Source organism: Mycobacterium sp. NS-7484 (genome assembly GCF_001953975.1).
Classification (GTDB): Bacteria; Actinomycetota; Actinomycetes; order Mycobacteriales; family Mycobacteriaceae; genus Mycobacterium.
Map to the genome: position 1 here is coordinate 1 of NZ_MBEJ01000099.1, position 56,680 is coordinate 56,680.

A 56,680-nucleotide genomic window follows, 5' to 3' on the forward strand; every position below is an offset into this window, starting at 1 on the left:
CCGGGAAACCTGCCATCGGGATGTCACCGGTCACCAGGTGGTGATCGGAATGGCACATGCCCGCGGCTTCCATCTGGATCTTGACCTCGTCCTTGACGGGGTCACCGATCTCGATTTCCTCGATCGACCATGGTTGGTTGAACTCCCAGATGAGAGCGCCTTTTGTCTTCATGCGCATGTGCCTTCCACTAGAGCCGTGACCACAGACTAGAGCCAATAGTTGCGTGGGTCACACCCACCCCCAAGCAACTGCTTGGCTGGGAACTACCAGATCTTGACCGGCGCTTCGCCCAGCGGGTAGTAGCCGGGCAGCTTCTCCCCGGCGAGGCTGCGCTCGATGCGCTTCTGCATGGTGGGCGTCAGATCGCCGGACTCGATCAGCTTCAGGAATGCCTTCTGCACGTGGCCGAAATCGAAGAAATCCCGCTGCCATTCGATGAGCAGTTGATCGTTGAGCCGGAACCAGCTGCCGCCGATACCGTAGATCTCGTCCTTGCTGCCGTCGCTCTTGTTGGCGATCTGCTTCCAGAAGCCGACGATCTCGTTCTGCTTCTCGTCGATCAGCACCCGCTGGTACTCGTAGACCCAGTTCTCCAGGCCTTCCATCTCCAGACCCAGTGCCACGTCGCGGATCTCGTCGCGCCCGACGCACATCACGTCTTCCTTGGGGCCGATGTTCCAGCCGTAGGTGGCATCTTCGGTGTAGAAGTCGGCCAGCGGCTTCCAGTCACCGGCCTTCTCGGCCTCCTGGTTGGCCTTGAGCCAGCGGTCGGACCAGGCTTCGAGCTCGTTTCTTGACGCCATTGGCTTTTCCTTTCAGTCGTTCTCAATGATTGAGAGTGCTCGGGTAGGACACATTTCGACGGCCATCTCCACGGCGTCGCGGAGTTCGTCCGGTGGCTCGTGATCGAGAATTTCGACGATGCCCCGCTTGGGCACCGAGAACACGTCAGGAGCCTCCAGCTCGCACATGGCGTGGCCCTGGCACAGATCGGCATCGACCTCGACGCGGTAGCAGCCCATACCTGCTCTCCTAGACGCGCTTCCGGTAACGCACCTTGGCCGGGCGGGCCAGTTGCACCACCATCTTCGAATGGTCGTTGCGGTAGCTCTCCGGTGGCTGTGCCATCTCGAACTCGTACTCGCGCAACAGAACCGAGAAGATCGCCTTGATCTGCATCTGGGCGAATGCGGCCCCGACGCAGCGATGTTTGCCCGCCCCGAACGGAATCCACGTCCACCGGTTGATCAGATCTTCCTGGCGCGGCTTCTCGTACCGATCCGGGTCGAAGGCATCCGGGTCGGGGAAATCCTCGGGGATGCGGTTGGAGATCGCCGGGGAGGCGGCCACCATCTGCCCCTTGTGGATCGGGTAACCGGCCACCTCGAACTCGTCCTGGGCCACCCGCATCAGGATGATCAGCGGCGGATGCAGGCGCAGTGTTTCCTTGAGTGCGTTGTCGATGTTCGGGATCTGGCGCAGCGCATGGAAACTCACCTCCTGTCCGTCGGCGTACAGCTCGTCGAGTTCGTTCTGGACCTTGGCGTAGAACTCCGGGTGGCGCAGCAGTTCGATCAGCGTCCACGAGGAGGTGCCCGAGCTGGTGTGGTGGCCGGCGAACATCAGCGAGATGAACATGCCGGTGACCTCGTTGGCCGAGAAGCGCGGATTGCCCTCCTCGTCCTTGATCGACACCAGCACGTCGAGCAGGTCACGATCGCTCTTGTCCGTGGGCGGGTTGGCGATTCGCCCGTTCATCACTTCCTGCACGAGCTCGACCAGGTTGGCCCGGGCCTCATCACGGATTCGGAAGCTCTCGATGTCCAGGTACGGGTCGACGTAGCACAGCGGATCGGTGCCGCGCTCCAACAGGTGGTAGTAGTTCGCGAACCGGGAGTCGAGCTGGTTGCGGAACTTCAGACCGATCAGGCAGGCCGTCGAGGTGTAGATGGTGAGTTCGGCGAAGAACTCCAACAGGTCGATTTCTCCGCTGTCGCCCCAGTTCTCGATCATCCGGCGGACTTCGTTTTCGATGGTGGCGGCGTGACCCTTCATCTGCTCACCGCGCAGTGCGGTGTTGTGCAGCATCTCGGCTCGCCGCTCGGGGTCGGCGTCGAACACCACGCCCTCACCGAAAATCGGCGTCATGAACGGGTAGGCCTCGGCCTGGTTGAGTTCGCTGTCGCTGGAGCGGAAGAAGAACTCGTTGGCCTCGGCACCGGACAGCAGCACCACCTGCTTGTCGGCGAGTTGGAACCAGCCGACGTCGCCGCACTCCTCGCGGATGCGTTTCATCAGGCCGATCGGGTCGGTGCGGAATTCCTCGAGGTGGCCGTGTTCTTCCTCGCCACCTGAAACCCGTTGAACTTCTTTCAGTGCAGTCACTGGTTCGGCATCCCTTCTTCGCCCAGCGCGAGCTTCTGGCGATCCTTGACATCGGCGAGCGGAGCTTCGGGCTGGAGTTCCATGTTGGCGATGAAGCCGCCGCGGGGTGTCTCGGCGACAAAGGTGATGGCCCGCGCGAGGTCATCGGCGCGCAGGAAGTAGTCGTGGCGTGCCTGGCCCCACTTGGCCCAATCCTCAAGGGCCGGGCCGATCAACTCGGCGGGCAGGCTCCAACCCATCGCGGTCTTGGTCGGACCGGGGTGCACGATCGAGGCGCGCACGCCCGTGCCTTCCAGCTCCATCTGATAGTTGTTGACCATCGCGACCAGAGCGGCCTTGGCGGCGCCGTAGGCGCCCATGTGCGGGCGCTGGCGCAGGGACACATCGGATCCCACGAAGATCAGATCGCCGCGCCGGCGTTCGATCATGCCGGGCAGTACCGCGGTGGCCAGCCGGTTGGCTCCGATCAGATGGATCTGGATCTGGGAGTCGAACTGCTCGGTGCTGATCGAGTCGAGCTTGCCGAAGTAGGTGTCGCCGGCACCGGCGACCAGTACCTCGATGTCGCCGAGTTCGGAGGTGGTCTGCTCGACGGCGGCCTTGACCGAGTCGGGGTCGGTCACGTCGAGGTGCACGGGGATGGCCTCACCGCCGTCGGCGCGGATCTTGTCGACGATCTCCTGCAGTTTCTCCACCCGGCGAGCACCGAGGGCGACGGGAAAGCCGTTGCGGGCAAGCCTGATCGCGGTGGCTTCGCCGATTCCGGACGAGGCGCCGGCGACCAGGGCGGGACGACGGTCGGGGAGGGGATCGAAACGGGGCATTCGGAGAGCCTTTCAGCGGTGGTCGAGGGGTTCAGCGGGGCTGGACGGTGATCGGGAGGTGAGCGAATCCACGGACACTGCTCGAGTGGACTCGGACGGCGTTGGCCTCGTCGACCTCGTATCCGCGGATTCGCTTGAACAACTCGGTCAGTGCCACCCGGGCCTCCATGCGCGCCAGATGCGCGCCGAGGCAGAAGTGGGCGCCGCTGCCGAAGCTCACCAGTTTCGGACCGATTTCGCGATCGATCCGGTATTCGTCGGGATTCTCGAAGACACGTTCATCGCGGTTGGCCGAGCCGATCAGCAGTACCAGTACATCGCCGGCCGGCACCGTGGTGTCGTAGTACGTCTGGTCCTCGGTGACCAGCCGGGCCAGGATCTGGCTGGAGGCGTCATAGCGCAGGGTCTCCTCGACCCACGGCACGATCAAGGCGTGGTTGTCGAACACCGGAGCCAGCTGATCCGGGTTCTTGAAACCCCAATATGCGGCATTGGCAAGCAGTTTCGTCGTCGTCTCGTTGCCGGCGACCACCATCAGGAAGAGGAAGGCCATGATCTCGTCGTCGGTGAGCCGGTCACCGTCGATCTCCGCTTCCACCAGTGCCGATGTCAGATCGTCGGTACGGTTCTTGCGGCGCTGCTTCACCATGTCTGCGTAGTAGACCAGCAGTTCCCCGGAGGCGGCGATCGCGGATTCGGGGACATCGGCGACACCGTCCTCGCGGTGCATCACGCCGTCGGCCAGTGCCCGGATGCGGACCCGGTCCTCGTCCGGGACACCCATCAGTTCGGAGATGACGTCCATGGGCAGCTTGCCCGCGAAATCGTCGACGTAGTCGAAGGTGGTGTTCTGCAGTGCCGCGCCGAGGTGTTGGTGAGCGATCTCGGTGACGCGGCCCTCCAGCTCGCGGATGCGCCGCGGGGTGAAGCCCTTGGACACCAGGGTGCGCAGGCGGAGATGGCCCGGATCGTCGAGGGCGAGGAACGACATCACCCGGTGGGCTTCGTCGTTGCGGGAAATCGGGTCCAGGGACACGCCGTGCCGGTTGGACAGCGTGACGCTGTTGCGGAAACCGGCGACCACGTCCTTGTGCCGCGACAGCGCCCAGAACTTGAGGTCCTCGTTGTGATAGATCGGAGCCTCGTCCCGCAACCGCTTGTAGTACGGGTACGGGTCCTCGTGGAAGTCGTAGTCGTACGGATCGAGGATCGGTTTGACGATGTCCAAGCTCATCAGTGCTCTCCCAGGCTCATGCTCATTTGTCCTCTCCGAGGACGAGGCCGACGACGTAGGTCAGCCGATCGGCGATCTGGCGGTAGGTGAAGGCGCCGCTGCCCGCGTTGACCAGGGCGCCGAAGAACGTCATCTCCAGGGCGGAGACGATGCGGGAATCGGCATCCGGCCCGACGGCCGAGCGGATGCGTTTGTGGATCTCGGCGCCGATGCGATCGCGCACCTTGCGGACCGCGGGGTCGGTGCCCCCGCCCAACAGAGCGGTGGTGCACGCGGCGGCCACTTCGGGCTCGTCGGCGACGACGAGGGTGAGTGCCCGCAACGCCTTGTCGACTCGCGTGGTCATCGAGTCGTTCACGTCGGTGAAGTACGGCACCTGATTGACCAGGTCCAGGTACATCTCGGCGATCAGATGGTTCTTCGACGAGAAGTACGTGTACGCCGTGGCCGGCGCGACCCCGGCGCGCGCGGCGACCGCACGCACCGTCAGATCGGCATAGGACGATTCGCGCAACATTTCGATGCCGGCGGTCAAGACCTTGCGGAAGGTCTCTTCCTGACGACGGTTGCGCGGGGACTCCTTGCTGGCCTCCGGAGCTGGTTCTGTGACTGCGGACACCGCATCGCTGGACACATGTCCAAGTTATCCGACGATGGCGAGGTTGAGCAAGTGTGGATTGGCAAAGGCCCCGGTGAGCTGCGTGTTCTGCGGCGTTATCGGTTGGGGACGGATGCGCCCTTGCGGCCCGACATTGTCTGCGGCTATCGTTCGAGCCGAGACAGCCGGACAGTTGTCCAGAACATTCTGAGTGGAGTTCACCCATGCCGGTACTGGCCGATCGCCAGAGTCAACTGCTCATCGACGGCAAGCTCGTCGCCGGGGGCGGCGGAGTATTCGAGACCGTCAACCCCGCCACTGAAGAGGTGCTGGGCGTCGCTGCCGATGCCAACGCCGAGGACATGGGCAATGCCATCGAAGCGGCGCGTCGCGCGTTCGACGACACCGACTGGTCGACGAACCACGCACTGCGGGTGCGCTGCCTGCGGCAGCTGCGGGACGCATTACGCGAAAACGTCGAGGAGTTACGGGAACTCACCATCGCCGAGGTGGGCGCCCCACGCATGCTCACGGCGGGCGCGCAGCTGGAAGGCCCGATCGACGATCTGGCGTTCTCCGCCGACACCGCCGAGAACTACGAGTGGCGTACCGATCTGGGGCATGCCACCCCACAAGGGATTCCGACCAATCGCGTGGTGGCCCGTGAGGCCGTCGGCGTCGTCGGCGCCATCACCCCGTGGAACTTCCCCCACCAGATCAACCTGGCCAAGGTCGGCCCGGCCCTGGCCGCGGGCAACACCCTGATCCTCAAGCCGGCGCCCGACACCCCTTGGGCGGCCGCCGCTGTCGGTCAGATCATCGCCGAGCAGACCGACTTCCCGGCCGGCGTCATCAACATCGTCACCTCCAGCGATCACTCGGTGGGCGCTCTGCTGTCCAAAGACCCTCGGGTGGACATGGTGTCGTTCACCGGCTCCACCGCGACCGGACGCGCTGTGATGACTGATGCGGCGCTCACCCTCAAGAAGGTGTTCCTGGAGCTCGGTGGTAAGTCGGCGTTTTTGGTGCTCGACGACGCCGACCTGGCCGGTGCCTGCTCGATGGCCGCCTTCACGGTGGCGATGCACGCCGGGCAGGGGTGCGCGATCACGACCCGTCTGGTGGTGCCACGGGCGCGCTATGACGAGGCGGTCGAAGCGGCCGCGGCGACGCTCGGCGGCATCAAACCGGGGGATCCCAACAGCAAGCGCACCGTGTGCGGCCCGCTGATCTCGGCACGTCAACGTGACCGCGTGCAGTCCTACCTGGATCTCGCTCTGCAGGAGGGTGGCCGATTCGCCTGCGGCGGTGGGCGTCCCGCCGATCTCGACACCGGGTTCTTCATCGAGCCGACGGTGATCGCCGGTCTCGACAACAACGCCCGGGTGTCCCGTGAGGAAATCTTCGGCCCGGTGCTGACGGTGATCGCGCACGACGGCGACGACGATGCGGTGCGGATCGCCAACGATTCGCCGTACGGACTGTCCGGCACGGTGTTCTCCGGAGACGACGCCCGAGCCCAGGCGGTGGCGTCCCGCATGCGCGTCGGCACCGTCAACGTCAACGGCGGCATCTGGTACTCGGCAGATGCCCCCTTCGGCGGATACAAGCAGTCCGGGGTCGGCCGCGAGATGGGCCTGGCCGGCTTCGAGGAATACACCGAAATCAAGTGCATCGCGACGCTCGCGAACTAGGCGAACAGAGGAGAACCGCAGTGGGACAGTTCGACAACAAGGTGGCGATCGTCACCGGGGCCGGTGGCGGTATCGGCCAGGCCTACGCCGAGGCGCTCGCCCGCGAGGGTGCCGCGGTGGTGGTGGCCGACATCAACACCGAAGGTGCGCAGAAGGTCGTCGACGGCATCAAGGGCGAGGGTGGCAACGCCCTGGCGGTGCGCGTCGACGTCTCCGACATCGACTCGGCCAAGGACATGGCGGCCCTGGCGCTTTCGGAGTTCGGCGGTATCGACTACCTGGTGAACAACGCCGCGATCTTCGGCGGGATGAAGCTGGACTTCCTGCTCACCGTCGACTGGGACTACTACAAGAAGTTCATGAGCGTGAACCTCGACGGTGCGCTGGTGTGCACCCGCGCGGTGTACCGCAAGATGGCCAAGCGTGGGGGCGGCGCGATCGTGAATCAGTCGTCCACCGCGGCATGGCTGTACTCGAACTTCTACGGTCTGGCCAAGGCCGGCGTCAACAGCCTGACCCAGCAGCTCGCCACCGAGCTCGGCGGGCAGAACATCCGGGTCAACGCCATCGCGCCGGGCCCGATCGACACCGAGGCCAACCGCACGACGACACCTCAGGAGATGGTGGCCGACATCGTCAAGGGAATCCCGTTGTCCCGCATGGGCCAGCCGGAGGACCTGGTCGGCATGTGCCTGTTCCTGCTCAGCGACCAAGCCAAGTGGATCACCGGGCAGGTCTTCAATGTTGACGGCGGACAGATCATCCGATGACGACTCCGCAAGACGTCAAGTACGGCTACATCGGTCTGGGCAACATGGGTGCCCCGATGGCCAAACGGCTGGCCGAGTGGCCGGGCGGATTCATCGTCTACGACGTGCGCGTCGACGCGATGACACCGTTGGCCGAGTTGGGCGCCACCCTGGCCGATGACGTGTCCGACGTTGCTCAGGCCGACATCATCAGCATCACGGTGCTCAACGACGAGCAGGTGCGGTCGGTCGTGGCGGAATTAGCCGGAAAGGCCAAGCCGGACACCGTGATCGTGATCCACTCGACGATCAGCGACACCACCGCCGTCGAACTCGCCGAGCAGTACAAGCCGCAGGGTATCCACATCGTCGACGCCCCGGTCAGCGGTGGCGGCGCAGCGGCCGAGAAGGGTGAGCTGGCCATCATGGTCGGGGCCGAGCGGGCCGTCTACGAACGGATCAAGCCCGCGCTCAAGCAGTTCGGCTCGATGGTGATCCACGCCGGTGAGCCCGGTGCCGGTACCCGGATGAAGCTGGCCCGCAACATGTTGACCTTCACCTCGTATGCCGCGGCCTGTGAGGCGATGAAGCTGGCCGAGGCGGCCGGGCTGGACCTGGGTGCGTTGGGCCGGGTGGTGCGGCACACCGATGCGTTGACCAGTGGGCCCGGTGCGATCATCGTGCGGGAGAACATGGCCGAACTCACCCCGGACCACTGGCTCTACGACGCCTTTACCCACACCCGGGGGCTGGGGGAGAAGGACCTGAGCCTGGCGCTGGGGCTGGGGGACGTTGTGGGAGTGGATCTTCCGTTGGCCCAGGTGGCCTTGCAGAGGTTGGCCGACGGCCTCGGCGTACCGCACAAGAACGACTAGGAGCTTTCGATGGACGAGTTGCGCGCCAAGGGTCTGGCCAAGATGAACGAGGTCTACGGCTGGGAGATGCCCAACATCGAAGGCGATCCGTACTTCGATCTGACGGTTGACCATCTCTTCGGCACCATCTGGAGCAAGCCCGGCCTGTCGATGCGGGAGAAGCGGTTGATGACGCTGTCGGCGGTGACCGCGGTGGGTTCGCAGGATCTCGCCGAGATCCAGGTCAACGCCGCGCTGCTCAACGGTGAGTTCACCGAGGAGGAGCTCAAGGACATCGCGATTTTCCTCACGCAGTACCTCGGCTTCCCCCTCGGGTCCGGCCTCAACGGCACGGTGTCCAAGGTGGTGGCCAAGCGCCGCAAGGCGGCTGAGAAGGGGCTCGAGGAGGACCGGCGCGCCAACGTCAACGCCGCAGTCAAGATGAACACCGGGAGCGAGCTCGATGACAAGTAGGTACGCCTCGCTGACCCGCGAGCAGCTGGTCACGCTGGTGCCCGAGCTGTTGCTCATGGGGCAGATGATCGACCGCTCCGGGATGGCTTGGTGCATCAGTAATTTCGGCCGACCGGAAATGCTGCAGATCGCGATCGAGGAGTGGGCGGCATCCAGCCCGATCTACACCCGGCGGATGCAGAAGGCGCTGAAGTACGAGGGCGTTGACATCATCACCATCTTCAAGGGGCTGCAACTCGACATCGGGGCCCCGCCGCAGTTCATGGATTTCCGCTACACCGTCCATGACCGCTGGCACGGCGAGTTTCACCTCGATCACTGCGGGGCACTGCTCGACGTCGAACCGATGGGCGAGGACTACGTGCGCGGCATGTGCCACGACATCGAGGACCCGACCTTCGACGCTACCGCGCTGGCCACCAACCGAAAGTGCCAGGTGCGCCCGATTCACCGGCCGCCCCGCACACCCGCCGATCGGCACCCGCACTGCGCGTGGACCGTCATCATCGACGAGTCCTACCCCGAGGTCGACGACATCCCGGCACTGGAGGTGATCGGCCGGACGCTGGCTGCCCAAACGGTGTTGGATCCGATCGATACTTCCGACGAGGGCGCGGCCGACTACTCCGGACCGCTGTTGTCGGACTTCGATTTTGCGGCGTTCTCCCATTCGGCGCTGGTCCGGATCGCCGACGAAGTGTGTCTGCAGATGCACCTGCTGAACCTGTCGTTCATTCTTGCGGTCGGCGCGCGAGCCGGGGCCGACACCGCGCTGGCCACCGATATCTGTACCAAACAGCTGATCGGCGTGGCCGGGCTCGGTGCCGAGCGGATCCACCGGGCACTGGACCTGCCCGGCGGAATCGAAGGGGCGGTGCGGGTGCTGGAGCTGCATCCGCTGTTCAATCCGGCGGCTTACGTCAGTGCGGAGTTCGGACCGGACACCGTCTCGGTGCGGCGTTCCCCGGCGCATGAGGATGGGGCGTGGGTGGCGTTGACCGGGCCGGCCGAAACCCGGCCGCTGCGGGCCATAGTCGCCGCTGTCGACCCGCACCTCGACGTCGAGGTGATCGGAACGGATACGGAATGGACCGCCCGGGTGATCGAAACCGAGACCGCGGCAAAGGAATTGGACGAGGTCGCGGTGACGAAGTTCAGCGGTGGGGCGTCGTTCGTGTTCGAGCCGAGGAAGTCGCTGCCGCTGACCGTGGTGTGAGCAGCGGCGTCACGATTTCGCCCGCTCCACCGAGATGCCGGTCAGGCACCGTTCTTTCTCACGGATGCCGAAGTTGAGGTTTCCCCAGTCGTAGGCGACCGACCACACGAACTCCTCCTTCGGCGAATGGCCGGTAGGGAGGTGAGTGTTCTCGGCAGTGGGATAGTGGGACCGCACCTCTTCTTCGGTGATGCACGACGATGGCTAGCTTGTCGGCACTGTGAGCAGGAGAATGCCACCGCCGGAGGGCTTCAAAATCACGTCGTACGGAAAGGTCACGCGGTGGTCTTCAGGGCGGAGGAAATCGGGGCTGATACCTGCGGCTTTGACAGGTTTGTCGTTGAGTTCGAAGACCAGCAAGTTGGCCTTGGAGTTCAAGTACTTGCTCTTGATAACCGGCGCGCCGACGACCTTCTCGATGTATTCCCGTTCGGAGGACTCGTTGAACAGGTGGACTTCGTCCCAGTCCCAGCTGGTGAAGTCGCTGAGTCGGCCGGACTTCTTCTCGTGCAGAAGGCTTTTTAGGCCATCGTTGAGCTTCTGATCGTTGTAATCGATGTCCATCGACGGCCGCAGCGCCTGCCGGGCCAGGTCGCAGCCAGCTAGGGAGACGCAGAGTAACAGCGCAATCAGCATCGCCCATACCATTTTTGACCTCATCAGGAGAGCCCGACTCTCGTGTTCGTCCGGCTACGGTGCTTCATCGCTAGGCAGCTAGCCGGTCGGCGCGGTCACCGTGAGATATCCTCCGCCTCGCGGGTCCAGCAGCGCGTCGGCCGGGAAGCTGACGCGGTGGTTGTCACCCTTCAGGAAGTCTCCGGGAATACCGATGGCCTTGACCGGGTTCCCGCCGTTCTCGAAGATGAGCAGACTGGCTTTTGACTCGAAGAAGTCACTTTGGATGACTGGCGCACCAACGGTTTCCTCGATGAATTCGCGCTCAGTGTATTCGTGGAACAGATGGACTTCGTCCCAGTCCCATGAGGTGAATTCGCGGAGCTCCGCCTTCGTGTTGGTCTCGACAAGATGTGCCAGACCTTTATTCATGCGCTGATCGTTGTAGTCGACATCCATCGATTGCCTCATTGCTTGCTGTATCAGTCCACAACCTGTCAGGAGAATGCCCAGAATTAACACGCTGAGCGCGGTGCGCATCGACGACAACACGGCCAAGTCAATACCCTCCTGCTGATGTCCCGTAGCCTCCCGGCTGGCCCGGGTCATAAACTCCACCCGGTCCGGCGCCGGTTGGATTCGGCGCCTGCCCGGGAATGGTGGACTTCGATGTCGTGCCCGCCCCGCCCTCGGGGACGGTATCGCTCCAAGCCAATCTTTCGCCACCGCTGTTCGGCGCAACCACGACAGTATCGCCTCGATTCACTGCTTTTTCGACCATGTCTGCCAACTGCGCCGGGGTGGCGTTGGGGTTGGCTGTGGCGATATTTCTGCCGATTTCGTTGTTGTATAGGTCCATGGCCTCCGCGGTCGAAGGGTTACTGGGGAGTCGCTCGTGAGCCGTCGCGAAGTCCTGAGTCCATTCAGCACCAAATCGTTGTGTCATCAGAGCGTTCCAATATGCATGCCGGAAGGCATCTGTGTGATTGTCGGCCGTATCGTTGGGACCGTTTGGGGGAGGGAAGCGGGCTTTGGCTTCAGCCTCTGCCGCTTTCTTGGTCTGGTTCAGATCCCAGAGAGCTGCCGGACTGAGGTTTTCCAACATCCGCGATTCGGTAGCGGTCACATGCATGGGTTTGGTAGCCATGTTGTACGGCCAACCAGGCTCCCAATCGAGAGCTCCGTCCGGATCCTCGTCCACCTGGTACTTGCGCTTGATCTCGTCGAGTGGATCCACCGGCGGGGGAGTGCCTTCCGGCACACCGGCGCCCGCCTTCTCACCGGTCAGCGCGTCGTATTCCTTGCGGATGTCCTCGATGCGTCGACCGATCTCATCCATCTCTCCGGTTGATTGCGTGATGACGTCGCTGATCTGTCCGATGCCCTTGCTGGCGAGGATCACCCGCATGATCTCGCCGGTCTTGCCGGGCGGAATCGTCGCGTCCATGCTGCTGACCCAGCTCTGGGTTTGTTCGAGATTCTGCCGACCGGAGCTGACCACGTCGGCTGCCCGGCTGACCTCGGCGGCCATGCGCTGATCAAGATCCGCGAGCTTGCCGTAAACAGCGGCATGTTCGGCGTTCTTTGCCGCGTAGGCCTGCGAGGCCGTGCCCTGCCATCGGTGGTCGGGTGCTGCGGACTCGATGGTCGATTGCATCTCGCGCAGGCGCGCACTGCCGTCGAAGGAATCACCCGTCGTTGGGGTCCCCTCGCCGAACGTGGCGCGCGCCTGCGACCACGTTGTGTAGAACGCATCCAATGCGCCCATACTTCACCGCCCCGCTGGATCGAGAAACCCAGTCTAAGTCGCAGTCGCGGGCCTCTCGGACGCCAATCGCCCGCTGACCACGGCCGAGCCGACCCACCGGCGAAGGTAGCTGCGTAGCGCCTCGCCGGTGCGCGGCGGACGGCCCGGATCGATGACGAAGGACTGGATGATGCGGAGCAGGTGTTCGGCGAGCTCGTCGAGTTCGGCGTCGGTGTAACCGAGTCCGGCCCAGTCGACGTCCAGCTTGCGCATCAATGCGCGGGCAAAGTCGACTGCGACATCGGAGGTGACCGATTCGGTGTGGGCACTGGCTCGCCCGGGCGCGACGAGCAAACCGATGTGTTTGTCCTCGGGTAGCCACTCCAGTGCGGTGGCGATGGCCTCGGCGACCGCTTCGACCGGGTCGGTCACACCTTGCAGGTGGGCGGCCACCCGGTCCAGGAAGTCGCTGGCCGCGTTCACCGCCGACGCCACCAGCAGGGCGTCGGTGCTCGGGAAGTAGCGGTACACGGTCTGGCGGGTGACGCCGAGCGTGCGGGCCACGTCGGCGATGGAGAAATCGGCGCCCCGCTCGTCGATGGCGTTGCCCGCGGCGGCGAGGATGCGGGCAATCGCTTCCTCGTCACTGGCCGGCGCGGAGCCGGACCACCCGTGCGTTCGCATGGGCGAATCTTAAAACAACCAAAGGCACAAACCGCCGGTCAGCGGTGGTAGGCGACCGGAAGCTCCTTGATGCCGTTGATCCAGCCGGACCGGAGACGTTGCGGCTCACCGAGTTTGGTGATGTCGGGGATCTGGTCGGCGATCTGGTTGAACATCAGCTTGATCTCCATCCGCGCCAGGTTCGCGCCGATGCAGAAGTGCGCACCGTTGCCGCCGAACGCCAGGTGCGGATTGGGGTTGCGCAGGATGTTGAATTCGAAGGGGTTCTCGAACACTTCTTCGTCGTAGTTGGCCGAGCTGTAGAACAGCCCGACGCGCTGACCGGCCTTCACGGTGACGTCGCCGACCTGGATGTCGGCCAGGGCCGTCCGCTGGAAACAGTGCACCGGGGTGGCCCAGCGGATGATCTCGTCGACCGCGGTGTCCGGGCGTTCACGCTTGAAAAGCTCCCATTGGTCGGGGTTTTCGAGGAATGCGTTCATGCCGTGGGTCATGGCGTTGCGGGTGGTCTCGTTGCCCGCCACGGCCAGCAGGATCACGAAGAACGCAAACTCGACCTCGGTGATCGCCTCTCCACTGGCGTCGGCTTGCACCAGACGCGTCACGATGTCGTCGGCCGGGCACGCGCGACGCTGCTCGGCCATGGTGTAGGCGTAGCCCATCAGCTCGGCGTTGGCCATCGTCGGGTCGGCGTCGAAATCGGGGTCGTCGGTGTTGATGATGGCGTTGGACCAGTTGAACACCTTCTCGCGGTCTTCCTCCGGGACTCCGATCAGGTCGGCGATGGCCAGCAGCGGAAGACCCACCGCGATGTCGTCGACAAAATTGCCGGTGTCCTTCTGCGCGGCCTTGGCGACGATGTCGCGGGCCGCGACGGCCAGCTTCTCCTCGAGCACCGCGACCGAGCGCGGCGTGAACAACCGGGACACCAGCTTGCGCAGCCGGGTGTGCTCCGGCGCGTCATGGTTGATCAGCAGCGCCTTGGTCAGGTCGAGTTGCTCCGCGGTGACGCTGTCCGGCAGTCGCATCACTGCGCCTTTGGCGTTCGTGGACCACAGGTCGCCGCCGTTGCGGGAGATGGTCTTGATGTCCTCGTGACGGGTGATCACCCAGTAGCCGCCGTCGTCGAAGATCGATTCGCCCTGCTCGTTCCACCACACCGGGGCGGTCTTGCGCAGCTGGGCGAACTCGTCGACCGGGATTCCGCGGAGTAAGACGTCGGGATCGGTGAAGTCGTAACCCTGCCCGAACGGGCAGGCGCTGAGTGTCGTCAAGCCAGGTCTCCTCGTGTGACTGCGGACACGTTCTACCGACGACCATACACTGCTACGTCAAGTGTATGCCCGTGGGTTTGCCGCTACGCTACGTCCGTGCGCGTCCTCGTTATCGGATCCGGTGCCCGTGAACACGCCCTGCTGCTGGCTCTGCGCCGCGACCCGCAGGTGGAGGAGCTGGCGGTGGCTCCCGGCAACGCCGGCACCCAGACCATCGCCGATCAGCACGACGTCGACATCACCTCCGGTGCGGACGTGGTGAAGCTGGCCCAGCGCCTGGGCAGCGACTTGGTGGTGATCGGTCCCGAGGTTCCGCTGGTTCTCGGCGTGGCCGATGCGGTGCGGGCTGCCGGGATCGCTTGCTTCGGCGCGAGCAAGGACGCCGCGCGGATCGAGGGCTCCAAGGCTTTCGCGAAGGACGTCATGGCCGCGGCCGGGGTGCGCACCGCCGGTAGCGAGATCGTCGACAATCCGGCTCACCTCGACGCCGCGCTGGACCGCTTCGGTCCGCCGGCCGGGCAGGCGGCCTGGGTGGTCAAGGACGACGGGCTGGCCGCCGGCAAGGGCGTGGTGGTGAGTGCTGACCGTGACGCCGCCCGGGCGCATGCCGCCGGCCTGCTGGACTCCGGGCATCCGGTGCTCCTCGAATCGTTCCTGGACGGCCCCGAGGTATCGCTGTTCTGCGTGGTCGACGGCGCCACCGTGGTGCCGCTGTTGCCGGCCCAGGACTTCAAGCGCGTCGGCGACGGAGACACCGGGCCCAACACCGGAGGCATGGGTGCCTACGCCCCGCTGCCCTGGCTGCCGGACTCGGTGAAAAACCAGATTGTCGACGAGATCGTCAAACCCGTTGCCGCAGAACTGGTTGCGCGGGGTAGCTCATTTTCCGGTTTGCTCTACGCCGGCCTGGCCATCACCTCGAACGGCCCGGCCGTGGTGGAGTTCAACTGCCGCTTCGGTGACCCGGAGACGCAATCCGTTCTGGCCCTGCTGGATTCACCGCTGGGGCAGCTGCTCAAGGCCGCGGCCACCGGGCAGCTCGCCTCATTCGGCGACCTGCAGTGGCGGGACGGCTATGCGGTGACGGTGGTGGTGGCCGCGGAGAACTACCCGGGCCGGCCGCGCGTGGGCGACGTGATCACCGGATCCGAGGCCGACGGTGTGCTGCACGCCGGCACCGCGCGGCGCGACGACGGCGCCGTGGTGTCCTCGGGCGGCCGGGTGCTCTCGGTCGTCGGCACCGGACCCGATCTGCCCGCCGCCCGCGATGCGGCATACGCGCTCGCCAAGTCGATTCGCCTGCCGGGCAGCCACTTCCGCAGCGACATCGGACTGGCCGCCGCGGAGGGGCGCATCACCCTCTGACAGCCCGACTTCGGCCGAGCCGGAACGCATTCGCATCTTCGATGCCGATTGCCTGGGTTACGCTGTCGCCGTGACGTACACGAGCCCGAAGCGAATTCGCGTGGCCAGGAAACTCACGGCCATACCGCGGGTGGGTGACACGCTCGGCATGATGCTCGACCCAACGCTGTACCTGGTTGACAAGTACCTCCACCACGGGCCGGTGTCGAAACTGAAGACGCTCTACCAGACCTACACCGTGCTGGCCGGTGTGGAAGCGGCTGCCTTCATGAGTAGCCGCGAGGGTAGGGAATGCCTGAGTGTCGGTGACTCCTGGCGTTTCGTCGAGGAGCAGTTCGGCGCCAAACAGTCGCTGGTCACCGTGGACGGTAAGCAGCACAAGGAGTTGCGCGGCATGCTGCAGCGCGGCTACTCGCGGGACGCCATCATGGGCCGTTATCAGGAGGCGGTGGCGCTCATCGACGCCGCGCTGGCGAAAGAATGGGCGGCCGGCTCCCGCGTCCGGGTACTGCCGTCGATGCAGGCGCTGTCGATTGCGCAGGTGGGAGTGTTCGCAGCAGGGGTCCAGCCCAACGACGCGTACGTGGCCGACGTGGGATTCGTCGCCAGTCAGGTACTCAAAATTGCTCCGGTACAACAAATCCCGAAGACGTTGCTGAAGCGACGCAACTTCCTGACGGCTCGGGACCGCGTCGTCGAGATCGCCAAACATGCGATCGACCATGCGCGCAGCTCTGCGGGACATCAGGGTACGGCGAAATCGACCCTCATCGCGGACATCGTGTCGTCTCATGCTGACGAACAGGATCCGGTCAAGCGGCAGAACATGGTGTTCAATGCGGTACTTCCGTACTTCGCCGGCGTGGAGACAACGTCCGCGACGGCCACCTATGCGCTCTACCTGATTCTCAAGCACCCAGATGTTCTCAAGCGCATCCGGGCCGAAGTTGATGAGTTGTTCGCCGGGGAGATCACGCACGACCGGCTGTTTGCCGTCACCCCGACGCTGAACGGCGCCATCATGGAGGCGATGCGGATGCATCCGGTCGCCGCCACGATGGTGCGGGTGGCGACCAAGGATTTTGAGTTCAAAGGTCACCAGATCCGGCAGGGCGACAAGGTTTTCGTCGCGACCTCGGTGTCGCACTTCCTCGACGATTGTTTTACCGATCCGACGACGTTCGACGTCGACCGTTACCAGGGCCGCAACAGCGAATACCGTGTCCCCGGCGCGTACTCACCATTCGGGCGTGGGCCGCATATGTGTATCGGTAAGGGCCTGGCAGAAGCCCTGATGCAGATCTCGTTGGCGCGCCTACTCCACCAACGGGACTTGCGGTTGAAGCCGGGTTACCACATCAAGAAGCGATTGGCGTCCACCACGCCGTCGCAGCGGTTCTTCGTCGACGTAACGAACCGCGACAGTTAGCCGGTCGGATCGAGGCGGAAGATCCTCAACTCGCGCTGCGCCCGTTGCTGACACTGCCCGTAGTAGGGCGAGATCTCGACGATCCGTTGCCAGACGCCCCCGCGCTCGGGGCCTTCGACCGGTGTCGCCGAACAGCGCTGCTCGCGCCCCTGCACGTTTATGGTGCAGTCGCTGTCGCGCAGCAACCAACCGGTCCACAACGGATGTTTGGGCCTACCCCAGTTCGTGCCGATCACATACACAGAGCCGTCGATGGAGACGTATTGCAGTGGCACCACTGCGGTTTCTCCATCGCGACGGGTGACCAGCAAGGTGAGCGACGGTATCCGCGAAACTGCTGTGGTGGTCCACTTCCCGCCGGTGACCCGATAGAGCAGCCGGTCCGACACCACGGTCAGTTTGCGAATCGGCCAGGCCGCCCTGCGGTGTCCGATCGCCCGGACCCGATCTCGGACCAGGCCGATCGCGCCTGCCCGGGCACCCGTTGCTTCCGTCCACTCGCCGTGCCTGGAAATATCCTCACCCCTCGTTCGAAATCGCCCCTGCCCCAGTCGGGTTCTGCGATGATACGTGACCCGATATAGTGCGTACTTCGCACGTGAGCCCCTGTTATCGTTCCGGCTATGGAGCGCCTGACCGGTCACGACGCCAGTTTCCTCTACATGGAGACACCGACGCATTTCCACCACAGCACGGGGCTCCTGATTCTGGACCCCTCGCCGATGTCCGGTGGCTACAGCTTTGCGGCTATCCGACAGTGGCTGGCGGAGCGGGTCGCCGACATTCCGCCCTACACCGAAAAGGCCTACAACCCTTGGTACAACCTGGGCCAGCCAGTCTGGGTGGCCGACGAATCGTTCGATCTGGATCGGCATCTGTTCCACCGGAGCCTTCCCGCGCCCGGCGACCGGGACCAACTGGCCGACCTGGTCGGCAAGATAGCCGCGCAACCGCTGGATCCGACCCGCCCCCTGTGGGAGATGTGGGTCATCGACGGCCTGGCCGACGGCACCGTCGCGGTTGTGGTCAAGCGGCATAACGCGAGCCTCGACGGCGTTCGTGGGAACTCACACATGGGCCAGTTGTGCGGGAACGAAGCAACCGAGCTCTCGGTACTGCGGATGGCCGGACCCGCAAGGCCGGCCGCGATCGCCGGTTCGGGTCTGCGCGAGTTCGCCGCCAAGCCGGTCAAACTGGGCCGGATGATCGGCAAATCGTTGATCGCCAAGGTGACTCGGAGCACCCCTCAGATCCCGGAGGGCGTGCCCCACTCCCTGTCGGCACCGCGCACATCGTTCAACACCACGCTGACCGCGAACCGCAATGTCGCCTGGGCAACCTTCGCGATGTCCGATGTGCAGGAGGTCAAACGTAAACTCGGCGTCACCCTCAACGATGTAGTTCTGGCGCTCACCTCGACCACACTGCGCAACTACTTGCTGAGCCGAAACGAATTGCCCGAGACGCCACTTCAAGCCTTCGTTCCGGTAGCCGTGCACCACAAGCCGGGCCAGCACGGGCGCAACCAGACAACCGGTCTGCTGACCAGCCTGCAGACCGGGATGTCCGATCCGGTTGACCGGGCGCTCGCGATAACAGCTGTCACCGAGGCGGCCAAGCAACACGCGGAGGCGCTGGGGCCCAGCCTGTTCCATGACTGGTTCGAGTTCGCCGCCCGATACTGGGGTACCTTCCTGCGGCTGTATTCCCGGTTCAGGCTGGCCGATCGGCATACCGTGATGCAAAACGTGGTGGTCTCGAACATGGGTGGGCGGCACCGCGATCTCTACTTCGGGGGCGCCCGGGTGATCGACTTCTACCCGTTCGGTTCGCTGTTCGACGGCAGCGCCCTTTTCGTCGCGGTGGCCAGCATCGAGGATCGGCTGAACATCGGCCTGCTCGGCTGCCCGGAGATCGTTCCCGAGCTGGACGGAATCGCAGCCGGGTACGTCGCCGCCTTCGACGAGCTACGTGACGCGCTTGACCAGCGCGCCGAGCTGACGGCGAATTCCGAAGGAAGCGAACGCCGCGATATTGCGAACTAAGTTGGCGTAGACCGTGACCACCGTAAAACCGTCGAAACCGCGGTGCAATCGGTCCACCACTTGCGCCATCGCACCGGCCGGCGGGTAGATCGGGGGGAAGAACCGGCCGCGGCCGAGGATGACGCCACAGCGGCGCAGGATCAGATCCTCGATCGACTGGTCGATCATCTCCGAGAGCACGGTGTTCTCCCGGAACGGGAAGTACCGTCGATCGATGTCGATCCGCACGTGGATGCCGGCCCCTTCGACCGAGCGGACCAGCGGTGATGTCGCGGCCAGCGCCTCCAGACCGCGCAGCAGGGCTTCCCGTTCGGTTCTCCGCTGCTCGTGCGCCGCGGGATTATCCACCGCCCGTAGGGCATTGACCGCGATGTGCGCCCCCAGGTTGTTGCGGTAGCGGGTGCGCAGTCGCTGCACCGCCTCGACGTCCGTGGCCTCGGCAGCTGCTACCACCTCGGCCCGTGCGAGAGTGGCTGCCACCGGAACGGTCATGTCCGACAGCGGTTTCGCCAACGTCACGATGTCGACGAGGCCATCCAGCACCGTCTCGTGGTAGAGGAAGGTGTCGGCGCTGCGCCACACCCCGGTGAGCACCTCGTCCACTCCGACGACGAAGCCCTGCTCCGCCTTGGCTGCCGCGACGACCTCCAGCAACTCGGCCGGGATGATCTCGCACGTGGTGCCCTGAATCAGTTCGCACCAGAACAAACCGACCTGCGGATCGTCCAGCGCTGCGCGCAGGTCGTGGGCCGCGGTGGCGGCGAACGGATCGATGAAGATCACGTCGGAGTAGTACGGCTCGAACGCCCCCGGGATGCTGGCCGAGCGTTGCGGCCCGTACCGGCTGACGTTCAGAGTGGTGATGGTCTTGCCGGAGAAGTTGCCGGAGAAGGTCACGATCCGGGGTCGGCCCGGGCGTGCCAGCCGGGCCAGAACCAGGGCGTTCTCCACGCTTGTCGCGCCACTGACCGCGGGGAACATGTCGTCGAACCCGCTTCTGTCACAAAGGTAGTCAGCGAGCTGACCGACATAGTCGGTACTTTGGTCGTGTGCCGCCAGCGCCTTTTCGAGATCGGGCAAATTGTGCCCGCGCAGGTTCGCACCGGTGCCACACGCACAGTCCAGCAGCGACCGGCCATCTCGCAGGCTGATTTCCATGCCGTCGGCACGGTCGAAGTCGAAGTCCAAACCGAAGGCTTCCATCATGTCGCCCGCACTTGGGTTCACATAACGTCTGAAGTACTCATTGCGGACCTTGCGGTCGGCTTCGATCGCGGCGAGCACCCGTTCCTGGTGTGCCGCGACGTAGCCCTTGCTGCGTAACGTGTTGACCACCAATGTGAGTGCGGTGGCGCTGGCAGCGAAGGTCGAGGTCTGGGCCATCGCGTCGACCGGGTTGTTCCATACCCGGTAGGCATCGGGGGTCATGACGTAGCAGCCGAACGGGATCTGATTGTCGGTCAGGTTCTCGCCGTACACATACACGTCGGCGTCGAGTGTCTTCGGCCGTTCGCCGACAGGCGGCAGCGGTTGTGCGTCACAGAGAATCCGGATGATCCGGCGTTCGGCAGCGGCCGTCAAGAGGTTGTCGACGTCGGGGTCGCTGTCATTCAGGACCAGCACCGCCGACCAGGGCCGGTCGGCGAGCGCGGCGTGGGCGGCAGCGGCCGTGGGCACAAAGCACAGGTGCCGCGCCAGCGCGTGTTCACCGCCCTCGCCGAGCGGGTCGAAGTAGTGGCGGAGGCGATCGTCGTTGTTCACCACCAAGATCCAGCTGTCCGACGCCCGGAAGTCATCGACTTTACTGGTCTGACGCACCAAGCGGATCGCTCCGGATATCGCCTCTTCGAGGGAATTGCCGAAGTAGGTGACCCGGTCGGCACCCGGGCTGTGCATCGAATCCAGCAGGTAGCCGACCTGTGCACACTCGATGGTGATCGCCAACCCCGCGAAAAGGATGTTCGGCCGCTTGCGGCGGTTGAGATCGCGAATGGTCGTGATGGTGGACTCGGTGGCCGGCGTGTAGCGCTGGTCCGTCAACGCAAACTCCTCAGTTGTCATCGGTCTACCGCCTCGCGCCGACGAGGCTCGGGTGCCGCACCCCGTCGATATTCAATTCGAGGTTCAACGCCAGGTCGACGCCGTACGCAAAGTTCTTGGTGAGTGCGAAATCGCTGTCCGGCACGGAGAACATTCTCTGGTTGACGATTCGCGCAACCGTCAACGGAATGATCACCTCGGCGATTCGCTTGCCCAGACACAGATGGTGCCCACGGCCGAACGGCGAATACGCGCCGGGCTGTAGGTGTTCCTTGCGCCCATCCAGGTAGCGGTTGGGATCGAACCGATACGGGTCGGGAAAGTACGACGGCATGAAATGCGGTACGCAGGTGGCTATCATCACGCGTTCGCCGGCCCGGATCTGGTGGCCCTGATAGCTGAAATCGGAACGCGCGTGGCGCATCAAGGCCGGCACTGACGGGTAAAGCCGCATGGCCTCCTTGACCACGGCGTTGAGCACAGGCGTGGTCTCGAAGAGCACTTCCTCGTTGAGCTCGCCGCCGCTGAACAGCAGGTCGGCCTCGGGCTGAATCTGGTCATAGAGGTCGGTGCGCTGAGTAAGGATGTACAGAATCGTTGCGATGGTGTTGGACGCGGTGTCCAACCCGGCCATGAACGGAACGAACAAGTTCAGCGGGAGCTCATAGTCCGTCATCTTGTCCGGATTTGTGCGGTTGGCCTCCACCAGGTCATCGAGCAGGCGTCGGCCGAACCCGTCGATCTGGCCTTCGTCGGAGCGAGTTCGGAACGCAGCCAATAGGTCCTGCGCGATCGCGTGCATCCGCGCCTTTGCCGACCGGTACTGTGGCAGCTTCAACATGAAGTTGGGCCACCGGCCCAACAGGCATACATTCGTCGACCAGTGCACCAGGGTTCGTAGCTGGTCGACATCGTCGAAGAACAACCGGTCCGATACGGCAATGCTGATCTGCCGAATGACAATGTTCTGCACCGACTTAACCACGGATGCAACGCTGTTCGGTCGCCATTCGTCGTCGAGCCAGTCATCGATTGTCTCGACCAATCGCTGGTAGCGGCCATCGAGTGCATGCCGCGAATACCCGCGCCGCATGATGTCGCGGAACCAGGCGTGCAGGTCACCGTCGTCGCTCACCACGGATTTGTCGGCCCCGTACTCGGCGATCATCTTCGACCAGGATGGCTTGGACTCCAAGCTTGCTCGGCCTTCGGCCGAACCCAAGAACAACGCCGCGTCCGGCCCCGCCAACACCACGTAGCGGTTGTTGAGTGCCCGGACCCGAAACACTGGGCCGTGCTCGAAGTAGCTCTTGGCCAGGAACTGAGGCAGTTCGTGGTACATCGACAGGGTGTTTCCCAGCAACGGCATGCCTCTGACCTTGGGCATAGAGCACGGTTTCGTCATCAGCCTTCCCTGCCAAATTGGCGCCAGGTCGACGCGCAACTCACGCGCGTCTGAAACGCGTGATCCGTTGGGCCGGTTCGGAGTTGGCGACGCCTGCGCGCGGCATCGCCCGTGCACTGGCCCGTTGACGCCGACGTGCGCTCGACGATTGGTACGCCGCCGTACTATACAGTACGGCGGCGTACCACGGGGTGACTGATCAGGCCACCAGCAGCGGCGCCATCCAGGAGATCTCGGCGGGCAGCTGGGAACTCCAGAAGCTGCCGTCATGCCCGCCGGGAGAGAAGCCGCCGGCCGGCGGGTTGGGCAGTTGGGCGATGAATTGCTTGGTGGCCGAATAGAACGGATCGCTGTTACCGCAGTCGATCCGGATAGGAATCGAGCCCAACGCAGGCTGGCCCCAGACGCTGTTGGCGGCGTAATCATCGGCACTGTCGAACGCCCCGGGCGCCGCGGCTCCCGAGGAGGTCCACAGCGCGGGGCTGACCGCGCAGATCGCCGCGGTACGAGCCGGGCCGAGCCGCGACCCCAGCAGCAACGCGCCGTAGCCGCCCATCGACCAGCCCAAGAATCCGACCCTCGAGGTGTCCAGGCCCTGATCGGCGAGCATCGGGATGAGCTCGTCGAGCACCATCGCGCCCGAATCCTCCCCGGAAGCCCGTTTGTGCCAATAACTTCCACCGCCGTCGACCGCGACCACCGCGAACGGCGGCAAACCGGCCGACACCGCCTCGGCCAGGCCCTGCTCCACGCCGCCGGCCATCACACCCTCGGCGTCCTGTCCCTTGCCGTGCAGCGCGATCACCGGGCGCAGCTTTTCGGTCTGCCCCGGCGGGCGGGCAATGGCCCAGTTGGTGGTGACCCCGCCGCGGGCCGCCGAGACGAACGAGCCACGGGTGAACGTGGGCGCGGGGGCGGGGGCGGCGATCGAAAGCGGGGCAGAGGCGAGGGCAATGGCCCCGGCGGTGCCGGCGGCCGCACCGACGCCGAGGCGCAGGACTGCGCGACGGCTCAAGTTTGGCATGGGGGCCATCTTGCCATCGCGCCACAGTGGCATCGGCCGATGGCATTCTCGCGTGCGCAGATGAGCGAAAAACCTGAGTAGAGCCTGATGATTGGCCGAAAGCCCGATGTGACGGATGCCCGACTGGCACGATGCTAAAGGTGACGGCAGCGGTCACTCCTAAAGGGGAGCGTCGGCGGTACGCCCTCGTCAGGGCGGCCGCCGAGTTGCTCTGCGAAGGTGGCTTCGACGCTGTCCGCCACCGCGCGGTGGCGCGTCGCGCCGGTTTGCCGCTCGCCTCCACGACGTACTACTTCTCGTCACTCGACGACCTCATCGCCAAGGCCGTCGAATACATCGGAACCAGAGAAGCCGAACAACTCAGCGCCGGGGTTGCCGCCCTGTCGAGACGGCGTCGTGGTGCCGAGTCGACTGCCGACATCCTCGTCGACCTGTTGCTCGGGGAATCTCCGGAGCGTCGCGGTTCCGAAGAGCTGATCTCGCGCTATGAGCGCTACATCGCCTGTGCCCGGCAACCCGGTCTGCGCGACATCCAACGCCGTATCCTTCAGCAGCGCGCCGATGCTGTGGTCGAGGTGGTGGAACGGTCGGGTCGTTCCGTCCGCGCCGAATTGCTCACCGCTTTGGTGTGCGCCGTCGACGGAGCTGTGGTGGCATCGTTGGTGGACGAAGGTGACGGGCCCAGAGCCAGCGCCCGCGCCACGCTGATCGACGTGATCGACGTGCTGGCGCCCGTCGACGACGGGGCGGTACGCGTCTGAGCACTGAAGGAGAGGGAATGTCGCAACCCGTAGCCTCGGAGGAGCCACAGCTCAGGCGGGTTATGGGGCCCGGTCTGCTACTGCTGTTCGTCGTCGGAGACATTCTCGGCACCGGGGTCTATGCGCTGACCGGACAGGTCGCCAAGGAGGTCGGCGGTGCCGCCTGGCTGCCGTTCCTGGCGGCCTTCCTGATCGCCACCATCACCGCGTTCAGCTACCTGGAGTTGGTCACCAAATATCCACAGGCCGCCGGCGCCGCGCTGTACACGCACAAGGCTTTCGGGATCCACTTCGTCACGTTCCTGGTCGCCTTTGTCGTGATGTGTTCCGGAATCACCTCGGCCTCAACAGCTTCGAGGTTTTTCGCGATCAGCTTCTTCGACGCGTTCGAAATCAACTTCGGCGAGTTCTACGCCGAGCACCTCGCGACCTTGAAGACGGTCGGGGTCATCCTCCTCGCGCTGCTGTTCATGGCGATGATCGCGGCGGTGAACCTGCGCGGCGTCAGCGAAAGCGTCAAGCTCAACGTCGTTCTCACCCTCATCGAGATGACCGGCCTGGTGATCGTGGTCGCCGTCGGGCTGTGGGCCATTGTCAGCGGGGTGGACGTCGACTTCTCCCGCGTCGTCGCATTCGACACCGCCGGGGAGAAGAACGCCTTCATCGCGGTCACCGCGGCGACGTCGCTGGCCTTTTTCGCGATGGTCGGATTCGAGGACTCGGTCAACATGGCCGAGGAGACAAAGGATCCGGTGCGCATCTTCCCCAAGGTGCTGTTGACCGGGCTGGGCATTGCCGGCCTGGTCTACGTGTTGGTGGCCATCATCGCCGTCGCGCTGGTGCCGGTGGGGTTGCTCGCCGAGTCCGACTCGTCGCCGCTGGTGAAGGTGATGGCGGCGGCCGCCCCGGGGCTGCCGTTCGACAACATCCTGCCCATCATCTCGATGTTCGCCGTGGCGAACACCGCATTGCTCAATATGCTGATGGCCAGTCGGTTGATCTACGGCATGGCCCGCCAACACGTGTTGCCCCCGGTGCTCGGGGCGGTCCACCCCAAGCGGCACACCCCTTGGGTGGCAATCGTATTCACCACCGTCATCGCCTTCGGGCTGATCTTCTACGTGTCGGCCTTCGCCAGTGGGGATACCGTCGCCATCCTCGGCGGGACCACGTCGCTGTTGCTGCTCGCGGTATTTTCAGTGGTCAACGTCGCCGTGCTGGTGCTGCGGCGCGATGTGCGAAGAGCGGGTGGGCATTTCAAGACCCCGACCGCGTTGCCCGTCATCGGTTTCATCGCGTCGCTGTATCTCGTGCTGCCCACCTCGGGGCGGCCGGCCGTGCAGTATGTGCTGGCGCTGGGCCTGGTCGCCACCGGTGTCGTGTTGTTTTTGATCACCAAGCTGATCAACCGGCAACTCGGAATCCGTGGGCCGGGCATCACCGACCCGACCCACCTGGCCGAGGCGCCCTAGGACTCGTCGCCCAATTTCTCGATCCGGTTCTGCAACAACGCGACCCGATGCGCATTGCCGTCCAGGCCCAGGTACCGGTCACCGAACACGGCCAACAACGCGTCGTCGAGGCGGCGCACCGCACCCGGTGGGTACCGGTAGTCCATCAACCGGTTGATCTCGTCGGTGTCCACCGAATCCAGCACGCCGGTCAGCGCTTCCAATGAGGTGATACCGAGCTCGAGCAGCAGCCCCGAGATCCAGCCGTAGTGGTCGGTGCGCGACCATCCGGCGTCGGAGAAGCGGTGACCGAGGTAGGTGGCCAGCACGGGGGTGGGGATGCGGGAATCCGAAGAGGGCACCGCGAATTCCGGATCTGCCTCGTCGGACATGGTGAGCCGCAAGCGCTCCCGGATCTCGGTGAACTCACGGTCGGCCAGCTCGAGAAGCCCGGCGGCCAGGGTGAAGCGGCGGTCCAGCTCGCTGACATGCTCGGCCGGTATCGAACCCTTGTATCGCACATCGTGCTCGAACTCGGCCCAGGCGTGTTGCAGCACTGTCCGCACCTGAATGGACGCCGGATACTGTTCGCCTTCCACCCCGAACAGCAGATGCCGGCTGGCATATCCCCACCGGCCCTGACGCGCAGTCTGCAGACCCATGTCGCGGTCGTCGAGCAACCGCATCTCCTCGGCCAGCAGGTTGGCCACCGCGTCGACATCCTCACGCAGATAGGTGATGACCCGCAGACCCACCTGGTCGGTGATCTCCACCAGCGGATTGGTGTACAGCCGGGTGCCGTCGGGGGCGCGACGGTCGGCCTTGGCGGCGAACGACTCGACGCTCTTGGTGCGGGCGGTGATGCTCAGGTAGTTGATACCGGCCTCGTCGAGCAGGCCGGTGACAAGTTTGAGGTAGCGCTCGCCCGTCGCCACCAGATCCGGGCGTTTGGCGGCGTACTCGGCGATGGCCGCCGTCAGCGCGGGTTCACGCGCCGGGGTGGGGCGAATCCGCAGCAGCCGGTCGGTGGGCAGAGACGGCGTGAGGATGTAGCCGGAAGCGACGTCGCCGTAGATCGTCACGTCCTCGGGACGGTGGTACCAGTACAGCGCGATGTAGGCGCACAGCAGCGCGTCGACCGGATCTTCGTCGCGGTCGAGCTGGCCCGGGCGGGTGGCGGCCTCGATCCGCTTGCGCAGCTCGACCCAGCCGACGTTGCGGTTGGCCCGCAACCGCGGCCTCGCGGTGTCGAGGTCCTCGATGAACGTCATCAACCGCAACAGCTCACGCTGACGGTCCTCGAACGCACCGCGCTTGTACTTCAACGTCTTGTCGACGCCGAACAGCACGACGCTCGCCGGGTGCGGATAGACCTCGATCGCGCGTCGTCCCGACGGGGAGGACGGATCCACGTCCAGGCCGAGCGCCGACGCGATCCGGGCGGCACGCGGATGCTTGAACTCCGGCCGCTCGGTGAACGCCGGGCGTGCCCCCGCGTCGAACCGCTGAAAGTCCCGATTGAGCTCGCGCTCACACGGACGGTGGCCGGTCGGGTTCTTCACGATCAACGGCGCATCGATGGCCACCAGGCAGTCACCACTGACATACGGCTCGATGGCCGCGGCGATATCGTCGTCGCCCTGCGCCACTCCGATGTGGAGGACCCGGCCATCGGAGTCGATGACAGCGACACCCGTCTGATTCCTCTCGCCCCACGCGAGGTCGAGCCCGACGAAGTACATCCGTCCACTGTCTCATTGGTAGGTCGTAAGCTGTGTGTTCGTGACGATCCCGAATGTTCTGGCCAACCGCTACGCCAGCGACGAAATGGTCGCGATCTGGACGCCCGAGGCCAAGATCGTCGCCGAACGCCGGCTCTGGCTGGCCGTGCTGCGTGCCCAGGCCGAGCTGGGCGTCCCGGTGCCCGACGGTGTGGTCGACGACTACGAACGCGTCCTGGAGAACGTCGACCTCGCGTCGATCGCCGCCCGCGAGCGCGTCACCCGACACGACGTCAAGGCCCGCATCGAAGAGTTCAACGCGCTGGCCGGTCACGAGCACGTGCACAAAGGCATGACCAGCCGCGACCTCACCGAGAACGTCGAGCAATTGCAGATCCGGCGCTCCCTGGAGCTGGTGTTCTCCCACGGCGTGGCGGTGGTCGCCCGGCTGGCCGAACGCTCCGTCGTCTACCGCGACCTCGTGATGGCCGGCCGCTCGCACAACGTGGCCGCGCAAGCCACCACGCTGGGCAAGCGGTTCGCCTCGGCGGCCGAAGAAACCCTGGTGGCCCTGCAACGGCTGCGTGAGCTGATCGACCGCTACCCGCTGCGCGGCATCAAAGGGCCGATGGGCACCGCCCAGGACATGCTCGACCTGTTCGACGGAGACACCGCCAAACTTGCCGAGCTGGAACGGCGCGTGGCCCAATTCCTGGGCTTCACAGAGGTTTTCACCAGCGTCGGACAGGTCTACCCGCGTTCGCTCGACCACGATGTGCTCTCGGCGCTGGTGCAGGTCGGCGCCGGGCCGTCCTCACTGGCCCACACCATCCGGCTGATGGCCGGCCACGAGCTGGTGACCGAGGGCTTCGCGCCCGGTCAGGTGGGCTCGTCGGCCATGCCGCACAAGATGAACACCCGCTCGTGTGAACGGGTCAACGGCCTGCAGGTGGTGCTGCGCGGCTACGCCTCGATGGCTGCCGAACTGGCCGGCGCGCAGTGGAACGAAGGCGACGTGTTCTGCTCTGTCGTGCGCCGCGTGGCGCTGCCCGACGCGTTCTTCGCGATCGACGGACAGACCGAGACCTTCCTGACCGTGCTCGACGAGTTCGGCGCCTACCCGGCCGTGATCCAGCGCGAGCTGGACCGCTACCTGCCGTTCCTGGCCACCACCCGCATCCTGATCGCCGCGGTGCGGGCCGGGGTGGGCCGCGAGACCGCGCACGAGGTGATCAAGGAACATGCCGTCGCCGTCGCCCTGGCGATGCGCGAGCAGGGGCGCGAGCCCGACCTGCTCGACCGGCTGGCCGCCGATCCGCGACTGCCGCTCGACCGGGCCGGGCTGGAAGCCGCGCTGGCCGACAAGCAGGCGTTCAGCGGAGCCGCCGGCGCCCAGGTCGACGGGGTCGTCGCGGCGGTCGACGAGTTGGTCAGCCGCTACCCCGAGGCCGCCAAGTACACCTCGGGCGCCATCTTGTGAGCTCGTCGTGAGTGTGGCGGCCGACCTCACCGATCTGGACAACTTCGCTGCCGGATTTCCGCACGAGTTGTTCGCGGTACACCGCCGCGAAGCGCCGGTGTACTGGCATGAGCCGACGGAACACACGCCCGACGGTGAGGGGTTCTGGTCGGTGGCCACCCACGCCGAAACCCTTGCGGTGCTGCGCGATGCGGAGACCTTCTCCTCGGTGACCGGCGGCTCGCGCCCCTACGGCGGCACGCTGCTGCAAGACCTGTCGATCGCCGGGCAGGTACTCAACATGATGGATGACCCGCGGCACGCCGAGATTCGCCGACTGGTCAGCTCCGGACTGACCCCACGGATGATCCGGCGGGTGGAAGACGATCTGCGGGCCCGCACCCGGCGGTTGCTCGACGGGATCTCCCCGGGTGAGCCGATCGACTTCCTGGTCGACGTGGCCGCCGAACTGCCGATGCAGATGATCTGCATCCTGCTGGGGGTGCCTGAATCCGAACGGCATTGGTTGTTCCGGGCGATCGAGCCGCAGTTCGATTTCGGTGGTTCGCGTACGGCGACCATGGCGCAGCTGTCGGCCGAAGAGGCCGGGTCTCGGATGTACACCTACGGCTCCGAGCTGATCGCCGCCAAGCGAGCCCAGCCGACCGACGACATGCTCTCGGTGGTGGCCAACGCTTTTCGCGACGACGAAGCCGCCTCTCTTTCCGATCTGGAGTTGTATCTGTTCTTCAGCCTGCTGTTCAGCGCCGGTGCGGAGACCACACGCAATGCCGTGGCGGGCGGGCTGCTGGCCCTGATCGAGCATCCTTCGCAACTGGAGCTGCTGCGCGCGGATCTCGGGGTACTGCCGACGGCCATCGAGGAGATGGTGCGTTGGACCTCGCCGTCGCCGTCCAAGAGGCGGACAGCCACCCGAGCGGTGTCATTGGGTGGCTGCGACATCGAAGCGGGGCAGAAGGTGCAGGTCTGGGAAGGTTCGGCGAACCGGGATCCGCTGGTGTTCTCCGATCCAGACCTCTTCGACATCACCCGTAAACCCAACCCGCACTTGGGTTTCGGCTACGGCATCCATTACTGCCTGGGCGCCAACCTGGCCCGGCTCGAATTGCGGGTGTTGTTCGAGGAGCTTTTGAGCCGGTTTTCGTCGGCTCGTCTGGCCAAGCCCGTCGAATGGGCCCGCAGTAATCGGCACACCGGCATCCGACATCTGGTGGTGGAGTTCACGGCATGAAACCCGTGGTCTTCGCGGCGGTCATGGCGACCGGCATCGTGTCGATCTCCGCCGCGGACTATGGCTTCAGCATCGTCAGTCAGCCCCTCGCGGTGCTGGCCGTGGTCGCTCTGGGGGTCTTGATGTACGCGGCTGCGGTCCGCCGGCAGACCTTCGACTGGCAGGACCTCGACACCGTGATCGGGCTGTTCACCTATGTGGCGGCCTGCGCGGTCCTGGCTGCCCGGTTCGCCGAGTACGCGCCCGCGGTGTGGATTTTCGGCGCGCTGGGTCTTTCGGGCTGGCTGTCGCTGATGCCGATGGCGCTCACCCGCATGCGCAGGTTGGGCATCGCCGCGCTGCGTGGCCGGGCCCGCGGCACCTGGGAACTGGTCAGCGTGGCGACGTCCGGACTGGCGATCGTCTTCATGGCCGCCGGAATCCTGTTCTGGGCGTTCATCTTCTGGCTGATTGCCCTGGGCCTGTACGGCCTGATGACCGGGCTCATCGCGTGGCGGGCCATCGGAGAGCCGGAAGTCCGCCGCGATGTCCCGGCCGATCACTGGATCCTGATGGGCGGCGCGGCGATCGCCACGTTGGCCGGTGAGCACATCCACGCCGCGTTGCACCCCGGCCCGATCGCCGATGCGGTGCTCGTGGTCACCATCGCGACGCTCGTCGTTGCCGCCGTGCAGATCGTGCCGCTGGCGCTCACCAGCTGGCGCCAGATCCTCGACTGGCCGGCCGTCTTCCCGCTGGGCATGTTCTCGGCCGCTTCCTACGCCGTGTCGATCGAGACCGGTTGGCACCCAATGGTCGTCGTCTCGCACGTGTTCTTCTGGATCGCGTTCGCCGCGTGGCTGGCGGTCGCGGTCGTGCTGATACGCCGCGTTGTTCGCCTAACCTCAGAACATGGACTCAGGCCACAATGACCATCTGAGAGTCTCAGACGCCGACCGCGCCGAGGTGGGACACCTGCTCGAACGGGCGGTCGCCGAAGGCATGATCACGCTCGACGAATTCACCGAGCGTTACGACAGCGCCCTGGCCGCACGGACCCGCGGCGAGCTGAGCGTCGTGGTCGCCGACCTGCCGATCGCGGCCTCGTCACCAGGTCCAACTCGCCCGCCCGAGGAACTCCGCGGCTGGATGTCGTCGGTCGTGCGGCGCGGCCAGTGGACGGTGGCGCCTGTGTTGCGTCTGCACACCCGGATGTGCAGCACAACCCTGGACTTCACCTCGGCGGTTCTTCCCGGGCCTTTGGTGGAGATCATCATCGACGATTACTGCAGCTCGACGGAGCTCATCGTGCCGCCCTCGGCCACGGCCGACCTCAACGGCGTCAACGCCATCGCGGGCAGCGCCACCGTCAAGGTGCGCACCAGCCCGCCATCGGATCACCTGCACCTGATCGTGCGCGGGCGGGTACGGATGGGCAGCGTCACCGTGCGGCACCCGTTCGGAAGCTGGCTGAAGCGCCTCAGCGGTACCCGGTAGCCGATCGGATCTCGGCGATCACCCGCTGCGGATACTCGGTGAGATCCAGCCAGGTGAACCGCAGCACCTGCCAGCCCGACAGGGCGATGTCGTTCTGTTTGACCCGGTCCTTCTGGAAGGCCTCCGGATCATGGTGAAACGCCCAGCCATCGGTCTCGATCGCGAGCTTGGGGATCAGAAAGGCGACGTCGATCACGTAACGGCCCAGGCGGTAATTGGCCTTCCAACCGGTGATCTTCGCTTCCCGAAGGAGCTTGATAAGCAGGCGTTCGGCTTCGGATCGGGCCCCGTCGGCGGCGGCGTGCAGCAGTATGCGGGCCGCGGGGGAGCCGTGGCGGCCTTTGTTGCGCATATGTGCCCGCCACAGGTCACGTAGTTCGGTGTGGCGCTGCAGGGCAGTGTCCATGAGTTTGGCGCCGCCACCCTTTCGGGCGGCGGCTTCGACCACGGTCAGCGGTAGTGCGGTGACTCGCAGTCCGCGGTGTTCGACGATGTCGGCGGGGTCGAGGTCACGCCGGCGGAGTTTGACGCCGTACCGCTGCCGGAAATTGCTGACCTTCGGGACGGTCACCTCGATTGTTTCGGGTGCGAATTTCGTGACCCCGAGCCACCACGCTGCCGCGAGGCCGCTGGCCGTTGCATGGGAGCCGAGCGACCAGACCGCCACTCTGGTACGTGCGGCATCGGTGAACGGTCGATCGTCGGCGAAGTAGACGCCGCGTGAACAGCGGAGCCACTTACCCGAGCGGACTCTGCGGTACACCGCCTGGCGTGACAAGCCCGCCTCGGCGGCTTGAGCAAGTGTGATGACGCCGTCGTGGGCGCGCAGATAGTCCTCAAGCATGCAGATACGACGGCGTCGCCCGTCAAACGGTTCCCCCACGAGTGATTTGTGCACCTCCGGTAACGGTGAGCGTTACGAGAGGTGCACAAATCACTCGAGGCGGCGCAGACGCATGCCTGCTGATCGCAGCTCGAGCGCCGCCAGGCCGCGAATGGCCCGCTGATCTTGACTGCGCCAGGCGCCGACGGGGTCGTCGGACACCCGGGTCAGCTTGGCCAGTGGCCGGTTGGCCAGGGCCCGCAATGCCAGCAGCTGCTCTCCAGCGGCGGTCGAGGCGAGCGTGATCGCCGTCCACTTGCGCCGGAAGAACCGCACCCGCAGATACAGCCACGGCATCGCGACGAACAGGATGGGCGCGGCGGCCACGGCCAGCGCCAACACCCAGGCCAGCCAGGTCGCGGTGTGGTCCAGGTTCGCGCCGGCGCCGGCGATGTCGAGGGCCGCGTCACTGGCGGCGCGCAGCGGCTTGCTCAAGGTGTCGCCGATCAGGGGTACGTGGTCGGTGCTGTCGCCGGCGGAGCCGAGGTTGTCGGCAACCCCGTTGGCCCCGTTCTCGACCTGCCTGCCGACCGCCGCGATGGTGGACACCGCCGAATGCACGGCTGTGCCGACCAGGATCCACACCGCGGTCCACGTGATGACGGCCACGTCACTGAACAACTGCGCCAACAAGCGGCCGGGTCTGCTGGCATAGGGCAGGTACCGCGATCTCATGGGACCGATCCCAACACATAGGCTGGTCCAATGCGCCCCGCTCTGTCCGACTACCAGCACCTGGCCAGCGGCAAAGTCCGCGAGTTGTACCGCATCGACGACGACCATCTGCTCTTCGTGGCGACCGACCGCATTTCGGCATACGACTACGTCCTGGACTCGGAGATCCCGGACAAGGGCCGGATCCTGACCGCGATGAGCGTGTTCTTCTTCGATCTGATCGACGCGCCCAATCACCTGGCCGGGCCGCCGGAAGACGAGCGCATCCCGGCCGAGGTGCTGGGCCGTGCGCTGGTGGTGCGCAAGCTCAAGATGTTGCCGGTGGAATGTGTGGCGCGTGGCTATCTGACCGGGTCCGGCCTGCTCGACTACCAGGCCTCGGGGACGGTGTGTGGGATTCCGCTGCCGTCCGGCCTGGGGGAGGCGAGCAAGTTCGACGAGCCGCTGTTCACCCCGGCCACCAAGGCCGACCTCGGGGACCACGACGAGAACATCTCGTTGGCTCAGGTCACCGACCTGGTGGGGCCGGAGCTGGCCGGCCAGTTGAAGGACCGCACGCTGCAGATCTACATCCAGGGCGCCGACCACGCGTTGACCAAGGGCATCATCATCGCCGACACCAAGTTCGAGTTCGGCGTCGACGCGGACGGCACCGTGGTGCTCGCCGACGAGGTGTTCACCCCGGACTCCTCCCGGTACTGGCGCGCCGAGTCTTATCAGCCGGGTGTGGTTCAGGACAGCTTCGACAAGCAGTTCGTCCGCAACTGGCTCACCGGGCCGGAATCCGGTTGGGACCGCCATGGCGATACCCCGCCGCCGCGGCTGCCCGAGGAGATCGTGACGGCCACCCGGGACCGTTACATCGAGGCCTACGAACGGATTTCCGGTCTGCGGTTCGACGATTGGATCGGCGCATGAGCGACGTGAAACCGCCCACCGCCAAGCGCGGCAACCACCGTCGCGAGCATCACGGTGACGTGTTCATCGACCCCTACGACTGGCTGCGCGACAAGGACGACCCCGAGGTGATCGCGCACCTGGAGGCCGAGAACGCCTACACCGAGGACGCCACCGCGCATCTGGAGCCGTTGCGCCAGAAGATCTTCGACGAGATCAAGGCCCGGACCAAGGAAACCGATCTGTCGGTGCCGATGCGCCGCAATGGCTGGTGGTACTACGCCCGAAGCTTCGAGGGCAAGCAGTACGCGGTGCACTGCCGGTGCCCGATCGGTGATCCCGACGACTGGACCCCGCCCACGCTCGACGAGGACACCGAGATTCCCGGTGAGCAGGTGTTGCTCGACGAGAACGCGGAGGCCGACGGCCACGAGTACTTCTCGCTCGGTGCGGCCACGGTCAGCCTGGACGGCAACATCCTGGCCTTCTCGGTCGACGTCTTGGGCGACGAGCGATACACCTTGAAGTTCAAGGACTTACGTACCGGCGAGCTGTACGACGATACCATCGCCGGAATCGGCGCCGGTGGCACCTGGGCGGCCGACAGCCGCACGCTGTACTACACCACGGTGGACGCGGCCTGGCGGCCCGACACCGTGTGGCGGCACCGGCTGGGTTCCGGCCTGCCGGCGGAGAAGGTGTATCACGAACCCGACGAACGGTTCTGGGTCGCGATCGGGCGTAGCCGCAGTGACAAGTACCTGTTCGTAGCCTCGGGTAGCGCCGTCACCGCCGAGGTGCACTACGTCGACGCCAACGATCCGACCGCCGAGCTCACCACGGTGTGGGGTCGCCGTGACCTGGTCGAGTACTCCGTGGAACACGCCGTGGTGGGCGGTGAGGATCGGTTCCTGATCCTGCACAACGACGGTGCGGAGAACTTCATGCTGGTGGACGCTCCGGTCAGTGACCCGAGCGATTTCCGTCCCCTGATCGAGCATCGTGCAGATGTGCGGTTGGACGGCGTCGACGCCTTCGACGGGTTCCTGGTGATCAGTTACCGCAGTGAGGCATTGCCGAAGATGGCGTTGTGGCGGCTGACCGCGGAGGGTTACGGAAGCCGCGAAGAGCTGACCTTCGATTCCGAGTTGACCGCCGCCGGGATGGGCGGTAACCCGAACTGGTCCACACCCAAGCTGCGGATCGGCGCCACCTCGTTCGTCACCCCGGCCCGGATCTACGACCTGGATCTGGCCACCGGGGAACGCACGTTGCTGCGCGAGCAACCGGTGCTGGGCGGCTACCGGCCGGAAGACTATGTGGAGCGCCGGGATTGGGCGACCGCCCCCGATGGGGCGCGAATCCCGATCTCGATCATCCACCGGGCCGGGCTGCAGTTCCCGGCGCCTGCACTGCTGTACGGCTATGGGGCCTACGAGTCGTGTGAAGACCCGCGGTTCTCGATCGCCCGGCTCTCCTTGCTGGACCGGGGAATGGTGTTCGCCATCGCGCATGTGCGCGGAGGCGGGGAGCTGGGCCGGCCCTGGTACGAGCACGGCAAGCTGCTGGAGAAGACCAACACGTTCACCGATTTCATCGCGGTGGCACGCCATCTCATCGACAGCGGGTTGACCCGGCCGCAGAATCTGGTGGCCCTCGGCGGCAGCGCCGGCGGCCTGCTGATGGGTGCGGTGGCCAACATGGCCCCGGAGTTGTTCGCCGGAATCCTGGCCCAGGTGCCGTTCGTCGACGCGTTGACGACCATCCTGGACCCGTCCTTGCCACTGACCGTGACCGAGTGGGACGAATGGGGAAATCCCTTGGAGGACCCCGAGGTGTACCGATACATGAAGTCCTACACGCCCTATGAGAACGTGACGGCGCAGGATTATCCGGCCATCCTGGCGATGACCTCGCTCAACGACACCCGGGTCTACTATGTCGAGCCGGCCAAATGGGTTGCTGCGCTGCGCCATACGAAGACCGACGGTCATCCCGTGCTGCTCAAGACGGAGATGGTGGCCGGTCACGGCGGACTGTCTGGCCGCTACGAGCGGTGGAAGGAAGCCGCCTTCCAGTACGCCTGGTTGCTAGCTGCCGCCGACCGCGACAACTACGGCCGCGGCCAGGTAGACAGCCTCTTCGGCGGTCCGAGCACTTAGCCGCGAGGTCATCGACTTCGGTGGGTTCGGCATCCGGGCCGCATACACATTTGCCGGAAACATGGCCAGCATCAACACGAACAGGCACACCGCCGCTGCCACCCGGGTCGGCGGGTAGAGCAGGCCGACGGCACCGGCCAACTCGAGAACGCCGGTGACGGTCACCAGCAGCCCCGGCGCGGGGAGGGCGGGCGGCACGATCGCGATCATGTCGCGCCGCAGCGGATTGACGAAGTGGGCGACGCCGGTCATGACGAACATCGCCGCCAGCCCGACCGCGATTGCGGCGGGCCAACTGTCGAGACAGTCCACGCCGAGCAGGCCGATCACCCGGCCTGCCACGCTGCCGAGGATCAACGTCAGAAAGACGGCCATCGCCACTCCCATCTTGTCAGTGTCTAGATCCACACGCTACGCTAGATCTAGTCGATGTCAAGATCTCGGACTACGATGGCCCGCATGGGCTATCACCACGGCGATCTGAAGACCGTGATCTTGCAGCAGGCCGCGACGCTGGTGGCCGAGCGGGGTGCCGACGGGATCTCACTGCGCGAACTTGCCCGCGCGGCAGGGGTTTCGCATGCCGCGCCCGCGCACCACTTCACCGACCGGCGCGGGCTGTTCACCGCGCTGGCCACCGAAGGGTTCGAGCTGCTGGCTGCGGCCCTGACCGACGCCCGGCCGCAGTTCATCGATGCCGCCAAGGCCTACGTGCGCTTCGCCCTCGACCACCCCGGCCACTACGAGGTGATGTTCGACAAATCCCTCTACGACGACACCGACCCGGACCTGGTCGCCGCTTCCTCGGCCGCCGGGGCTGAACTCAACCGGGGCGTCGGGACCCTGGCCGACCCGAAGGCCGTCGACGACCCGGTGGGTGCCGCACTGGCGGCTTGGTCTCTGGTGCACGGCTTTTCGATGCTGTGGCTCAACGACGCGATCGACACCGGAGGCGACCCGATCGCCCAGGTGCAGCGACTGGCCACGATCCTGTTCGACGAGCAGGTCCGGTAGCGTCGGGTCGATGAGCCTCAACGACATTCCACTGACCACTCTTGACGGCACGCAGACCACGCTGGCCGAGTTGGCGCCCGGTGCCGCACTGGTGGTCAACGTGGCCTCCAAATGTGGCCTGACGCCGCAGTACACCGCGCTGGAGAAGCTCGCCCAGGATTACGCCGCGCGTGGGCTGACCGTTGTCGGGGTGCCGTGCAACCAGTTCATGGGACAGGAACCCGGCACCGCCGAGGAGATCCAGACCTTCTGCTCGACCACCTACGGGGTGACGTTCCCGCTGCTGGCCAAGTCCGACGTCAACGGTGCTGACCGCCACCCGCTCTACACCGAACTCACCCAGGCCACCGACGCGGACGGGGAAGCCGGGGACATCCAGTGGAACTTCGAGAAGTTCCTGCTCGCCGCGGACGGGACGGTGGTCAACCGGTTCCGTCCCCGTACCGAGCCGGATGCTCCCGAGGTGGTGGCGGCCATCGAAGCGGTCCTGCCGGCCTGATCTCTGGCTGAATCGACACCCGCCGTCCGGGTGTTCGACACCGTCCCGACATGTGACGTTGCCACACTGGCGGCGTGACCGGACAACTCATCGTCTCGATATCGCAGATCAGCGACCGCACGCTGGCCGATGTCGCGTCGTTCTGTGCCGAGCTCGACGCCCGTGGCGTTCCCGCCTCCCTGATGGTGGCCCCGCGGCTCAAGGGCGGCTACCGCCTGGACCGTGATGCGGCCACCGTCGAGTGGCTGACCGGCCGCCGTAGCGGCGGCGACGCCGTCGTCCTGCACGGCTACGACGAGGCGGCGACGAAGAAGCGCCGCGGTGAGTTCGCGTCTTTGCCCGCCCACGAGGCCAATCTGCGGCTGATGGGTGCCGACCGGGTACTTGAACATCTGGGCCTGCGCACCCGACTGTTCGCCGCTCCCGGTTGGAACGTCTCGGAGGGCACGGTCGCAGTGTTGCCCCGCAACGGCTTTCGTCTGCTCGCCGACCTGGGCGGCATCACCGACCTGGTTCGTCACACCACGACGCGGGCTCGGGTGGTGGGAATCGGCGAAGGATTTCTGTCCGAGCCATGGTGGTGTCGCACCGTCGTGCTCTCGGCCGAACGGATCGCGCGGCGCGCGGGGACGGTCCGTGTCGCGGTTGCTGCGCGGCACCTGCGCAAGCCCGGTCCTCGGCAGGCGATGCTCGACGCGATCGACCTGGCTTTGCTACACCGCTGCGTGCCCACGGTCTACCAGTGGCGAGGATTCCCAGTACTGACCGAGGCTGCCTGAGTCGCGCTAGTCTTGCGTCTCATGGCAGACGCCGATGTCATTGTCGTGGGTGCGGGTCTGGCCGGATTGGTCGCCGCATGCGAACTGGTCGAGCACCCCGGCGGAGCCGGGAGTACCGGCCGCAGCCGCAGGGTGCTGATCCTCGACCAGGAGAACGCCGCCAACGTCGGCGGGCAGGCGTACTGGTCGTTCGGCGGCCTGTTCTTCGTCGACAGTCCCGAACAACGCCGGCTCGGTATCCACGACAGTCAGGAACTGGCCTTGCAGGACTGGCTGGGTACTGCAGGTTTCGACCGGCCCGAGGACCACTGGCCGCGGGAATGGGCGCACGCCTACGTGGATTTCGCGGCCGGCGAGAAACGAAGTTGGCTGCGCGCGCGGGGCCTGAAGATCTTCCCGTTGGTCGGGTGGGCCGAGCGTGGCGGTTACGGCGCGCTGGGCCATGGGAACTCGGTGCCGCGATTCCACATCACCTGGGGCACCGGCCCGGCGTTGGTCGACATCTTCGCCCGCCGCCTGGCGGACGAGGCTCGGGTGCGGTTCGTGCACCGCCACCGCGTCGACGAGCTCATCGTCTCCGACGGCGCCGTCGTCGGGGTACGTGGTTCGGTGCTGGAACCTTCCGACGCGCCCCGTGGTGCGCCGTCGTCGCGAAACGTCGTCGGGGACTTCGAGTTCCGCGCTTCGGCGGTGATCGTGGCCAGCGGCGGCATCGGCGGCAATCATGAGCTGGTACGCAAGAACTGGCCGCCGCGGATGGGCCGGGTGCCCGAGCAATTGCTCAGCGGCGTGCCCGCGCACGTCGACGGCCGAATGATCGGTATCTCGGAGGCCGCAGGAGCGCACGTCGTCAACAGTGACCGGATGTGGCACTACACCGAGGGCATCACCAACTACGACCCGATCTGGCCAGACCACGGGATCCGTATCCTGCCGGGCCCGTCGTCATTGTGGTTGGACGCCAACGGCAGACGGCTTCCCGGTCCGCTGTATCCCGGGTTCGACACCCTGGGCACCCTCGAACACATCTGCCGCACCGGGCAGGACTACACCTGGTTCATCCTCGACGCGCGCATCATCGCCAAGGAGTTCGCGCTGTCGGGGCAGGAGCAGAACCCGGACCTCACCTCGCGCAGTGTCCGCGACGTGCTGGCGCGGGTACGCCCCGGTGCGCCGGCGCCCGTGCAGGCCTTCATCGACCGTGGCGTCGACTTCGTCAGCGCGCGTTCGCTTCGCGAGTTGGTGACGGCGATGAACGACGTGCCCGACGTGGTCCCACTGGACTACGCCACGGTGGCAGCCGAGGTCACCGCGCGGGATCGTGAGGTGGACAACAGGTTCACCAAGGACGGCCAGGTCACCGCGATCCGGGCGGCCCGCAACTACCTCGGTGACCGGTTCAGCCGCGTCGTCGCCCCCCACCGTCTCACGGATCCGAAAGCCGGACCGCTGATCGCCGTCAAACTGCACATCCTCACCCGAAAGTCCCTGGGCGGGTTGGAAACCGACCTCAGCTCGCGCGTCCTGAAAGAGGACGGGAGTGCGTTCTCGGGCCTGTACGCCGCAGGCGAGGCGGCCGGCTTCGGCGGGGGCGGGGTGCACGGGTACCGGTCCCTGGAAGGCACCTTCCTCGGCGGCTGCATCTTCTCCGGACGAGCCGCCGGCCGAGGGGCGGCAGGCGATATCGCCTGAGGCGCTGGGTCAGAAACCGGCCTAGAAGTCGGTGCCGTTTTCCTCGGTGAGGACCTGGAAGTCGGTGTTCGTCATCTCGGCCAGTCGCCCGTAGTAGATGCCGCGAGCGTCGGGCGCGACGATGCCCTGGTGGATCGGCACCGCCCGGGCCGGGGCTACCGCCCGCAGAAAGTCAACGGCCTCAGAGATTTTCATCCACGGAGCCGCAGCCGGGGTGGCGAGCACATCGACCGGTTCGTCGGGGACGAACAACGCGTCACCGGGGTGCATGAGCCGCGCTGGATGCTCGTCGTCGCCCACCAGGTACGAAATGTTGTCGATCACAGGAAGTTCCGGGTGGATCACGGCATGCGTGCCGCCGGTGCCGCGCACGTTGAGCGAACCGATCTGGAAGGCGTCGCCCGGATGCACTGCACGCCAAGGCTCGCCCAACTGTGCGGCGGTCTGCGGATCGGCGTACAACGCCGCCTGCGGATTGGCATCGATGAGCGCGGGCAATCGGGCGGTATCGACATGGTCGGGATGCTGATGGGTGATCAGGATGGCCGACAAGCCGGTGATGCCTTCGAAGCCGTGCGAGAAGTTGCCCGGATCGAACAGCACGGTGGTGTCCGAAATGCTGGCCAATAGGCACGAATGTCCGAAATGCGTGAGCTGCATACCTATATTGTGACGCTCGGTGGGGATCTGGCGGGTGATCGCGACAATGTCGCTCGTGCTCTGCGGGCTGGCCGCAGCGCCGCCTTCGGCTTGGCCGGAGCCCAGCGCCGACTGCCCGCCGCTGTGTGACCGCATCCCGGATTCGGCGTGGGTGGCCTCCTCGCAGCTGCCGCTGTACCGCGAATACCGCTGGCCCGGGCTGGCCGGAGTGGCCGTGACCGCCGACGCACCGCGCTTCCGCTTCGCCGAGGACTGCGCCGTGTCACCGGTGCCCGGCGACCCGCGTAGCTACGCCGTCGCGGCCCGCGCCGATGTCGGGCGCCCCGCCGGAGACTGGCAGCTGAGGGTGCAGGTGATCCACTGGCGCGGGGAGACGTGGCTGGGTGGTCAGACTGCACTGGCGGTCGTGCAGGGCGCCGCCTCGGCGCTGCGCGGTTGCCGGGTCCCCGGAATGACCACCTCGATCACCACCGACCAGCCGGGACAGCTGGCCGCGGTGCTCACTCTCGACGGTAAGCGGGTGCTGCATCAATACCTGCTGGCTGATTCACGCAACAGCACCATCGTCGAACTGGCTATGTGGTCGATCACACCGCCACGGGTTGCGTGGTCGGCGCCATCGGACGAAGTGGTGCTCGATGCGCTCGCGGAACCACTGTGCACGGCTTACATCGGGTCGTGCCGGTAGAGTGTGCGCCGTGGCAAAGGTGGTTGTGCACGTCATGCCCAAGGCGGAGATCCTCGACCCGCAGGGTCAGGCGATCGTCGGGGCACTCGGTCGGCTCGGACATGACGGTATCTCGGACGTCCGGCAGGGTAAGCGTTTCGAGCTCGAGGTCGACGAGTCCGTAGCCGACGAAACGCTCGCCGAGATCGCTGAATCGTTGCTGGCCAACACCGTGATCGAGGAGTTCTCGGTGAGCCGGGAGGACTCGTGAGCACCCGCATCGGGGTGATCACCTTCCCCGGAACGCTCGACGACGTCGATGCGGTCCGCGCGGTCCGGCTGGCCGGCGCCGAGGCGGTCAACCTCTGGCACGCCGATGCCGATCTGAAGGGCGTGGACGCGGTCGTCGTCCCCGGCGGTTTCTCCTACGGCGACTACCTGCGCTGCGGTGCGATCGCGAAGTTCGCCCCCGTCATGGGCTCTGTCATCGACGCGGCCGGCAAGGGCATGCCCGTGCTCGGCATCTGCAACGGCTTCCAGGTGCTGTGCGAGGCGGGGCTGCTGCCCGGCGCGCTGACCCGCAACGCCGGCCTGCACTTCATCTGTCGTGACACGTGGCTGGAGGTGGCCTCGAACACCACGGCCTGGACCACCCGGTACGAGGTCGGTGCCGATCTGCTCATCCCGCTCAAGTCGGGGGAGGGTCGCTACGTGGCCTCCGAGGCCGTGCTCGACGAGCTCGAGGCCGAGGACCGCGTCGTCTTCCGCTACCGCGAGAACCTCAACGGCTCGATGCGTGGTATCGCCGGTGTGTGCTCGGAAAACCGGCGCGTCGTCGGCCTGATGCCACACCCCGAACACGCCACCGAGGCGTTGACCGGACCGTCCGATGACGGGCTCGGCCTGTTCTACTCCGCGCTGGACGCGGTTCTCTCGGTTTAGCTTCTGCCTCCCGGCACCGCGAGCGTGCTCATAACGTGGCCCGCGAGCGGCGTGTCGCGCAGCAGACACGCACGCGCGCGGGGCAAGGGGGGCTCAGGCCGTCAGGGCGACTGACGCCTCGGCGGTGTAGGCCAGGAACGTCAAGGTCTCCTGCAGGTACAGCTGCACGGTCTCGGCGTCGTGGGACAGGTAGCCGATCGACACGTCGGTGCCCAGCTGCAGATCGAAATCACCACCGCGGGTGGACAACACGAACGCACCGTCGATCGCCGGCGCCCAGATGATCTCCCCGTCGACGAGCCGGCTCAGGTGCTCGCGGATCGGATAACCGTGCGCGGTGGTCTCGCTGACCTTGGTGTAGGTCTCGGCCGAGAGCAGCACCGAGTACGGCCCGTCGACACCGGCCAGCCGAAGCTCCGAAAGTGCTTGGGCGATCACGTCGGGAATCTCGCGGGCATCGTCGGGCAGGGCCAGCGCGGGGTTGGAGCTGGAGTTGCGGATGCCCTCGATCGAGGCTGCCGGGTAGCCCTCGAAGATCGCCCGGTCCTCGACGAAGGCCAGCTTCTTGGCGGCGTCCTTGACCGGATCCCAGTCGGAGTCCTGTGCGCCGCGCTCGACGTCGTCAATTGCAGTGCGCGACACCGTGAACGGCACCCGCAGCCGCACCAGCGGCCGGGCCTCACGCAGGTGGGCCACCACACCGTCACCCGGCGGGCTGACGTCGAGCAGGTGCCCGGTGCTGATTGCCGCGGTGACCGGGCCGCCGGGCTCGCTGACATCGACCACGCGCCGGCCGGCGATGTGGCGCTTGAAGGTCCGGCTGGCCTCGAGTTCGATCTCGGCCCAGGCGGACTCGGTGATCGGGGCGAGCTCGCGGTAAAGGTTGTTCATTGCGGGATTCCTTTCAGACTGCCGATGCCGAGCGAGCCGTCACGGTGGCCCTGATCCGATGAAACTTCTTCTGCCGCTTCGTACGCCGCGTCCGACGACGGCAGCGGCGGTGGATCATCCAGAAAATCGATCGTTGGGGTGAAGAACAGACCGCCGGTGAGCGCGGTGGAGAAGTCCAGGATGCGGTCGGTGTTTCCCGGCGGGTCACCGATGAACATGTTGGTCAGCATCCGCTCGGTCACCGCCGGGGTGCGGGAGTAGCCGATGTAGTACGTGCCGAATTCACCCTTGCCGATCTCGCCGAACGGCATGTTGTGCCGGATGATCTTGAGCTCGTTGCCCTCGTCGTCTTCGATCACATTCAGCGCCACATGGGAATTGGCCGGCTTGACCGCATCGTCGAGCTCGATGTCGTCGAGTTTGGTGCGGCCGATCACCCGCTCCTGCTCCTCGGTGGACAGCGAGTTCCACGAACCCATGTCGTGCACGTACTTCTGCACGTGCACGTAACAGCCACCGGTGAAATCCGGGTCCTCGGCACCGATCTGGCTGGCATTGACGGCCACCGGACCGTCGGGATTCTCGGTGCCGTCGACGAAGCCCATCAGGTCGCGGTTGTCGAAGAACTTGAAGCCGTGCACCTCGTCGACGATCGTGACGGCGCTGGCCATCGCGTCGGCGAACTTCGTGGCCAGCTCGAAACACACATCCATCGACTCCGCCCGCAGGTGGAACAGCAGATCACCGGGAGTGGCCGGGGCCCGGTGACGCGGGCCGTCCAACGGGATGAACGGATGCAGCTCGGCGGGGCGTGGCCCGGAGAACAACCGGTCCCAGGCGTCGGAGCCGATCGAGACGATTGCCGACAGGCGCTTGGTGGGATCACGGAAGCCGATGGCGCGCACCAGACCTGAAACGTCGGCCAGCGCGTCGTGCACCGTCGCCTCGCCGCCGTCGTCGATCGTCGCGACCAGGAACACGGCAGCCGGCGTCAGCGGCGCCAAAACCGGCTGGGGCTGAGGTGCGGTCACAAACCGACCCTAGCGTGGCGCGCCCACAATTCCCGGTCAAGATAGAGATATGGCAGCTAGCGCCCAGAGTCTGTGTGAGTTCGTCAACGCCTCGCCGTCGCCGTTCCATGTGTGTGCCACCGCCGCGCAGCGGCTGCGCGGCGCGGGATACACCGAACTGGCCGAGACCGACGCCTGGCCGGGCACGGGAAAGTTCTTCACGGTGCGAGCCGGCTCGCTGGTGGCCTGGAACGCCGAGGGGGCCGACCCGGCTGCCCCGTTCCGGATCGTCGGCGGCCACACCGACAGTCCCAACCTGCGGGTCAAACAACACCCGGACCGCGTCGTGGCGGGCTGGCAGGTGGTGGCGCTGCAGCCCTACGGCGGGGCCTGGCTCAACTCATGGCTGGACCGTGACCTGGGGATCAGCGGCCGGCTGTCGGTACGCCGCGGCTCGGCGATCGAGCAGGTGCTGGTGCGGGTCGACGATCCGATCCTGCGGGTGCCGCAGCTGGCCATCCACCTGTCCGAGGATCGCAAGGGCGTCAGCCCCGACCCGCAGCGCCACGTCAACGCCGTGTGGGGCCTCGGGGAACGGCCCCGGTCGTTCCTCGGGTTCGTCGCCGAGCGGGCCGGGGTGGCCGAGGCCGACGTGTTGGGATTCGACCTGATGACGCACGACCTGACGCCGGCGGCGATCACCGGGGCCGGTGGCGAGTTCGTCAGCGCACCCCGGTTGGACAACCAGGCCACCTGCTACGCCGGGTTGGAGGCGTTGTTGGCGGCCGAAAGCGATACCCACGTGCCCGTGCTGGCGCTGTTCGACCACGAGGAGGTCGGCTCGACGTCGGACCACGGCGCCCAGTCCGAGCTGCTACCGACGGTGCTGGAGCGCATCGTCCTGGCCGCCGGCGGCGACCGGGAGACCTTCCTGCGCCGCACCGCCGGATCGATGGTGGCGTCGGGCGACATGGCGCACGCGACGCACCCGAACTACCCGGACCGTCACGAGCCCGGCCACCAGATCGCGGTCAACGCCGGACCCGTGCTCAAGGTGCAACCCAATCTGCGCTACGCCACCGACGGTCGGACGGCCGCGGCCTTCGCGCTGGCCTGCGATCAGGCCGGGGTGCCGTTGCAGCGCTACGAGCATCGCGCCGATCTGCCGTGTGGCTCGACCATCGGGCCGATGACGTCGGCGCGCACCGGAATTCCGACGGTCGACGTCGGCGCGGCGCAGCTGGCCATGCATTCGGCCCGCGAGTTCATGGGTGCGCGCGACGTTGCCGCGTACTCGGCGGCATTGCAGGGGTTCTTGTCACCGGCCTGATCTAGGGTCGGCGCCATGGCACTGTCCGTGGAAATGATCACTTTTGACTGCACCGACCCCGATGCGCTGGCCCGCTGGTGGGCGCAGGCCCTCGGTGGGGACGTGACCGCCTTGGCGCCAGGCGAATTCGTGATGGCGGTACTGCCCGGCGGGCTGCGGCTGGGGTTTCAGAAAGTCGCGGCGCCGACGCCGGGTAAGAATCGCGTCCACCTCGACCTCGCGGCGGCGGACGCGGAAGCCGAGGTGGCCCGGCTCGTGAGTCTCGGGGCCAGCGAGACGGAACGACACAGCATGGGCGATGACTTCAGCTGGGTGGTTCTCGCCGACCCCGAGGGCAACGCGTTCTGCATCGGCTCCGGGTAGGACTTTGGAAAGATCACCGCCGTGCTGCTCTCGCTCATCGCGGTATCGGTCGTACTCGCCGGATGGTCGCTGTTGTCGAGAGGTCTGGCCCGGCTCCGATTGACCGCGCCGATGGTGTTGGTGCTGGCCGGCGTGGCGGTCGGCTTCATGCAAAGCGGGGTGGCCGACACCCTGAACGCCGACAGCGCCCAGCACGTCGCCGAGATCATCCTGGCGGTCCTGCTGTTCGTCGACGCCACCGATGTGCGAGGCGGGTTTCTGGGCGCCGATCCGCGCTCGGCGCTTCGGCTGCTGTTCATCGCCTTGCCGATCGGGCTGGCGTGCTCGGTGCTGATCGGCATCTGGCTGCTACCCGGGCTGTCCTGGGCGGTGCTGCTGGTGATCGCCTGCATCGTGGTGCCGATCGATTTCGCGCCGACGTCGACGCTGCTGCGCGACGCGCGGCTACCCGAACGGGTCCGCGATCTGCTCAACGTCGAGGCCGGCTACAACGACGGCATCATCTCACCCATTTTCATCTTCGCCGTGGTGCTTGCCGCCGACGACCGGCACATCGAGACACCGGTCGACGCGTTGGCCTCGGCGGTCCCCGAAGCCGTCAAGGCGATCCTGGTCGGGGTCGTGGTGGGCGCGGCCCTGGCCGTCGCGGCCAACCACGCCCAGCGTCACAACTTGATGACCGATCAGGCCAAGCGGGTGATCCTGGTCGCGGCACCGCTGCTGGCCTTCGGCGCCAGCCTCCTCGTCGACGGCAACGGCTTCGTCTCGGCATTCGTCTGCGGCATCGCGTTCAACTATCTGCGCTCCTCGACCACCTTCTCCGCTGAGCTCGAACTCGTCGACGACGTGGGCTTCCTGCTCGCCGCGATCATGTGGTTCGTGTTCGGCCTGACCGCCGTGCTGGCACTCGGGTCGGGGGTGTCGGTGGCCACCGTGGTGTTCTGCCTGCTGGCGCTGACCGTGGTGCGCATCCTGCCGGTGCTGGTGGCCATGCTGGGCTCGCCGGTGAGCTGGCGGGAACGGCTGTTGCTGGGGTGGCTCGGCCCGCGCGGCACCGCCTCGATCGTGTTCGGGTTGCTGGCGTTCAACGCCCTGGAAGGGGTGGCCGAGCACACCGTGGCGCAGGTGCTGGTGGTGGCGGTTCTCGGCAGTGTCGTGCTGCACGGAGTGGGCGCACCAGCGGCTGCCCGCGCCTACACGCGAGCAACCACTAAACTGGGGTCGTGACGTCTGAGCTCACCCACGCTATGGACACGGTGCAGCGGGCAGCCGCCACCCCCGATCAGCCCCAGCCTTACCGCGAACTCGGTCTCAAGGACGACGAGTACCAGCGCATTCGGGAGATCCTTGGCCGCCGCCCGACTGACGCCGAGTTGGCCATGTACTCGGTGATGTGGAGCGAGCACTGCTCCTACAAGTCCTCGAAGGTGCATCTGCGCTACTTCGGTGAGACCACCACCGAGGCGATGCGCGCCGGCATGCTGGCCGGCATCGGGGAGAACGCCGGCGTCGTCGACATCGGCGACGGCTGGGCGGTCACCTTCAAGGTCGAATCCCACAACCACCCGTCCTACGTCGAGCCCTACCAGGGCGCGGCCACCGGCGTCGGCGGCATCGTCCGCGACATCATGGCGATGGGTGCCCGGCCGGTGGCGGTGATGGATCAGCTGCGCTTCGGTGCGGCCGACGCTCCCGACACCCGCCGCGTGCTCGACGGTGTGGTGCGCGGCATCGGCGGTTACGGCAACTCGCTGGGCCTGCCCAACATCGGCGGCGAGACGATCTTCGATCCCTCCTACGCCGGCAACCCTTTGGTCAACGCGCTGTGCGTGGGCGCGCTGCGCAAGGAAGACCTGCACCTGGCGTTCGCCTCGGGCACCGGCAACAAGATCATCCTGTTCGGTGCCCGCACCGGCCTCGACGGCATCGGTGGGGTGTCCGTGTTGGCGAGCGACACCTTCAGCGGCGACGAGTCCGGCGCGGGCCGTAAGAAACTGCCGAGTGTTCAGGTGGGCGACCCGTTCACCGAGAAGGTGCTCATCGAGTGTTGCCTCGAGCTCTACGCAGCCGGCCTGGTGGTCGGGATCCAGGACCTCGGCGGCGCCGGATTATCCTGTGCCACTTCCGAACTCGCGTCCGCCGGTGACGGCGGCATGCACATCGAGCTGGACCGGGTGCCGCTGCGCGCAGCCGACATGACCCCGGCCGAGGTGCTCTCCAGCGAATCGCAGGAACGCATGTGCGCCGTGGTCACGCCGGAGAACGTCGAGAAGTTCATGGCGGTGTGCCGCAAGTGGGACGTGCTGGCCACCGTGATCGGTGAGGTCACCGACGGCGACCGGCTGCAGATCACCTGGCACGGCGAGACCGTGGTCGACGTGCCGCCGCGCACCGTGGCGCACGAAGGCCCGGTCTACGAGCGCCCGGTGGCCCGCCCCGACACCCAGGACGCCCTCGTCGCCGACACCTCGGCCAAACTGCCCCGCCCCGCGACCGGTGACGAGCTCAAGGCCACGTTGCTGGCGCTGATCGGCAGCCCGCACCTGTGCAGCCGGGCGTTCATCACCGAGCAGTACGACCGCTACGTGCGCGGCAACACCGTGCTGGCCGAGCATGCCGACGGCGGGGTGCTGCGCATCGACGAGACCACCGGCCGCGGCATCGCGGTGTCCACCGACGCCTCGGGCCGCTACACCCAGCTCGACCCGTACACCGGTGCGCAGCTGGCGCTGGCCGAGGCCTACCGCAACGTCGCGGTCACCGGGGCCACGCCCGTGGCGGTGACCAACTGCCTGAACTTCGGCTCGCCCGAGGATCCCGGCGTGATGTGGCAGTTCAGCCAGGCCGTCCGCGGTTTGGCCGATGGTTGTGCGGCCCTTGGCATTCCGGTCACCGGCGGCAACGTCAGCTTCTACAACCAGACCGGGTCCACCGCGATCCTGCCCACCCCGGTGGTCGGGGTGCTCGGCGTGATCGACGATGTGAAGCGACGCATCCCCACCGGCCTGGGCACCGAACCGGGGGAGACCCTGCTGCTGCTCGGCGACACCCACGACGAGTTCGACGGATCGGTCTGGGCCCAGGTCACCGGCGATCACCTCGGCGGGGTGCCGCCGAAGGTGGACCTGGAGCGCGAGAAGCTGCTGGCCGAGGTGCTGACTGCGGCCTCGCGTGACGGGCTGATCTCGGCGGCCCACGACTTGAGCGAGGGCGGGCTGATCCAGGCCGTGGTGGAGGCGGCGCTGGCCGGTGAAACCGGTTGCCGCATCATCCTTCCCGAGGACCTGCCCGAAGGCATCGATCCCTTCGTCTTCCTGTTCTCCGAATCGTCGGGCCGGGTGCTCGTCGCGGTGCCACGCACCGAGGAAAGCCGGTTCCGGTCGATGTGTGAGGCCAGAAACCTGCCGGTGACCCGGGTCGGCGTGGTCGACCAAGGTAGCGACTCGGTCGAGGTCCAGGGCCAGTTCAGCATCACCCTTGCGGAGCTTCGGAGCACGTCGGAGGGCGTGCTGCCCGGGCTGTTCGGGTGACGGCCGAGACCCTCGACGCACGTCATCCTCTGCTGCGCTGGGCCTGGAGCCTGGTGCGGTTGGACTTCACCGGCATCGCCGTCGGCGCCCTGTTCTTCTGCCTGTCGCTGACTCCGTCGCTGCTGCCGCGGGATTGGCTGTTCGCCGGTCTCATCGGTGGCATCAACCTCGCCATCGGTTACGGCATCGGAGTCCTGCTCGGAAAAGCGTTGTACCGCTTTGTGTTGGCGCGACGCACCTGGTGGCCCCCGCAGAAGCGGGTGCTGTACTGGGTCAAGGCCTTGGTCATCACCGGCTCGGCCGCGGCCTGCGTGCTGATGTTGATCCCGGCCGCGGCCTGGCAGCGCCAGGTCTCGGCGCTGATGGGTATCGAAGGGCCGGCCACCCTCGGCTACATGCGGACCTTGATCATCACCGCTGCGGTGGCCGCTGCGCTGATCGGCACCGCGCGGGTGCTGCGCGACGCGGTGCGACTGCTGGCCCGGTTCTTCATCCGGCGCTGGCGGCTGCATCGGGAGGTGGCCCAGTTCATCGGCACCGCGATCGTGGTGGTGCTGGTCATCACGCTGGTCAACGGCGTGCTCTACCGCGGATTCCTGGCCGGGGCCAGTCGGGTGTTCCAGCCGCAGAACTCCACCACCCGTGAGGGCGTCAACCAGCCGACCGAACCCCAAAGATCGGGCAGCCCAGCATCATTCGCGCCGTGGGATTCGCTCGGATTTCAAGGTCGCAATTTCGTGGCCACCGGCCCCCGCGCCGCCGAACTCGAAGCAGTCAACGGTGAACCCGCCAAAGAGCCCATCCGCGTGTACGCCGGTCTGCACACCGCCGACACGGACGAGCAGCGGATCGCGGTGCTGCTCAGTGAACTTGAGCGCACCCACGCCTTCGACCGCAAGCTGTTGGTCATCGTCCCGACCACCGGCACCGGCTGGGTCAATCCGGTGGCCGCGCGCGCGTTGGAGCTGATGTACAACGGTGACACCGCGATGGTCGGCATGCAGTATTCCTATCTGCCGAGCTGGATTTCGTTCATGGGCGACCGGCAGAAGTCGATGGACAACGGCCGGATGATGATCGACGCGATCCAGGCGCGTTGGGAAGAATTGCCGCCGGAGCGCCGGCCCAAGCTTGTGCTGTACGGCGAGAGCCTGGGGTCGATGGCCGGTCAGGGCGCATTCGACTGGCTTCCCGACATCTCGCGGATGGGTTTCTCCTCGGTGCTGTGGGTGGGCCCGCCCAACGCCAGCCCGCTGTGGAACGGGTTGACCGTGCGCCGCGACCCGGGCACCCCGCAGGTGCGTCCGCGTTACGACAACGGCCGCACCGTGCGGTTCTCCGAGGCCGCCGACGCCGCCGAGATCGCCGAGGACACCGCAGGCCCGTGGGAAGGCACCCGGGTGCTGTTCCTGCAGCACCCGTCGGACCCGATCGTCTGGTGGTCGACGGATCTGCTGTTCTCCGAACCGGATTGGTTGGTCGAAGCGCCCGGCACCGACCGCACCGCTTCCATGCGCTGGTACCCCATCATCACCTTCTGGCAGGTGGCCGCCGACATCACCAACGCCTCGAGCGTGCCGGCCGGGCACGGCCACAACTACGGCCACTCGATGCTCGACGGTTGGGCCGCGGTGGCCCCACCGGAGGGCTGGACACCGGCTGACACCGAGCGGATCCGGGTGGCGCTGGACAAGACTGCGGGCGAAGACGGGCCTGAGAACTGACGGCATGAAAGGGAAGCGATGAACGCGAGCCCGAACCCGGAGGCTGAGCCGACGCGGCTGTTCTTGCCGGACGGCGACGTCGAATTGACTGCGCTGCAGGGCTATTGCAGCGCGAACGCCGACATTCTCGCCCTCAACACCGACCCGTTGTACGTGTATGCCCGCCACCGCGATCCGCGTCGGCAGGTCGGGCTGGTATCCGGCGGCGGCAGCGGCCACGAACCCATGCACGCCGGTTTCGTCGGTCGTGGCGGGCTCGACGCCGCCGTGCCGGGCCGGGTGTTCGCCAGCCCGCACAACCGGCAGATCTACGAGGCCTCGCGCCGCGTCGCCGGGGACGGCGGGGTGTTGCACGTGGTGAAGAACTACACCGGCGACCGGATCCACTTCGGCATCGCCGCCGAGCGGTTGGCCGCCGAAGGCATTGCGACCGAACGCGTCCTCGTCGACGACGACCTGGCCACCGAGAACGACGAGACCGGCACCGGCCGACGGGGCACCGGCGCCACCGTCATCGTGGAGAAGTTGCTCGGCGCGCTGGCCGACACCGGGGCAGACCTGGCGCAGCTCAAGAACTTCGGTGACCGCGTGGTCAGCGAGAGCCGCAGCCTGGCCGTCGCGTCGGGATCCCATACGTCGTTCGCGACGCGCCGCGCGGCCTTCGACATCGCCGAGGGGACCCTCGAGTACGGCATCGGAATCCATGGCGAGCCGGCACAGGATTCGACCCGGTTGGCGGGTCTCGAAGATCTCGTGGAAAAGATGGTGACCGCGTTGCTCGACGCGTTGCCCGCCGGCACCGACCGGGTGCTCGTGCTGGTGAACGGGCTCGGTGCGACGACCGCACTGGAGCTCGGCGCGATCACCGCGATCGTCGACCAATTGCTCAGTGCGCGCGGCATTGTCATCGACGGCGCGCTGGTGGGCACCTACATCTCGGCCCTCGACATGCGGGGATTCTCGCTCACCGTGACCCGCTCGGACGATCAGCGGGCGCAGCTGTGGCGACACGAGATCGCGGTACCGGGATGGCCGCCCATGTCGACGTTCGCTTCCGCCGAATCGCAGGCTCCGGCCTCGGCCGACCCGGTTGCCGACGACGATGACGACCCTTTCCTGCGCTCGGTGGGCGAGGCCGTGGAGCGAGCCCATGCGAGGCTGACCGATCTGGACCAGCGTGCCGGTGACGGCGATTTCGGGGACAACCTGGTGGCCGGAGTGCGCAACGCCCGTCGTCTTTCGTCAGCGCAACCCGGACTGACGCGGCTGGCCCGCAGCTTCCTCGACACCGTCGGTGGATCGAGCGGCCCCCTGATCGGACTGGTGCTCGACGCCATCGCCGAGGAGACGGCGTCGGTGGACCCCTCCGAACACGCTGCCGCGCTTTCGCGCGGGGTGGCCCGCGGAATGCAGTCGGTGCAGCGCGCCGGTGGGGCGCAGCCCGGAGACCGGACGATGCTCGACGCGCTGGACGGCGCCGGCCGGGCCGGTGGGCACAGTCTGGTCGACGTGGTCCGCGGCGCGGCCGACGGCGCTGCGGGCACGGCACAGATGCGCGCCCGCTTCGGCCGGGCCAGCTACGTCGGCGAGCGGGCCGTCGGTAGTCCCGACGCCGGAGCGGTGGGTATCGCGTTGTTGATCGCGCTCATCGCGTCAGATCTGGACCCCGAGGCCGCACCGGAGTGCCGCCGGATCATCGCCGAGCTGACCGGGCCGGCAGCCGGCGCATGAACCGACGCCGCGCACAGCTGCGCGCCCTGGGGCTGGCGACGGCGGTGGTGGCGTGGAACGGCGTGGTCGATCCGCGGCTGCCGTCGCGCTGGCAACCGCTGGTGCGGGCGGTGCTCGGCAGTGCGCTGCTGCTTCGGACCGGGGCCCGTCCCGGGTTACGCCCCCCGGCCTTGTGGTCAGGCCTGCGGCTTGGCCTGGCGAGCGCCGCCGCGGTGACCGCCGGGGTGGCCGCGAGCTCCGCGGTGCCCGTCGTCCGCACCGAGATGCGGCGTAAGCCCCTTCCCGAAGCGCCTGGTCGGTGGTTGGCGCTGCGTATTCCACTGGGAACGGTCTGGCCGGAAGAAGCCACGTTCCGGGCCGCACTCGCCACGGTCGGTGCCGACGCCTTCGGCCCGTCGGGCGGTCAGATGCTGCAGGCCACCGCGTTCGGGTTGTCCCACATCGCCGACGCCCGGGCCGCCGGGGAACCGGTGATCCCCACCGTGCTCGCCACCGGCGTGGCGGGATGGGTGTTCGGCCGGCTCACCCAACGCTCGGCCAGTCTGGCCGCGCCGATACTGGCGCATCTGGCGATCAACGAAGCGGGTGCGCTGGCGGTTCTGGCCTACCGACACGCGCCAGCAGCGCGGCCACCGCGAGGATCACGGCGGTGAGCAGCAGCGGCCACCACGTGGGCAGGGCGTACTCGGTGACGCGCAGCGGGATCAACACCACGCAGACCGTGACCACGGTCAAGACCAGCCGGGGCGCCTGCTGAGCCGCCGTCGACCCGGCTACGCGTGAATTCGCCTCGGTGACAAGCAGATACACCACGAGAAGCAACAGTGCCGGGACCGTCGTCTGTAGCCGGCCGATGTGCTCCTGAAACCGGCAGAACGCAACGGCCAGCACGCACATCACCGCCGGAACCAGCATCGCCACCTCCGGTCCAGGGCCGAACAACCGAGCGGCGACGCGGGTGGCCGCCCACATCAACACCAGCAACGCCGCCGATGCCAGGCACAACGCCCCCGCGGAAAACCAGTAGAAGCCCGCATCCGAGAAGAACTCCGAGATCACCAACGACAGATTCACGGCAGTGGTGTGGAATCCGCCGGTCGTGCCGATGTTGACCGCAACCAGAAGGGCCAGCGCACTCAGCGCGGCGACGCCCACCGCGGTGCCCATCGGGCGGGCCGGCGACCGCAGCCGACCGCTGACCACGGTGGCGGTCTCGAAGCCCACCAAACCCAGACCGAGCGGGATGGCCGCGGCCGTGGCCAACAGCACTGATCCGAAGTGGGTGGACCCGACCTGGATCGGAGGGGTTCCCGACGCCACCCGGGCCACGACCGCCAGCGCGAGGTACACAAAGACCAGCAGGCCCACGCCGGCGAGGGCGGCAGCCGTCGCACCTACTGCACGGGCCGGCAGGTACGCCACCACGGCGCCGGCGATCACCACCACTGCCACCGACCATCCGGGCCACCACCAACCGGCCAGCGCGGTCTCCAGATCGGGTGCCCCGGTCAACGGTTGCAGCGCCAGACTCAGTGCCGCGCCCACACCCAACAACACGTAGGCCGCCAGCTGGATCAGGCTGGTGAACCGACCGGCGGCCGGACCGACGGTGGCGGCGACCAGATCACCCGTCGACACCGCACTCGGCGCGTTCCGGCGCAGCCGGGCGAACGCGAAGATCAACACGGCCGCAATGGATGCGGCGCACAGTGCGGCCACACCGTGGAACGCCACGGCGCAGATCGGCGCGAGGGACAACCCGACCGCGCGCCATGCCGGGAGGGCAGGCGGAAAGGCCGCGGGCTGCTCCACGCTCGCGGGCACTGCGCGCTTAGGCATCGGCCAGTGTTTTCGGCCGCTGAATCCCTCGCATCCGACGATAGTAGAGCCGACCTCGACCTCAGCTGAGCGAGAACACCTCCGGTGGCGGCTGATAGACGCCACCACCGATACGGCCGTGGCCGGTGTCGGAGATCATGCCCAACAGCACCAGCGGGCTCACTCCGGCAGCCGAGACCGTGTGCGCCGACAGGCCGGTCCGCAAGCCCCCGGCCGAGTCCATGGTGAGCGGGAGCAGCCGCTGCGGCCGATCGAGGGCGTCAGCGGGCAGGTAGCCGTCCAGTGCTTGGGTGACGGCCGGGGCGCTGCGCAGCGACTGACCGCCGAGCCCGAGCAGATCCACCACCGCCGAATCGCCGATCGCTCCGACCGCGGTGCGGCCCTGATGCGCCGCCTCGACCGGCCCGGACGGTGCGGTGGCCGCCACGGTCTGCCAGTGCCCGGGCCGGGCGGCCAGCTGGATGCCGAAATCCACACCGTTGCCGCCGGCCCGCGTGATGAGGCCGGAATGTTCGAAACCCTCGGCGGCACCGAGAATCAGGGCTGCGGTGGCCATCCAGATGTTCAGCGCAAACGCCCCGCAAGTGGTCAGGAACTCACGGATGTCGTCCGGCGCGGTGTCATCGAGCAGACATTCGGCGAACAGCCGAGAGCCGGCCAGGGTGCGGCTGTGCCCGTCGTCTCCGTGGTTGAGGGATCCGGCGAGCAGACCCAGCAGCGGGATGGCGGGATCCAGTCGGGTGGCCAGCCAGGCCGCATACCGCCCGTTGAGCCAGCGGTGGAACTCCGGGATCTCCGGATCGAGAACGCCCAGCCGCAGGCAGTGCTGCATGCCCTCGTTGAGCGCGGCGTAGCGCACCCGGCCCGATTCGGGATCGGAGATGACGTGCAGCGCCATCGACGGTGAGATCACCCCGGCCAACGGCACCACCAGCCCGTGGTCCTGAGCCGGCGCATACTCGACGCACCCGTCCGCCAGCAGTGCCCACGCCTCATCGGGGGTGGCCGCCCAGCTTTCGTAGATGCAGGCCAGCGCCAGCGAGTTACGAACCGGGACGGGAACCGCGGACCAGTCGGAGAACGGCGGGCCGGCGTGCCACAACCGGCGATCGGCTCCGGTCACGTCGACGGCCCGGGTCAGCCCGGTCCAGTGGGGGTCGGTGGCCAGCATGGCCGCACCGGCCGCGGCATCCGCGGCGGGCAAGGCTGAGACGGTCACGCCTGCACCCAGGTTTCCGACAGTGCCAGCGCGGCCGATTGGGCACGGCCGCCGAAGAAGTCGCGCTCCACGGTGGCTCCGGGCAACGCGGTGCCGTTCACCGTGACGACGGCCGAGCCGGCCGGCAGAAAGACGCTGAGCATCTCGTGGCGCCCGGTACCCGATTCGGCGGCCGGTTGATGGACCGCGAACGACGGCTGCAGCTGATCCCACTGCATGGCCACCTCGACACCGGCGGAGGCGTCCCGGGCCCGCTCGACCCAGGCGGTGTCGGTGATGTCTTGGGAGAACTCGGCGTTGGTGTGCAACTTGACCGATTCGAATGCCTTGGTGGGCCGGAACAACACGAACTTGCTGACGAAGTCCTCGATCAGGAAGCGGGCCAGCGGCTCGTTG

The 56,680-nt window shown here is 66.5% G+C and carries 56 protein-coding genes (1 of these 56 cut by a window edge); 30 read left to right on the forward strand and 26 right to left on the reverse strand.

The genetic code is table 11. From position 1 onward, the window contains the following. The 7 genes from A5733_RS27195 to A5733_RS18320 form a co-directional block, all read right to left on the reverse strand. The coding region (locus A5733_RS27195; protein ID WP_158070622.1) for an alcohol dehydrogenase catalytic domain-containing protein at positions 1-172 on the reverse strand (172 nt) is incomplete at its 3' end. A 92-nt stretch (positions 173-264) separates the two neighbouring features. After that, entirely contained in the window at positions 265-804 is a 540-nt protein-coding gene (locus tag A5733_RS18295; RefSeq protein ID WP_076241151.1) for a nuclear transport factor 2 family protein, read from the reverse strand. Positions 805-816: 12 nt separating this feature from the next. Beyond that, a complete protein-coding gene (locus tag A5733_RS18300) occupies positions 817-1,023 on the reverse strand; it encodes a ferredoxin (protein WP_076241152.1) in 207 nt (68 codons plus the stop codon). Between the two features lie 10 nt (positions 1,024-1,033). Further along, complete coding sequence (locus A5733_RS18305) at positions 1,034-2,377, reverse strand: cytochrome P450 (protein ID WP_198938874.1); 1,344 nt, start codon at positions 2,375-2,377, stop codon at positions 1,034-1,036. Positions 2,378-2,382: 5 nt separating this feature from the next. Continuing rightward, a complete protein-coding gene (locus A5733_RS18310; protein WP_076241154.1) occupies positions 2,383-3,210 on the reverse strand; it encodes an SDR family oxidoreductase in 828 nt (275 codons plus the stop codon). Between the two features lie 31 nt (positions 3,211-3,241). Next, positions 3,242-4,444, reverse strand: a complete 1,203-nt coding sequence (locus A5733_RS18315) for a cytochrome P450 (RefSeq protein WP_076241155.1) — start codon at positions 4,442-4,444, stop codon at positions 3,242-3,244. Between the two features lie 22 nt (positions 4,445-4,466). After that, on the reverse strand, positions 4,467-5,078 hold the full coding sequence (locus A5733_RS18320; RefSeq protein WP_076241156.1) for a TetR/AcrR family transcriptional regulator: 612 nt from the start codon (positions 5,076-5,078) through the stop codon (positions 4,467-4,469). A 188-nt stretch (positions 5,079-5,266) separates the two neighbouring features. Between A5733_RS18320 and A5733_RS18325 the strand changes: the two genes are divergently transcribed. From A5733_RS18325 to A5733_RS18345, 5 genes are read left to right on the forward strand one after another with little or no spacing between them, the layout of a single operon-like run. Then, positions 5,267-6,736: an aldehyde dehydrogenase gene (locus A5733_RS18325; RefSeq protein WP_076241157.1), complete on the forward strand. Its 1,470-nt coding sequence runs from the start codon at positions 5,267-5,269 to the stop codon at positions 6,734-6,736. Between the two features lie 20 nt (positions 6,737-6,756). Further along, positions 6,757-7,506 (forward strand): SDR family oxidoreductase, encoded by a 750-nt coding sequence (locus A5733_RS18330; RefSeq protein WP_076241158.1) that lies wholly within the window; start codon positions 6,757-6,759, stop codon positions 7,504-7,506. Next, the gene (locus A5733_RS18335) at positions 7,503-8,360 is read left to right on the forward strand and encodes an NAD(P)-dependent oxidoreductase (RefSeq protein ID WP_076241159.1); all 858 of its coding nucleotides are present in this window, start codon (positions 7,503-7,505) and stop codon (positions 8,358-8,360) included. Before A5733_RS18330 ends, A5733_RS18335 begins: the two co-directional genes overlap by 4 nt. Before the next feature lie 9 nt (positions 8,361-8,369). Further along, positions 8,370-8,813: a carboxymuconolactone decarboxylase family protein gene (locus A5733_RS18340; RefSeq protein WP_076241160.1), complete on the forward strand. Its 444-nt coding sequence runs from the start codon at positions 8,370-8,372 to the stop codon at positions 8,811-8,813. Continuing rightward, the gene (locus A5733_RS18345; protein WP_076241161.1) at positions 8,803-10,029 is read left to right on the forward strand and encodes a hypothetical protein; all 1,227 of its coding nucleotides are present in this window, start codon (positions 8,803-8,805) and stop codon (positions 10,027-10,029) included. Before A5733_RS18340 ends, A5733_RS18345 begins: the two co-directional genes overlap by 11 nt. Before the next feature lie 204 nt (positions 10,030-10,233). Here A5733_RS18345 and A5733_RS18350 read toward each other — a convergent pair whose 3' ends face one another. The 5 genes from A5733_RS18350 to A5733_RS18370 form a co-directional block, all read right to left on the reverse strand. Beyond that, positions 10,234-10,665 (reverse strand): hypothetical protein, encoded by a 432-nt coding sequence (locus tag A5733_RS18350; RefSeq protein ID WP_233152724.1) that lies wholly within the window; start codon positions 10,663-10,665, stop codon positions 10,234-10,236. 78 nt (positions 10,666-10,743) lie between these two features. Then, positions 10,744-11,196 (reverse strand): hypothetical protein, encoded by a 453-nt coding sequence (locus A5733_RS18355; RefSeq protein WP_233152729.1) that lies wholly within the window; start codon positions 11,194-11,196, stop codon positions 10,744-10,746. Positions 11,197-11,203: 7 nt separating this feature from the next. Beyond that, positions 11,204-12,412: an EspA/EspE family type VII secretion system effector gene (locus A5733_RS18360; protein ID WP_076241164.1), complete on the reverse strand. Its 1,209-nt coding sequence runs from the start codon at positions 12,410-12,412 to the stop codon at positions 11,204-11,206. Between the two features lie 33 nt (positions 12,413-12,445). Beyond that, a complete protein-coding gene (locus A5733_RS18365) occupies positions 12,446-13,075 on the reverse strand; it encodes a TetR/AcrR family transcriptional regulator (protein WP_067768932.1) in 630 nt (209 codons plus the stop codon). A 38-nt stretch (positions 13,076-13,113) separates the two neighbouring features. Continuing rightward, entirely contained in the window at positions 13,114-14,349 is a 1,236-nt protein-coding gene (locus tag A5733_RS18370; protein ID WP_067768930.1) for a cytochrome P450, read from the reverse strand. A gap of 96 nt (positions 14,350-14,445) precedes the next feature. On the opposite strand from A5733_RS18370, the gene purD reads away from it, so the two are divergent. Together purD and A5733_RS18380 are read left to right on the forward strand one after the other, a co-directional pair. Beyond that, positions 14,446-15,714, forward strand: coding sequence for a phosphoribosylamine--glycine ligase (purD, locus tag A5733_RS18375; RefSeq protein ID WP_076241165.1), 1,269 nt, complete (start codon positions 14,446-14,448; stop codon positions 15,712-15,714). A 100-nt stretch (positions 15,715-15,814) separates the two neighbouring features. After that, complete coding sequence (locus A5733_RS18380; protein ID WP_076241268.1) at positions 15,815-17,143, forward strand: cytochrome P450; 1,329 nt, start codon at positions 15,815-15,817, stop codon at positions 17,141-17,143. Here A5733_RS18380 and A5733_RS28000 read toward each other — a convergent pair. After that, positions 17,140-17,532, reverse strand: coding sequence for a nitroreductase/quinone reductase family protein (locus tag A5733_RS28000; protein ID WP_233152725.1), 393 nt, complete (start codon positions 17,530-17,532; stop codon positions 17,140-17,142). The genes A5733_RS18380 and A5733_RS28000 overlap by 4 nt on opposite strands. Positions 17,533-17,766: 234 nt before the next feature. On the opposite strand from A5733_RS28000, the gene A5733_RS18390 reads away from it, so the two are divergent. Next, positions 17,767-19,188 carry a wax ester/triacylglycerol synthase family O-acyltransferase gene (locus A5733_RS18390; RefSeq protein WP_076241166.1) on the forward strand — a complete coding sequence of 474 codons (1,422 nt, stop codon included), beginning with the start codon at positions 17,767-17,769 and terminating at the stop codon, positions 19,186-19,188. Here A5733_RS18390 and A5733_RS18395 read toward each other — a convergent pair. The 3 genes from A5733_RS18395 to A5733_RS18405 form a co-directional block, all read right to left on the reverse strand. Next, positions 19,111-21,249: an aminotransferase class III-fold pyridoxal phosphate-dependent enzyme gene (locus A5733_RS18395; RefSeq protein ID WP_076241167.1), complete on the reverse strand. Its 2,139-nt coding sequence runs from the start codon at positions 21,247-21,249 to the stop codon at positions 19,111-19,113. The genes A5733_RS18390 and A5733_RS18395 overlap by 78 nt on opposite strands. Positions 21,250-21,253: 4 nt before the next feature. Beyond that, on the reverse strand, positions 21,254-22,597 hold the full coding sequence (locus tag A5733_RS18400) for a cytochrome P450 (RefSeq protein WP_076241168.1): 1,344 nt from the start codon (positions 22,595-22,597) through the stop codon (positions 21,254-21,256). Between the two features lie 235 nt (positions 22,598-22,832). Then, positions 22,833-23,666, reverse strand: a complete 834-nt coding sequence (locus tag A5733_RS18405) for an alpha/beta hydrolase family protein (RefSeq protein WP_076241270.1) — start codon at positions 23,664-23,666, stop codon at positions 22,833-22,835. Positions 23,667-23,788: 122 nt separating this feature from the next. Between A5733_RS18405 and A5733_RS18410 the strand changes: the two genes are divergently transcribed. Both A5733_RS18410 and A5733_RS18415 read left to right on the forward strand, forming a co-directional pair. After that, the gene (locus tag A5733_RS18410; RefSeq protein WP_076241169.1) at positions 23,789-24,418 is read left to right on the forward strand and encodes a TetR/AcrR family transcriptional regulator; all 630 of its coding nucleotides are present in this window, start codon (positions 23,789-23,791) and stop codon (positions 24,416-24,418) included. Between the two features lie 17 nt (positions 24,419-24,435). Further along, a complete protein-coding gene (locus tag A5733_RS18415; RefSeq protein ID WP_076241170.1) occupies positions 24,436-25,890 on the forward strand; it encodes an APC family permease in 1,455 nt (484 codons plus the stop codon). Here A5733_RS18415 and relZ read toward each other — a convergent pair. Then, positions 25,887-27,611: a bifunctional ribonuclease/(p)ppGpp synthase gene (gene relZ, locus A5733_RS18420; protein ID WP_076241171.1), complete on the reverse strand. Its 1,725-nt coding sequence runs from the start codon at positions 27,609-27,611 to the stop codon at positions 25,887-25,889. The genes A5733_RS18415 and relZ overlap by 4 nt on opposite strands. Positions 27,612-27,651: 40 nt before the next feature. Here relZ and purB point away from each other — a divergent pair, with 40 nt between their 5' ends. From purB to A5733_RS18440, 4 genes are read left to right on the forward strand one after another with little or no spacing between them, the layout of a single operon-like run. Then, positions 27,652-29,070 carry an adenylosuccinate lyase gene (gene purB, locus A5733_RS18425; RefSeq protein WP_067772332.1) on the forward strand — a complete coding sequence of 473 codons (1,419 nt, stop codon included), beginning with the start codon at positions 27,652-27,654 and terminating at the stop codon, positions 29,068-29,070. A gap of 7 nt (positions 29,071-29,077) precedes the next feature. Next, on the forward strand, positions 29,078-30,301 hold the full coding sequence (locus tag A5733_RS18430) for a cytochrome P450 (RefSeq protein ID WP_198938868.1): 1,224 nt from the start codon (positions 29,078-29,080) through the stop codon (positions 30,299-30,301). Continuing rightward, positions 30,298-31,212 carry a tellurite resistance/C4-dicarboxylate transporter family protein gene (locus A5733_RS18435; protein ID WP_076241172.1) on the forward strand — a complete coding sequence of 305 codons (915 nt, stop codon included), beginning with the start codon at positions 30,298-30,300 and terminating at the stop codon, positions 31,210-31,212. The genes A5733_RS18430 and A5733_RS18435 overlap by 4 nt, the downstream gene beginning before the upstream one ends. Further along, entirely contained in the window at positions 31,193-31,777 is a 585-nt protein-coding gene (locus A5733_RS18440) for a DUF1707 domain-containing protein (protein ID WP_076241173.1), read from the forward strand. The genes A5733_RS18435 and A5733_RS18440 overlap by 20 nt, the downstream gene beginning before the upstream one ends. Here the strand turns inward: A5733_RS18440 and A5733_RS18445 are convergent. Together A5733_RS18445 and A5733_RS18450 are read right to left on the reverse strand one after the other, a co-directional pair. Beyond that, positions 31,761-32,621, reverse strand: coding sequence for a type IV toxin-antitoxin system AbiEi family antitoxin domain-containing protein (locus A5733_RS18445; RefSeq protein ID WP_076241174.1), 861 nt, complete (start codon positions 32,619-32,621; stop codon positions 31,761-31,763). The two genes, A5733_RS18440 and A5733_RS18445, sit on opposite strands and share 17 nt — an antisense overlap. 90 nt (positions 32,622-32,711) lie before the next feature. Then, positions 32,712-33,335 carry a hypothetical protein gene (locus tag A5733_RS18450; protein ID WP_067772293.1) on the reverse strand — a complete coding sequence of 208 codons (624 nt, stop codon included), beginning with the start codon at positions 33,333-33,335 and terminating at the stop codon, positions 32,712-32,714. A 30-nt stretch (positions 33,336-33,365) separates the two neighbouring features. On the opposite strand from A5733_RS18450, the gene A5733_RS18455 reads away from it, so the two are divergent. After that, positions 33,366-34,253, forward strand: a complete 888-nt coding sequence (locus A5733_RS18455; protein ID WP_076241175.1) for a phosphoribosylaminoimidazolesuccinocarboxamide synthase — start codon at positions 33,366-33,368, stop codon at positions 34,251-34,253. Next, positions 34,250-36,394: a S9 family peptidase gene (locus tag A5733_RS18460; protein ID WP_076241176.1), complete on the forward strand. Its 2,145-nt coding sequence runs from the start codon at positions 34,250-34,252 to the stop codon at positions 36,392-36,394. Before A5733_RS18455 ends, A5733_RS18460 begins: the two co-directional genes overlap by 4 nt. On the opposite strand, the gene A5733_RS18465 is transcribed toward A5733_RS18460, so the two are convergent. Then, positions 36,323-36,769 (reverse strand): DoxX family protein, encoded by a 447-nt coding sequence (locus tag A5733_RS18465; protein WP_076241272.1) that lies wholly within the window; start codon positions 36,767-36,769, stop codon positions 36,323-36,325. The two genes, A5733_RS18460 and A5733_RS18465, sit on opposite strands and share 72 nt — an antisense overlap. 84 nt (positions 36,770-36,853) lie before the next feature. On the opposite strand from A5733_RS18465, the gene A5733_RS18470 reads away from it, so the two are divergent. From A5733_RS18470 to A5733_RS18485, 4 genes are all read left to right on the forward strand, one after another. Beyond that, positions 36,854-37,408, forward strand: coding sequence for a TetR/AcrR family transcriptional regulator (locus tag A5733_RS18470; protein ID WP_076241177.1), 555 nt, complete (start codon positions 36,854-36,856; stop codon positions 37,406-37,408). Between the two features lie 10 nt (positions 37,409-37,418). Then, on the forward strand, positions 37,419-37,907 hold the full coding sequence (locus tag A5733_RS18475) for a glutathione peroxidase (protein WP_076241178.1): 489 nt from the start codon (positions 37,419-37,421) through the stop codon (positions 37,905-37,907). A gap of 74 nt (positions 37,908-37,981) precedes the next feature. Next, a complete protein-coding gene (locus A5733_RS18480; protein ID WP_067772281.1) occupies positions 37,982-38,686 on the forward strand; it encodes a DUF2334 domain-containing protein in 705 nt (234 codons plus the stop codon). 21 nt (positions 38,687-38,707) lie between these two features. Then, the gene (locus A5733_RS18485) at positions 38,708-40,378 is read left to right on the forward strand and encodes an FAD-binding dehydrogenase (RefSeq protein ID WP_076241179.1); all 1,671 of its coding nucleotides are present in this window, start codon (positions 38,708-38,710) and stop codon (positions 40,376-40,378) included. Positions 40,379-40,399: 21 nt separating this feature from the next. Here A5733_RS18485 and A5733_RS18490 read toward each other — a convergent pair whose 3' ends face one another. Continuing rightward, on the reverse strand, positions 40,400-41,038 hold the full coding sequence (locus tag A5733_RS18490; protein ID WP_076241180.1) for an MBL fold metallo-hydrolase: 639 nt from the start codon (positions 41,036-41,038) through the stop codon (positions 40,400-40,402). 46 nt (positions 41,039-41,084) lie between these two features. Between A5733_RS18490 and A5733_RS18495 the strand changes: the two genes are divergently transcribed. Genes A5733_RS18495 through purQ form a run of 3 tightly spaced genes read left to right on the forward strand, consistent with a single transcriptional unit; the run spans position 41,085 to position 42,647 of the window. Then, positions 41,085-41,726: an ATPase gene (locus tag A5733_RS18495; protein ID WP_076241273.1), complete on the forward strand. Its 642-nt coding sequence runs from the start codon at positions 41,085-41,087 to the stop codon at positions 41,724-41,726. Positions 41,727-41,736: 10 nt separating this feature from the next. Then, a complete protein-coding gene (gene purS / locus A5733_RS18500) occupies positions 41,737-41,976 on the forward strand; it encodes a phosphoribosylformylglycinamidine synthase subunit PurS (RefSeq protein ID WP_067772320.1) in 240 nt (79 codons plus the stop codon). Beyond that, positions 41,973-42,647 (forward strand): phosphoribosylformylglycinamidine synthase subunit PurQ, encoded by a 675-nt coding sequence (gene purQ, locus A5733_RS18505; RefSeq protein ID WP_076241181.1) that lies wholly within the window; start codon positions 41,973-41,975, stop codon positions 42,645-42,647. The genes purS and purQ overlap by 4 nt, the downstream gene beginning before the upstream one ends. A 93-nt stretch (positions 42,648-42,740) precedes the next feature. On the opposite strand, the gene A5733_RS18510 is transcribed toward purQ, so the two are convergent. Continuing rightward, the gene (locus A5733_RS18510; protein ID WP_076241182.1) at positions 42,741-43,538 is read right to left on the reverse strand and encodes a family 1 encapsulin nanocompartment shell protein; all 798 of its coding nucleotides are present in this window, start codon (positions 43,536-43,538) and stop codon (positions 42,741-42,743) included. After that, on the reverse strand, positions 43,535-44,569 hold the full coding sequence (locus A5733_RS18515) for a Dyp-type peroxidase (protein WP_076241183.1): 1,035 nt from the start codon (positions 44,567-44,569) through the stop codon (positions 43,535-43,537). Before A5733_RS18515 ends, A5733_RS18510 begins: the two co-directional genes overlap by 4 nt. A gap of 49 nt (positions 44,570-44,618) precedes the next feature. Here A5733_RS18515 and A5733_RS18520 point away from each other — a divergent pair, with 49 nt between their 5' ends. Genes A5733_RS18520 through A5733_RS18550 form a run of 7 tightly spaced genes read left to right on the forward strand, consistent with a single transcriptional unit; the run spans position 44,619 to position 53,879 of the window. Beyond that, entirely contained in the window at positions 44,619-45,878 is a 1,260-nt protein-coding gene (locus A5733_RS18520) for a M18 family aminopeptidase (protein ID WP_076241184.1), read from the forward strand. A gap of 15 nt (positions 45,879-45,893) precedes the next feature. Beyond that, complete coding sequence (locus A5733_RS18525) at positions 45,894-46,241, forward strand: VOC family protein (protein WP_067772261.1); 348 nt, start codon at positions 45,894-45,896, stop codon at positions 46,239-46,241. Positions 46,242-46,262: 21 nt separating this feature from the next. Next, entirely contained in the window at positions 46,263-47,468 is a 1,206-nt protein-coding gene (locus A5733_RS18530) for a cation:proton antiporter (RefSeq protein WP_076241185.1), read from the forward strand. A gap of 20 nt (positions 47,469-47,488) precedes the next feature. Continuing rightward, positions 47,489-49,771, forward strand: a complete 2,283-nt coding sequence (purL, locus tag A5733_RS18535) for a phosphoribosylformylglycinamidine synthase subunit PurL (RefSeq protein WP_198938876.1) — start codon at positions 47,489-47,491, stop codon at positions 49,769-49,771. Continuing rightward, positions 49,768-51,495: an alpha/beta-hydrolase family protein gene (locus A5733_RS18540; protein ID WP_076241187.1), complete on the forward strand. Its 1,728-nt coding sequence runs from the start codon at positions 49,768-49,770 to the stop codon at positions 51,493-51,495. The genes purL and A5733_RS18540 overlap by 4 nt, the downstream gene beginning before the upstream one ends. Before the next feature lie 18 nt (positions 51,496-51,513). Beyond that, positions 51,514-53,226 (forward strand): dihydroxyacetone kinase subunit DhaK, encoded by a 1,713-nt coding sequence (locus A5733_RS27565; RefSeq protein WP_076241188.1) that lies wholly within the window; start codon positions 51,514-51,516, stop codon positions 53,224-53,226. Then, positions 53,223-53,879 (forward strand): CPBP family intramembrane glutamic endopeptidase, encoded by a 657-nt coding sequence (locus A5733_RS18550; protein WP_076241189.1) that lies wholly within the window; start codon positions 53,223-53,225, stop codon positions 53,877-53,879. The genes A5733_RS27565 and A5733_RS18550 overlap by 4 nt, the downstream gene beginning before the upstream one ends. Here the strand turns inward: A5733_RS18550 and A5733_RS18555 are convergent. The 3 genes from A5733_RS18555 to A5733_RS18565 all read right to left on the reverse strand — a co-directional run. Then, positions 53,800-55,065, reverse strand: a complete 1,266-nt coding sequence (locus A5733_RS18555) for a hypothetical protein (protein ID WP_076241190.1) — start codon at positions 55,063-55,065, stop codon at positions 53,800-53,802. The two genes, A5733_RS18550 and A5733_RS18555, sit on opposite strands and share 80 nt — an antisense overlap. 61 nt (positions 55,066-55,126) lie before the next feature. Next, positions 55,127-56,284: a DUF1116 domain-containing protein gene (locus A5733_RS18560; RefSeq protein ID WP_083666297.1), complete on the reverse strand. Its 1,158-nt coding sequence runs from the start codon at positions 56,282-56,284 to the stop codon at positions 55,127-55,129. Further along, positions 56,281-56,680: the 3' portion of a hypothetical protein gene (locus tag A5733_RS18565; protein WP_076241191.1), read on the reverse strand. The gene runs 203 nt beyond the window's last position; 400 of the gene's 603 nt are visible here — the last part of the coding sequence; its start codon lies off the right edge, out of view; the stop codon is at positions 56,281-56,283. The genes A5733_RS18560 and A5733_RS18565 overlap by 4 nt, the downstream gene beginning before the upstream one ends.

What these genes read in the sequence shown, in the direction of transcription:
- A5733_RS18295 (WP_076241151.1), bottom strand. Translation starts at nt 804, where the DNA reads ATGGCGTCAAGAAACGAGCTCGAAGCCTGGTCCGACCGCTGGCTCAAG.
- A5733_RS18300 (WP_076241152.1), bottom strand. Translation starts at nt 1,023, where the DNA reads ATGGGCTGCTACCGCGTCGAGGTCGATGCCGATCTGTGCCAGGGCCAC.
- A5733_RS18310 (WP_076241154.1), bottom strand. Translation starts at nt 3,210, where the DNA reads ATGCCCCGTTTCGATCCCCTCCCCGACCGTCGTCCCGCCCTGGTCGCC.
- A5733_RS18315 (WP_076241155.1), bottom strand. Translation starts at nt 4,444, where the DNA reads ATGAGCTTGGACATCGTCAAACCGATCCTCGATCCGTACGACTACGAC.
- A5733_RS18325 (WP_076241157.1), top strand. Translation starts at nt 5,267, where the DNA reads ATGCCGGTACTGGCCGATCGCCAGAGTCAACTGCTCATCGACGGCAAG.
- A5733_RS18335 (WP_076241159.1), top strand. Translation starts at nt 7,503, where the DNA reads ATGACGACTCCGCAAGACGTCAAGTACGGCTACATCGGTCTGGGCAAC.
- A5733_RS18340 (WP_076241160.1), top strand. Translation starts at nt 8,370, where the DNA reads ATGGACGAGTTGCGCGCCAAGGGTCTGGCCAAGATGAACGAGGTCTAC.
- A5733_RS18345 (WP_076241161.1), top strand. Translation starts at nt 8,803, where the DNA reads ATGACAAGTAGGTACGCCTCGCTGACCCGCGAGCAGCTGGTCACGCTG.
- A5733_RS18350 (WP_233152724.1), bottom strand. Translation starts at nt 10,665, where the DNA reads ATGCTGATTGCGCTGTTACTCTGCGTCTCCCTAGCTGGCTGCGACCTG.
- A5733_RS18360 (WP_076241164.1), bottom strand. Translation starts at nt 12,412, where the DNA reads ATGGGCGCATTGGATGCGTTCTACACAACGTGGTCGCAGGCGCGCGCC.
- A5733_RS18365 (WP_067768932.1), bottom strand. Translation starts at nt 13,075, where the DNA reads ATGCGAACGCACGGGTGGTCCGGCTCCGCGCCGGCCAGTGACGAGGAA.
- A5733_RS18390 (WP_076241166.1), top strand. Translation starts at nt 17,767, where the DNA reads ATGGAGCGCCTGACCGGTCACGACGCCAGTTTCCTCTACATGGAGACA.
- A5733_RS18395 (WP_076241167.1), bottom strand. Translation starts at nt 21,249, where the DNA reads ATGACAACTGAGGAGTTTGCGTTGACGGACCAGCGCTACACGCCGGCC.
- A5733_RS18400 (WP_076241168.1), bottom strand. Translation starts at nt 22,597, where the DNA reads ATGCCGTTGCTGGGAAACACCCTGTCGATGTACCACGAACTGCCTCAG.
- A5733_RS18405 (WP_076241270.1), bottom strand. Translation starts at nt 23,666, where the DNA reads ATGGCCCCCATGCCAAACTTGAGCCGTCGCGCAGTCCTGCGCCTCGGC.
- A5733_RS18410 (WP_076241169.1), top strand. Translation starts at nt 23,789, where the DNA reads ATGCTAAAGGTGACGGCAGCGGTCACTCCTAAAGGGGAGCGTCGGCGG.
- A5733_RS18415 (WP_076241170.1), top strand. Translation starts at nt 24,436, where the DNA reads ATGTCGCAACCCGTAGCCTCGGAGGAGCCACAGCTCAGGCGGGTTATG.
- relZ (WP_076241171.1), bottom strand. Translation starts at nt 27,611, where the DNA reads ATGTACTTCGTCGGGCTCGACCTCGCGTGGGGCGAGAGGAATCAGACG.
- A5733_RS18435 (WP_076241172.1), top strand. Translation starts at nt 30,298, where the DNA reads ATGAAACCCGTGGTCTTCGCGGCGGTCATGGCGACCGGCATCGTGTCG.
- A5733_RS18440 (WP_076241173.1), top strand. Translation starts at nt 31,193, where the DNA reads ATGGACTCAGGCCACAATGACCATCTGAGAGTCTCAGACGCCGACCGC.
- A5733_RS18445 (WP_076241174.1), bottom strand. Translation starts at nt 32,621, where the DNA reads ATGCTTGAGGACTATCTGCGCGCCCACGACGGCGTCATCACACTTGCT.
- A5733_RS18450 (WP_067772293.1), bottom strand. Translation starts at nt 33,335, where the DNA reads ATGAGATCGCGGTACCTGCCCTATGCCAGCAGACCCGGCCGCTTGTTG.
- A5733_RS18455 (WP_076241175.1), top strand. Translation starts at nt 33,366, where the DNA reads ATGCGCCCCGCTCTGTCCGACTACCAGCACCTGGCCAGCGGCAAAGTC.
- A5733_RS18460 (WP_076241176.1), top strand. Translation starts at nt 34,250, where the DNA reads ATGAGCGACGTGAAACCGCCCACCGCCAAGCGCGGCAACCACCGTCGC.
- A5733_RS18465 (WP_076241272.1), bottom strand. Translation starts at nt 36,769, where the DNA reads ATGGCCGTCTTTCTGACGTTGATCCTCGGCAGCGTGGCAGGCCGGGTG.
- A5733_RS18470 (WP_076241177.1), top strand. Translation starts at nt 36,854, where the DNA reads ATGGGCTATCACCACGGCGATCTGAAGACCGTGATCTTGCAGCAGGCC.
- A5733_RS18475 (WP_076241178.1), top strand. Translation starts at nt 37,419, where the DNA reads ATGAGCCTCAACGACATTCCACTGACCACTCTTGACGGCACGCAGACC.
- A5733_RS18485 (WP_076241179.1), top strand. Translation starts at nt 38,708, where the DNA reads ATGGCAGACGCCGATGTCATTGTCGTGGGTGCGGGTCTGGCCGGATTG.
- A5733_RS18490 (WP_076241180.1), bottom strand. Translation starts at nt 41,038, where the DNA reads ATGCAGCTCACGCATTTCGGACATTCGTGCCTATTGGCCAGCATTTCG.
- A5733_RS18495 (WP_076241273.1), top strand. Translation starts at nt 41,085, where the DNA reads ATGTCGCTCGTGCTCTGCGGGCTGGCCGCAGCGCCGCCTTCGGCTTGG.
- A5733_RS18510 (WP_076241182.1), bottom strand. Translation starts at nt 43,538, where the DNA reads ATGAACAACCTTTACCGCGAGCTCGCCCCGATCACCGAGTCCGCCTGG.
- A5733_RS18520 (WP_076241184.1), top strand. Translation starts at nt 44,619, where the DNA reads ATGGCAGCTAGCGCCCAGAGTCTGTGTGAGTTCGTCAACGCCTCGCCG.
- A5733_RS18525 (WP_067772261.1), top strand. Translation starts at nt 45,894, where the DNA reads ATGGCACTGTCCGTGGAAATGATCACTTTTGACTGCACCGACCCCGAT.
- purL (WP_198938876.1), top strand. Translation starts at nt 47,489, where the DNA reads ATGGACACGGTGCAGCGGGCAGCCGCCACCCCCGATCAGCCCCAGCCT.
- A5733_RS27565 (WP_076241188.1), top strand. Translation starts at nt 51,514, where the DNA reads ATGAACGCGAGCCCGAACCCGGAGGCTGAGCCGACGCGGCTGTTCTTG.
- A5733_RS18550 (WP_076241189.1), top strand. Translation starts at nt 53,223, where the DNA reads ATGAACCGACGCCGCGCACAGCTGCGCGCCCTGGGGCTGGCGACGGCG.
- A5733_RS18555 (WP_076241190.1), bottom strand. Translation starts at nt 55,065, where the DNA reads ATGCCTAAGCGCGCAGTGCCCGCGAGCGTGGAGCAGCCCGCGGCCTTT.